The following is a 57,671-nucleotide window of genomic DNA, read 5'->3' on the forward strand; positions in this document are numbered from 1 at the left end:
TGTCTTCCGCGACAAACGGTGTGAATGGTGCAATTAATTTACTAATTGTTACAAGTACTTCATGAAGTGTCTCATACGCAGCAGCTTTTTCAGCGTTCATACCAGATTCCCAGAAACGATTACGTGAGCGTCTTACATACCAGTTACTCACTTCATCTACAAGTGCTGCAATTTCACGAGCTGCATTCGTAAATTGATAATCATCAAGTGCTGTTCTCACTTTTTTCGTTGTACTATGCAATCTTGATAATACCCATTCATCCAATTTCGTACGCTTTACATCATACGTTTCTTTCGGGTTATACTCATCTAAATTTGCATATAAAACGTAGAAGCTATACACATTGACTAATGTATCTACAAATTTAGATTTCGCTTCCAGTACGGTTCTTTCAGAAAAACGCTTCGCGTTCCACGGAGCACTATCAACAAGTAAAGCCCATCTTAGCGCATCTGCACCAAACTTATCTACTAAATCAACTGGATCTAGTGCATTCCCTTTACTTTTAGACATTTTCTGCCCTTCTTCATCTAAAACATGCCCTAGTGATAACACTCGTTTATACGGTACTTTTCCTGTATACAGTGCTGAGACTGCTAATAAACTATAAAACCAGCCGCGTGTTTGATCAATTCCTTCTGCAATAACATCAGCTGGAAACTGCTCTTCAAATAACTCTTTATTTTCAAATGGGTAATGATATTGTGCAAATGGCATGGAACCACTATCAAACCAAACATCAATTACTTCTGGTGTACGATTCATTGTGCCTCCGCATTTTTCGCAGCAGACTTGAACTTCATCTACATAAGGCTTATGCAATTCTAAATCTTCCGGTGTTTCTTTCGTACTATGCTTTCTTAATTCGGCAATGCTTTTCGGCGCAAACTGATGATCACAACTTTCACATTCCCATACGTTTAATGGCGTTCCCCAATATCTATTTCGGCTAATATTCCAGTCCACCATATTTTCTAAAAACTTACCAAAGCGTCCATGTTTCATATGATCCGGATACCAAGTAACTGAATCATTATTTTGTAAAAATGTATCTTTAATTGCAGTTGTTCGGATTAACCAACTTTCTCCTGCATAATAAAGAAGTGGTGAATCACAACGCCAGCAATGTGGATAGCTATGTTCATATTTTTCTTTATGATATAGTAAACCTTCTTTCGCTAAATAACGAACAATGTCAACGTCACAATCTTTTACAAATTTACCTTTCAAAAATGGTACCGCTTCTGTATACTCACCTTTTTCATCTACAACGTGCAAGAATGACAATCCTTCACTTTGAACAACTCTATAATCGTCCTCTCCATATGCTGGAGCAATATGAACAAGTCCTGTACCACTATCTGCCGTTACAAACTCTGCTGCGATAACGCGGTAACCATTTGTAACTTCTTTCATCGGAAATGGCGCTGTATAAGATGTGTTTAATAATTCTTCGCCTTTATGAACAGATAATACTTCATAGTTTTCTTTTAATACTTCTTGTACACGTTCTTTCGCAACAATGTATACATGACCTTCTTGTTTTGCTTTAACATATTCCATATTTGGATGTACAGCAAGCGCTACGTTTGCTGGAAGTGTCCAAGGCGTTGTTGTCCAGCCTAAGAAATACTCATTTTCACTATCTTTCACTTTAAACTTCACAGTTGCACTTAAATCTTTTACTGTTTTATACCCTTGTGCAACCTCATGTGAGCTCAATGAAGTTTGGCAGCTTGGGCAGTATGGTGAAACTCTATGTCCCTTATATAACAATCCTTTTTCATGGATCGTCCCCAAAATATGCCATACACTTTCAATATATGGATTCTCTAAAGTTACATATGGATCATCCATATCTACCCAATAACCAATACTTTCAGTGAATTCACGCCACTGCTTTTCATATGTGAAAACACTCTCTTTACACTTTTGAATAAATGGTTCAATGCCATATTCTTCGATCTCATGTTTACCAGAAATACCAAGTTGCTTCTCAACACCTAGTTCTACAGGTAAACCGTGTGTATCCCATCCTGCTTTTCTTACTACTTTATAACCAGCCATCGTTTTATATCTTGCTACTAAATCTTTAATTGCCCGACCAAGTGCATGACCGACGTGTGGTAAACCGTTCGCCGTTGGTGGTCCTTCATAAAACACAAACGATTGTGCGCCTTCTCGATTCTGAATTGATTGTTCAAAAATGCTTTGTTCGTTCCACTGCTTACGAATACGTGTTTCTCTCCCTACAGCTGACTCTTTTACATCTACTTTCTTCATCTACAATCACTCCTTTGAATGTTTTAAAAGCACACAAAAAACCCGCCCCTATGAAGTAGGGACGGGTTTACCCGCGTTACCACCCTAATTCTATTAGCTTTTCACTAATAGCGCTTAGCAACGTACTATCATACGTGTTCTTTGTAACGGTAGACATCCGTCCGGGCTTACTCACTTTCAGCCTCGGCTCCTCGGAGATGATTTTCAAATAACGTCTGTCCACCGGCTTTCAGCAATATACCGGCTCTCTGGAGAACAGTTCACTATTTTACTCTTTCTCGTCTTCAGATTTGTATACTTTATTAAAAGTTATTTTATGCCATTTGACAACTAATTGTCAACTAATTCAAAATATATTCTTATCCTTATCCCCTATTCTTATACAATTACTTTTCAAATTCTCGCAATGCTGCTAAATTTTCATCATCCTCAATACGTTCAGCAAAGAATCCCGATTCATCCTCACGAAGGACAATTTCAAGCTCTTCCTTCGCCTCTTCATTTCTATTTAACTGTGCTAAATAACAAGCACGATCATATCTTGCTAACAAATCACTTGCATCCATTGTTAATACTTCATTTGCTATTTTTTCTGCCTTTAGTGTTTGGCCGGCACCATGATATGAAGACGCTAAAGAAAGAAGAATTACTGTTTCATTTCGATGATGTATAGAAGCATTTTCTAATACTTGAATTGCCTCTTCAAACCTTTCTTGACTTTGGTACATTTCTCCTAAAGCAAGAAATGCTCTACTTACGAACGGTGTTTGCTCCGTTAATTGTAAGGTAATCTTTTCTGCTTTTCTTTCTTCCCCTGCTTTAAAGAATACTTGTGCTTGCAGAAGAAGAGTATCATAATCATCTGGTAGTTCTCGAACCATTTGCTTCGTTAATTCCAAAGCATCTCTTAACATATCTTCTTCCTCGCACTCAACGAAAAGATTTACAAGTTGCTTCGCTACTTCATAATCCCATTTATTTTCTAGTGACGTGTGCAGAATCTCTATCGCTTCTTTATTCATCTCTACATTCTCATAAAATAGCGCAAATCGCTGTGCTGCCATACTATTTTTCGGATTTAACTTTAAAGAGATTTCATATAAATCAATTATCATAGTAACCATTGAAATTTCTTTCGCACGATTTTTCATACGATAAAAAGCTCTCGTAATGATAGATCGTTTCGGCTGTTCATGCAGCTGGCGTTCAATCCATATTTCCGTAACCGCAGCTGCAGCATACATGAATGCTGTACTTCTTTCTGCTTTTTTCACCTTTAACGTATGAAGAAAATCTCGTATGTTAGACAATTTTTTATGTTGCTCTACTGCTTTTACATAAACATCAAATATACGTTCATTATCAAAATCTTTTTGTATTACTTTCATTGCAACTTCAATTGCTTTTACATTTCTTTTTTTCACTAATACTTTTGCATAATGATATAGAACTTCTATATGCTCACCATCTAATTGTAGTGCGTATTCAATCTGTGCTTGTTCTTTATCTATTTCATTCATCGCTCCGTACACATATGCAATCGCATCTAAACGCCATATTTCAGGTACTTCTTCCTCTAATTGTTCTAGTTCAGTCAGCAATTCTTCCTGAAGATTCATATCTACTGAAAGCTGTGCCAAATATTCCATATTAATATGCAACGGCTCTTCCTTCATCGCCTGAACCATATGACTTTGTTCTTTAGAACGGTTTTCTTCTTTTTCGTATATTTCCGCAAGCTGTAAATGTACACCTACGAAATTCCCATCAAGCTCTAAACATGTTTCATACGCTTGTTTTGCTTCCGTCAATTGCCCTAATGCCATAAGTGTTTCACCAATTCGGTAATACGGTAATGCCGTTTCCTTTTGTTCTATCGCCTTATTATATCTTTTCATCGCTTGGCCGTACTGTCCAATAGATTCATATAAAATACCTGCATAACAACCGTACTCACTTACTTCATTTCTTTCTTTGTGTAAAGTTCTTAAAAACGCTATACCTCGTTGTACAAATTCCGTTCCTTTAATTCGATTCACATATTCATCTAACGCACTTGCTACATTATAATCGCTTTTCTTTATACCATTTTCTAACTTAGATAGCGCTACTTTAAACCCTTCTTCATTTCCACCAAGTTCAAGTTCAGCATCCCATAAAACCATTCCTGCATTCATGAGGAAATCTTGGCTCTTTTCAATTTGCTTCTCAAGACCAAGAATGTATTCTTTTGCTTCCTTGTATTGTTCTCTTGCCATATACACTTGTGTAAGTCCGAAGTGAGAATAAACATCCTCATCGTTTTCTTCTAAAGCACGCTTATACAATACTTCTGCTTCTTCCAAGCTATCATTTTGAAAATGATAGTCACCTAATTTTACGTAAAGAGGTGCTTTATCATCACAATTCTCAATACCGTTTAATAAAATTTCTTTCGTACTTTCCTCATCCTTCAAATCAGATTCGTATATTTCCGAAAGTTTCGTATAAATGTAAGGTGCATTACTATCCAAATGAATCGCTACTTTAAGCCCTTTTATTGCTAAATATAATTTTCCTAGTTGATGTGCACATCTCGCTCGTTCATACCATACATGTGCTTCATATTTATACTCTTTTAACAAGTCATTAAAGATTTCATATGCTTCTTCATATCTTTCTAAATCTATTAATATTAAACCGTGATTCGTTAAAGTGAACCTTTCAGGACTGCGCTCTAACGCAACTTGTGAATATTGCAATGCTTTTTCAGATTGATCAATATACATATAGGATAAAGCAAGAAAACTCCAAGCAATAGGCTGATCTGCGTCTAATTGTAACGATGAACGAAAGCTTGAAATCGCTTCTATATAACTTTCCTGCTCAAAAGCATATCTTCCGTTTATTAAATGATATAAAGCACGATTATTTTTCTTCTCAACGCTTGTCAGCATTTGCTCCGCTTTCTCTACTTCCTGAAGACGAATAAAACACTGTGCACCATGCAATTTAACAAAGTCCGAGTTCGGAAACTTTTCCATTAACTTATCGATACAATATAAAATAAATTCTTTATCTACTTCGACATCTAAGTGCTTTATCGTATATAACCACGTATTTGGATTATCGCTCGTTTCTTTTAAAAATTGTACTAAGTTACTAATTCCCTCTTTATCCTGTTCATCTAAATGATCCGTAAGAGAAAAAATAGATTTAAAATAACGATTTTCTTCCTCACTTAGAAACGCTAGTTGCGCCTTCTTTTCTTTCGGAACAAACGTGATTGCTAAACAGCCTGTATAACGATATTTTTCTTGTAATTTACTATATTCCACAAGAACTGGTTCTATAAAGTTTGGATCTTGAACATAGAAAGCTTGCAATGTATCATCATATCCAGATAGAACTTGTACGTGTGAAGCATGCTCAATATCTATACTTAATAAAACAGGAATTCCTTCATCAATCAGTCTCTTATAATTCTCTTCATTCCCTTTAAAATAACGATAGTCATAACCTAATTCTTCTAAATAAGAAACAGTATCTGAAAACTTTGATCCTGTCATATCAAAAATAAACTCTGCTATTTCATCTTGTGTACGTGTCTCTCCCCATATACGCAACATCATCTCTAAACTTGTCGGAACACAATAATTATCCTTTTGTACAATAGGAACTATCGGCAAGTGAACCTTTTTTCCATCCGGATTTTTTTCTAAATTATGATATAAAGATTCTTTTAAACTCTTTTCTTCTTTTAATAGCTTTTGTAAATCTGCAAATTTATTCATTTTGTACAGCGCTTCTGCACGTAAATGTACAAAGTAAGTGTTATAAGCATGATATGGCAGCTGAGTATTTATGTTATCTATTACCGCTAACATCTCTTCATATTGCTCTAAATCTAATAAATACTTTACCTTCTCAAAATGAAAATATGGTACTTGTGGGAACTTTACAATCGCATCATCAATTAACTGTAGCGCGCGTTTTTGTTCCCCTTTATTCGCATACAATTGTGATAATAAATAGGTAGATAACTCTTCACAATCTTCATGCTGCATGCCAGCAATAAATTGTTCTTCCGCTTTCTCCCATTCGCCTGTATGCATATAAACGTAGCCCCATTTATCAAACACTACGCGCGTACTGTACTCCTCTGCTTTTTGCATATACATTAGCGCTTCTTCGTTTCTTTTCATTTCTAAAAGACATCGTACTAACGTAAAATATGTTTTCGCTAAAAAATCGGCATCTATTTCTTCTTTATTGCTCTCTTCTAAAGTTTCTTTTAACAGCTGCTCTGCTTCAAGAATTTTCCGCTCATCAATTAACTCATCACAATATAAAGAGAGCGTTCTCATATTTGGGAATTTTTTATAAGCGTAGCGAATGAGGAATGAACTGTATTGGTGCATAAGCCCTTCATCAGTAAGACGAATTAATATGTCAAACTCCTTATGCGAAGGAATATTAGCAAGCCACTTCTTCACATAGGATAAAGTATTCGTTTCTTTTATATATGCAATTTCATTATTTATTTTCTGTAATCCGTCTACAAATCTCTTATCTTTCAAACACGCTTCTAACTGCTTAAAATCTAGCATGCATTCACCTCGAATTTATATTTAAACTGCTACTTGCTTAGATTTTACACACCATATAGTATGTATTCAACTAAAATCTCTTATAATGGATGGTATTAATTAATATTATTCAAATTTATAACAAAATATAGTAAAAATGATTATTTTTCTCCGTATTTTGTTTAATTATATGGAATAACGTAACATGCGGTTTTTATCTTGTAGAAGCTGAAATCAGTACATAAAATTATATTGGCGATAATTCAAATATATCGGCGATTATATGTCGAATATCGACTTATCGACATTAAACGTCAATTCTTATATATCATATCTTTTAACATACTATATCACCAAATGTAATTTTCATATTCGGAGCATACACTAAAGAAGAATGCACATGAAATATTTTATAAAATCGTAGTTCAGCTTCATATTGAGTTAGCGCATTATCATATGTTAATCCTCTGTCTATTAAACGTTCTATAAATTGCTGCTTATCACCTGGATTCCCTGCAATCCCCTCTTCTTTTAATGAATGATACAAACTTTGTTTATCATTATGGTGCATATTAGAATCTAAAAAGTTCACTTTATCACTTACTCTACACTCAATATTTTTCACACCTAATTCACTTAAATACATCGGTATTTTCATACCAATATTTCCATCTTTTCCACTCCTCTGCGTGTCACTTTCAAATAAATTCTGCAAAATGCCTAGCTGGATAATTTCCGATTGGTTCTCTCCATCCAACGTGTATGAAGACATATTTGATATCCAATGTGGTTCAAAACAGATTATTTTCCCGCCACTTTTAACTGAATGAATCATTTTTTGTAGCATCGTTTTTGGTGAACTCATATGTAATAAGAAGGCATGACAAATTGCTATATCGTATGTATCGTTCAATTCAATTTCTATAGCATCTCCCTCCAGAAATTCTGACTCGTACGGAAGTAAACGAAACAACTCTCTCGCTTCAGCTAATAATGTTTCTCCACTATCAATGCCTGTATACTTTGATCCTTCTGGAAGTAAAGGCATTAATAATAAGCCTAAATAACCATACCCACAACCGTAATCAACAATATGTACGGGCTTAGTAATCTTCCAAACCATATTTACTAAAAAGCGGACATAATCGTCGTTGTAATATAAATCTCTTGTGTTTTTTAAATACGTTAGTTTACTGTTCCAATCGTACGTTTCCAAGTTCAACGCCTCCTTTTTATATATGACATTACAATTCTCCATTTAATACGGACATTCCTACACCTGAAACAACTCTATAAAAGTTTAGATTTAATAAAATAAAACTTCTACTTTCACATTTTCTATGAAAATAAATAGGCATACATATCTACTACGATACGTATACCTATTTGTTTTACATCTCCTCAGGAGCATCCACCCCAAGTAGACGTAATCCTTCTTTTAATACAACTGTCACAGCATACACTAATGCCAGTCTACTGTCTTTCTCTCCGTTCTCTTCTAATATACGAACATTACCGTAATATTTATTGAACGATTGTGCTACATCTAATACATATTTCGAAATAATCGATGGCTCATTTTTATTGAAAGCTGCTTCAATTACTTGTGGGAATTTGTTTAGTAATTTTACGACACTCCAGCTATGGTCGTCTTTTAAAGCAAACGTACATGTTTCAAATTCTACACTTTCTTTTCTTAAAATAGAGCAAGCACGTGCATGTGTGTACTGTACGTACGGGCCTGTTTCTCCTTCAAATTTCAGCATGTTTTCTAATGAGAATTCAATATTGTGCATACGCTCATTTTTTAAATCGTGGAAAATAACTGCCCCTACACCGACTTGCTTTGCTACTACTTCTTTTTGTTTTAAGTTTGGATTTTTCTCTTCAATATTTTGTTTTGCAAGTTCGATTGCTTCCTCAAGTACTTCTTCAAGTAAAATAACTCTTCCTTTACGTGTCGACATTTTCTTACCGTCTTTTAATATGAAGCCAAACGGTACGTGTTCCATACCATCAACCCAAGTGTAGCCAAGTTTTTTTAATACAGTGAAAAATTGATTGAAATGTAAGCTTTGTTCTGGGCCAACAACATATAGCGCTTTATCAAATCCATAAGTGTTTTGACGATATAAAGCAGCCGTTAAGTCACGCGTTGCATAAATCGTCGCACCATCTGACTTTCTAATTAAGCATGGCGGCATACCTTCTTCTTCTAAATTAACGACTAATGCGCCTTCTGATTCTTCCAGTAAGTCGTGCTCTTCTAAAATCCCAATAAAGTCTTCCATTTTATCATTATAGAAAGCTTCGCCTTGAAAATTAGTAAATTCCACACCGAGAAGTTCATAAATACGAGAAAATTCTTTAAGGGACTCATGACGGAACCAATTCCAAAGCTCTACCGCTTCTTCATCACCTTCTTCTAATTTCTTAAACCAAGCACGTCCTTCTTCTTCTAATTCATCATTCTCTTTTACTTCTACATGAAACTGAACATATAACTTAAATAGCTCACGTATTGGATCCTCTTTCACCACTGCTTCATTTCCCCATTTTTTATAAGCCGTAATTAACTTTCCAAACTGTGTTCCCCAATCCCCTATATAATTAATTCCTACAACTTCATAGCCACATTTTTCAGCGATATGTCTCAGTGAATTTCCAATCATTGTAGAACGTAAATGCCCCATTGAAAAAGGTTTCGCGATATTAGGAGAAGAATAATCGATAACTACTGTTTTTTCACATCCAAAGTGATTTTGACCGTACTCTTCTTTCTCAGCTAAAATTTTCTTTAATACTTCATCACTTACAGTTTCACGATTATAAAATACATTTACATAAGGACCAACGGCTTCTACTTTTGTAAAGAACGGATCATTTAACTTCTCCGCCACTTCCTTTGCGATAATAGCTGGTGCTTTTTTATATTGCTTCGCTAATGAAAAACATGGGAACGCTGCATCTCCAAATTCATCTTGTTTCGGTGTTTCGATTAAATCTAAAATTTGATTTTGCGTTAATTCATTTACAAAAATATTCGATAAACTTTTCGCAAACTGTGTTTTATATTCCATACTACAACCTCCTTATTTTTTAAACACAAAAAACTCGTCTCTAAAAAAGAGACGAGTTTGAACCCGTGGTACCACCCTTGTTGTTCGTTACGAACCACTTTCCCGTTTATAACGAGGACAGGGGGCCTCGGCTTTCTCTACTATTCGTTCAAGAAGCATCTCCGAAGTGCGCTTCATCTTTTCTTCCGTACTAGGCTCACACCATCCCTAGCTCGCTTTCCTTCTAAAAAAGATTACTCTCTTCATCACAGACAGTATATTTAATTAATTATTGCTTATTATACATCTTTTCAAACAATTAGCAAGGGCCAATTACACCAAAGTGAAACTTAGCACTTTTTCTTTTGTATACGTGAAAATTGTGTTTTTCAAATCTAGAACTACGGAAATGATCTTTTAATACGACACGCTTTCTCGCCACTCGCTTCGCCTCCGCAATTGTTTCGTCAGTAATATCATGATACAAAGCGAAATGTTTTAACCCTTTAATTCCGTCAGATTCTATGACAGTTTCTTCAAACATCGGATCAAGGTAAACGACATCGTAACTATTGTCTTTACATTGCGCTAAAAATGAAAAATGCTCCGTTTGCTTTACATTAATTCGTTGCATTGCCTCATCAATTTCAGAAACGGATGAAGACCATGTTTTCAAACCATTCCTCATGATATAAGCCATATATTCGTTGCCTTCAAGTCCTGTTACTGTTCCACTTTCACCAACAACATAACTAGCTACAATACTATCTGATGCCATGCCGAGCGTACAATCTAACACTGTCATTCCGCTCTCTAATTTAGCAGCTTGTACAAACGGATCGTGCTCTCCACGCATTAACCTTTTTACACGAAACATCGCTGAGTTCGGATGAAAGAAAAATGATTCTTCCGTACCTTTCGGATAAATAGCTAATCGGTTCTTTCCTACGACAAGTACATCTTGTTCATACTGCTCATGTAATTTATGCACTGGTATATCATTACGTGAAATGAAAGAACGATTTAATTCTTCCGCTACCCTTTTTGCATATGCTGTCATTTCTTTATTTGTTCTTCCTGCTGTTGTTACTATCATTCTTTCACCTCTATATAAAGAAAAGAGGGAGATTTACTCTCCCCCTTCTTTTAGCAATTCTTTTCGAAAGCTTGCTCTAAGTTCGTAATAATTTCGTCCATAGTTGCACCTTCAATTTCATGACGGTGAATGAAGTGAACAACTTCTTTTCCTTTTAATAATGCCATAGATGGTGAAGATGGAGGAATTTCTCCGAAGTATTCACGCATTTTTGCAGTAGCATCTTTATCTTGACCTGCAAATACAGTTACAAGATGATCAGGTTGTTTTTCAGCACGAACAACCGCTTGACCTGCTGATGGACGTGCTAAACCAGCTGCACAACCACAAACAGAGTTTACAACTACTAAAGTTGTACCTGATGTATTTTCCATAAATTCTGTTACAGCTTCTTCTGTAGTTAACTCTTCAAACCCAGAACGCACTAACTCTTGGCGCATTGGGATTACCATTTGGCGCATGTATTCTTCATAAGCATTTGACATCTTGTAATCTCTCCTTCAACTTTCATTCCAAATTCATCATATCACGCTCTATTAATAGGTGCAAAAGAAAGATAACGATGATTTCATTTTTTTGTAGGGATTTCACAAACCCCACCGCGGCAATGTCCCACTGGAACAAGTTTTCTATTGTTAGCAATATAATCGTATACTTTACTCCCAAAACCAAGTACGATAGATAGCTTTATAAAAGGAACGGCAAACCAATAAGATGGAACGGCCTTTGCTAGTACATCTATGCTCTGAATGCCGTCATACCACTTATTATTTTTAAAAATATACAGTCTTTGTTCCATGTTACTTTGTAGTTCTTGAGAAATCTCATACTTCTCAACTACATCTTCATCTCGAAATGAAACAAATTTCATCTTACCTTTTTTATCTAATTTTTTCGTACGTTCTGCAACCGTCGTACACATCGGACACCAACTATCATAGAAAACAATCATACATTATTCCCCTTTACGAGACTCCGTCATTTGTTTCCATACAGAACCTTTCGCTTCTTCTCCACCTTCAATACGCTCTAATGCTAGACGCGCTTGCATCGCTACTTCAAACTCTGGATCATCTTGCGCTGCTTTTAATGCTGGAATCGCACTTTCATCTCCAAGCTCAAATAAGAACATCGCTGCACGCCAGCGTACTAATTTACTTGAATCTTTCAGAGATTTAATCATAACGAACATCGCTGCTGGATCACCTACGTCTGATAAGCAATCGCCTGCTGTACGGCGAACACTTACTGAACGATCTAATAACGCTTTATATAATAATGGCAATACTCCATCACCTTTTACCATACCTAAATACGCTGTTGCTAAACGGCGGATCGAAACTTTTTCATCATCTAACGCCATCTTCAACACTGGAATATCTTCTTCAGTAGGATCCATTTGTTCTAATGCAGCAAAACGTTTTTTCCAGTCAGCATCTTTCATCATCTCTTCTGTTACTTTATATGGTTCACGCTTTTGAACCGTTACTTCAACAGCACCTGCTTGATTTAATAATTCTTTAACCGTTTCATTTACACGTTCTTCTGAATAAGCAGCAACAATCTCTTCTACCACTTCTTTCCCGATTTCTTCAAAATTACCGTAACGTGTACTTTGTTCTATCCATTTACGCTCTTTTACAACGTTTGGTGCAGACATCTGTACTTTCATAATTGATTCTTTAAAACGATCTGGTAAACCAACACGTTCTTCCGTCATTCCATCTGTTAGCTTCACTTGCATCGGAATAGTAAAGAACATTTGAATAAACACTTTCACTTCTCCAAAATGAGACAGTTGTTGTTCTTCACTTTCTTCCACTACTTCTTCGCCGAAAACAGCACGAACTTGTTGTAATAAAACTTTCCAGTCATACTTTGCATTTCGCTCGACTGCTAAAAAGTCAGCTACATGATACACACCTTTAATACCTTCAATTTTCAAAATTTCTTGCACTTGCATTGGTGCTTGTTCTTTATTTTCATTTGTATAATTATTACGCGCTCCTGATGGTAATACTTCATTCAAAATGACTTTCATTGTATTTGGACTTGGCGTCGGTTCAATTGCTTTAATCTTCACGTAAAAAACTCTCCTTTATTGCTTGTTCTTAGCTGTATTGTAACATGTTATCACTCTATACTCCTACTCGGATGCTTAATTTTGCTAATTCCTTTTCTACATTTCTTAGAAGTTTCATTCATTCTATTTTCACCTAATCGTTCCAAAACTAAAGTTAAAAGTCTAATTGACAATACCAGAAAAAGGGATTAACCTTAACTCACAAAATGACTATGGTCATTTTGTGAGCAAAGTCACTCTAAGACGGAGGGATATCAAATGAATAATGTCATAATTATTGGTGGCGGTATTGCTGGACTTTGCACAGCAATTTCCTTACAAAAAATAGGATTAGATGTAAAAGTATATGACAAAAATACTGAGCCTACTGTTGCTGGTGCAGGTATTATCATTGCCCCAAATGCGATGCAAGCACTTGAACCATACGGAATTTCTGAGAGAATTAAAAAAATTGGAAACGAAAGTGACGGATTTAACCTTGTATCCGAAAAAGGAACTATTTTTAATCAATTGACCATTCCAGCATGTTATCCAAAAATGTACTCCATTCATAGAAAAGATTTACATCAATTACTACTTTCTGAACTAAAAGAAGATACTGTCGAATGGGGAAAAGAATGCGTAAAAATAGAACAGAATGAAAAAAACGCCTTAAAAATATTATTTCAAGATGGTAGTGAAGCATTTGGCAATATACTCATTGCTGCTGATGGTATTCATTCTGTCGTTCGAAAACAAGTAACACAAAGCGATAATTACCGTTATGCAGGATATACGTGTTGGCGCGGTGTAACTCCTACTAATAATCTTTCTTTAACAAACGATTTTATTGAAACTTGGGGAACAAACGGTAGATTTGGTATCGTTCCTCTTCCCAACAACGAAGTATACTGGTATGCGCTCATAAACGCTAAAGCTAGAGATCCAAAATACAAAACTTACACAACAGGAGATTTATATAATCATTTCAAAACTTACCATAATCCAATTCCATCTATTTTAAAGAACGCATCGGACATTGATATGATTCATCGTGATATTATAGACATCACTCCAATGAAACAGTTTTTTGACAAACGTATCGTATTTATTGGGGATGCAGCCCATGCACTTACTCCTAATTTAGGTCAAGGAGCTTGTCAGGCAATTGAAGATGCGATTATTCTTGCTGAATGTATCAAAAATAATGCTCATTATCGTCAAGCATTTATAGAATACGAACAAAAAAGACGAGATAGAATTGAGAAAATCTCAAATACTGCATGGAAAGTTGGAAAAATAGCACAAATAGAAAGTACACCTTTAACTATAGTTAGAAACGAAGTAATGAAACGTATTCCGAAATGGATTTCTGAAAGGCAAGCACATGAACTATACAACTTTCATTTATAACAAAAATGAGAAACAGCATTCTCTACCCTTCTTTCAATTACATTAAACTTAATCATGAAGTAAGATTTCATTTGAGATTATCTATTAAACAGATATAATTGTTTGTGTTAGGAGTAGATTATATGCTTAGAGAAACGAGAAAAAAAGAGTTAAAAGAACTTATATTCCTAAAAGCAGTACAGCTCTTCCAAGAACGTGGGTATGAAAACGTTACGGTTCAAGATATTACTACTGCATGCGGGATTGCAAAAGGAACTTTCTTCAACTACTTTCCGAAAAAAGAAAACATATTATTATTTTTAGGTGATTCTCAAATTGACCTATGGAATGAAAGTTTAAAAACGTATAAAAGTATGGAACATCCTAAAGAAAGAATCAAACTTGTTTTAGGAGATTTACTGGATCGATTTACTGGACATGGTGATTTAATGAAGCATGCAGTCTTTGAGATTATAAAGTCAAACTCCTTAGTAGAAAATGAATTAAAAAGTATACAACAGCTACAAGAAGGTTTGTCTTCAATTATTACAGAAGCGAAAGAGGCAGGAATATTAAACAGTCAATGGGATGTAAATATTATCACTTCTACTATTATGAGTACTTATTTTTATACACTAATGTCCCATTCCCTATTACATGCTAATGAAACAAATGCGAAAAATATACTCTATCAACAGTTGGATGTTGTTTGGGGAGGTATCACTCAAAAATAATAGAGGGCTATTAACCCCCCTCTATTATTTTTGATACTCTTTACTTCTTATCATGATGCCCCCTCCCGCCTTCTCTCCAAAAAGGTAATACTCTCAATCACAACTTCAGTTCTATATATTCTCTTGCCTTGTTCATCATCGTAATTACTCGTCTGAATACGCCCTGTAATCCCAACAAGTGATCCCTTCTTACAATATTCAGTTACATTCTCAGCCGATTTTCGCCAAACGACACAATTAATAAAATCGACTTGTTGTTCACCTAAACTATTTCGAAATCCTCTATTCACCGCAATACATATTCTTGCATAAGCAACGCCTTGTTTTGTGTAGTATAATTCTGGCTCCTTTGTCAATCTACCGATTAATACAACTCGATTCATCATAAGTTATACCACCTCACATATTTTTCTTCATTGTAAGGAGAAGTATTTGAATAGTAAAAAGCACAAAATGATATATCCGTAAGTAAAAAGTATTATTTTAGACCTTACAAAACAAAAAAAGAAACCATACATAGTTCAAACATGTATGGTTTCAAAATTTATTACACTTCAGTACAAGATATGTAATATCCTCCGCGAGCCATCTTTATTTCAGCACGGTACATTACATTTTCTAAGTAAAAAGTAATCGGTTTAACTTTACTCTCAAATTTTAGTCTTTCATTGCATTCAGTTGCATATCCTTCAATCGCTGAAGTAATAACTTCAGATGATGGATACGTTAAAGCTTCATCTAGTTCTATGAAAAAACTTTTAGAAAATAGTTTTTTCATAATCTCCTTCTTCTCTTTCATCATATTCCATCTCCTTCAATTCAAGTTGATAACATCCATATTATACCATACGTTCAATATATCTTTGAAAATAAAAAAAACCTGCATTTTTCATGCAGGTTTTTTTTATTAGTCATTTTTCGTAAAGTAAGAAACGAAACGAAGAATTTCTAAGTATAACCAAACTAATGTAAGCATTAGTCCCATTGCAGTGTACCACTCCATATATTTCGGAGCTTGACTACGTACACCATTTTCGATTAAATCGAAATCTAGTAATAAGTTTAATGCAGCAACTACAATAACAACTGCACTAATAATAATACCGATTGTACCACCTTGGTGAATGTATGGAACAGTTACACCAAACATATTTAGTAGGAATACGACTAAATACATAACCATAATTCCGAGTGTTGCTGCCATAACGCCTGTACGGAATTTATCCGTTACTTTTACTACGCGTGTTGCATATAACACTAACATTGCAAATAGAATTGAGATTGTTAGTAATACAGCATTTAAAACGATAGAATCGCCAAATTTCATTGTATAAACTGCTGAAATACTTCCTAACACAACCCCTTCTACCGCCGCATAGATTGGTGCACCAAAAGGTGAAATACGCGGGAAGAACATAGACGCAAATGCGATGATTGCCGCAACGATTAAAGCACCAATTAATACTGGCATCTTCATCGTCCCCTGCATCATCTGTATGTATGAATAGACAGACGTTGCAAGTAGCAAGATAAGCATAATGAACGTTTTGCCTACTGTTCCGCCAATCGTCATCGCAGAAGCGCTTGCTCCCTCTTTACGGAATGCCTCTTTTTTCAACATTGGATTAGATGTTCTCATTTTTTCCCTCCTAAAATAGGTTCTACCAATAGTGTAAAGTTTTTCTCTTTACTTTTCAATATATGCAGCTTGTTTTTATTTTAATCCTTCAACGATGTCTGATAGTTCACTCCATCTTTCCATCTTTTTTTCTAGCTCTTCTTCTGTTTTCTGCTGTGCTTCAGATAATTCTTGTGCCTTTGTGAAGTCAGATCCAACTTTCGCAAGTTCTTCTCCAATTGACTCAATTTTTTCTTCAAGTTCGGCAATTGTATCTTCAATCGTTTCCCATTCACGCTGCTCATTGTATGAAAGTTTACGTTTACGTTGTTGTTTTGGAGCTTCTTCTACTACTTTTTTCTCTTTTTGAACTTCCGCTTTCTCCATAAGTTCTCTCGTTTTTTCCATTTCTAAATAATCTGTATAACTACCTAGGAACTCACGCACTTCGCCTCCGCCAGTAAAGATGAACAGTTCATCTACTACTTTATCTAAGAAGTAACGGTCATGCGATACAGTTAAAACGACACCTGGGAAATCTTCTAAATAATCTTCTAGTACTGTTAATGTTTGTGTATCTAGATCATTCGTAGGTTCATCAAGTAAAAGTACGTTTGGTTCTCCCATTAAAATACGTAATAAATATAAACGTCTTCTTTCACCACCAGATAGTTTACCAAGCGGTGTACCATGTGAATGAGTCGGGAATAAGAAACGTTCTAACATTTGAGATGCACCAATTACTTTTCCATCTGTTGTATGAATAACTTCTGCAATCTCTTTAATGTATTCAATCATACGCTGATTTAAATTCATCTCTTCATTTTCTTGCGTATAATAAGCAACTTTTACAGTTTGTCCTACTTCAACTTCACCACTATCAGGAGATAACTTACCTGCAAGCATATTCAATAGGGAAGATTTCCCGCTTCCATTCGCTCCAATAATTCCAATACGATCACCCGGTTTCACAATATGATTAAAATTATGTAATACCGTCTTATCGCCAAATTTTTTCGTTACATCTTTTAACTCAAGTACTTTCTTTCCTAGACGGCTTCCACTTAGTGCAATATCAACTGACTGTTTTGCAGCTGGTCCTTCTTGTTCCTTTAGCTCATCAAAACGCTGAATACGCGCCTTTTGTTTCGTAGAACGGGCTTTTGCACCACGACGAATCCAAGCAAGTTCACGACGATATAAATTTTGGCGTTTCGATTCTTGTGCCAATTCTTGTTCTTCACGAAGTGCTTTCGCTTCTAAAAATGTACTATAGTTTCCTTCGTAGCTATATAGTTTACCATTATCTAATTCAAAAATACGGTTCGTCACACGATCTAAGAAATAACGATCATGGGTTACAAGTAATACCGCACCTGTATATCTTGCTAAATATTCTTCTAACCATTCAACTGTCTCATGGTCAAGATGGTTCGTAGGCTCGTCTAAAATTAATAAATCAGGTGTTTCAATAAAACATTGTGCCATTGCGATACGTTTTTTCTGTCCACCAGATAAATTCCCAACAATTGCAGTGAAATCTGTAATTCCTAATTTCGTTAAAAGAGATTTCGCACTTGCATTTGCTTCCCACGCACTCATTGCATCCATACGTTGCTGCACTGCAAATAATTGTTCCTGTACTTTTTCATTACTTGGATCTTTTTCGATATGTAATAGTGCTTTTTCATAATCACGAAGAAGACGAATTAAAGGTGTATCACCATGGAACACTTGCTCTAATACTGTTAGTTTTTCATCAAACTCTGGTTGCTGTGATAAATAACTAATTGTATACCCACGTGAATGCGTCATATCACCTGTATCAGGGGTTTCTAATCCTGCAATTATTTTTAATAATGTCGATTTACCCGTTCCGTTTACACCGATAATTCCAACACGTTGTCCTTCTGTAATACTACATGATAATCCATTAAATAACGGCTTTTCTCCATATGATTTTGATAAGTTCTCCACAGTTAACATTTTCATATTTGTGCATTCCACTCTTTCATAAATTGTTCAATAAACTGTTCCATATAACGATGACGAATTTCAGCCTCTTGTTTTGCTGCATTCGTATTCATTAAATCTTTTAATTTCAAAAGTTTTTCATAAAAATGATTTAAAGATGGATCGTTATTTTTTCTATATTCATCTTTCGTCATCACTTCACGCGGAGGAATAGTTGGATCATACATTAATCTCCCTTTCGCTCCACCATACGCAAATGTGCGAGCTATTCCAATTGCTCCAAGGGCGTCTAAGCGATCCGCATCTTGAACAAGCTTCCCTTCAAGTGAATCCACTTTACCGCCATGACCACCTTTATAAGACATATTGGCGATGATATGAAGAACATGTTTACTTTCCTTTTCTTCCACATGTAACTCTTCTAACCAATCAGAAACTTTTTTCATTCCTTCTTCTTCACTTTCATTTAACTTCTCATCTGCCACATCGTGAAGTAATGCTGCCATTTCAATTATAAAACGATTTCCACCTTCTTGCTCGGATAAAGAAATCGCCAGTTTATGTACACGTTCAATATGATACCAATCATGCCCACTCGCATCTTTTTCTAAAATATGTTTTACAAAAGTAATTGTTTTTTGAATCTTTTCTTGTTTTGTCATTTTATCTTCACCCAGTTACTTATTGTAACACGCCCGCATTTTTTCATCACATATTTTCTTGTCCGCCCATACACTGAGTGGTAAGCATCTTCATGAAGGAGGAATAAATATGTTCTATAATAATCAACCGCCTTATCCAAGGCAACCATTTTACCCTCAACAACAAGAACAAAGATACACAGAACAATACGAAGAACAAGAGTTACAACAGCAAGAACAACAATATGACGAAAACCCATATGCAACAACGCAAAATCAAGAAACTGAATTTCCACAAAATCCATATGAAACACGTCCAAATTATGAATATCCTCAAAATCCATATGCGGTACCACAAAACCAAGAACAACCATATCAGCAAAATCCATATGCAGCACCACAAAACCAAGAACAACCATATCAACAAAATCCATATGCAGCACCACAAAACCCATACACAACTCGACCACAACAACCGCAATACCAACAACAAATGTATCAACCAAACTACGACGCACGTGTCTCACCACCTAAACCACCAACAATAGATCCAACGCAGCCACAAATTTTACCGCCTGGACCAACATTAGACATTACACAACCACAAATCTTACCACCTGGACCAATTACTGAACCAACACAACAACAAATTCAACAAGTTGTCGGTACACAGTTTTTACCTTTCAAGAAACCCGTACTAGATTTCGTAAAACCATGGGTAGATTACGGTTTAAATGAAGCAAAACATACATCACACGAACACGCATTAACAGAAGTTGCTGCGATTATGTTTTTAGTTGGTAAAGGCTTCAATCCGACGATTGCTCATTATATCGTAGAATCTTGGGAGAAGAATGAGCAGTTTTAGGGATGTTTATTTTTAAAAACATCAAAAATGCCAAATCCCTTATATTACAAAGGATTTGGCATTTTTAAGTATCTAGAACACGCGCTAAATTTAAGGAAAAATTAACAGACATGCGTCCGGTATAATGCCGTGTCCACACCCAAGGATCGGTTACATAAAATAACGTATCTAACCTGGGAAGTCTATTGGTCTTTTCCCCTTATAGTAACACTCTCTTCTACTAAGACCTTTTCTTTCTAGGGCCTACAATTAATTTAATCGCTGTTCTTTCTTCATTATTGATAGAAATCTCTTGAAACGCTGGAACAAAAGCTAAGTCAATACCACTTGGAGCGACGAACCCTCTCGCAATCGCAATTGCTTTAATCGCTTGATTTATAGCTCCAGCCCCAATCGCTTGAATTTCCACATTACCACTTGTTCTTAGTACACCCGCTATTGCACCCGCGACTGAATTTGGGCTTGATTTTGAAGATACCTTTAATATATTTTCCATGTAAGTTGCTCCCTCTATTATTTAATCTCTCTTTCGTTACAATTTTAAATATTTTAGCGTATCTTTAATTACTATTCACACCAAAAACAAACGATGCTTCATATGTACATTTATTCTATATTTTCTGACTTCTTCCTGCCCAGCTACACAAATAAAATAAAAAAAATAAACTAAATAATCTAATATACATACGATTAAATATCATAACTTCACCAAACGATAACATCCATTCAGCAAAAGATAATATTACTGTTTGTCAGACGAAATTAATATAGTAAAGTGAAACTTTAATGAGTGGGGGTTTTGTTCATCCCCCACCTAACTTCTTTGCTTTCGCTAAACTTTGAGATGAGGGTCTTACTGCCCGGAAAATAGCGGGATAAACGTTTCCTCGTTACTTCAATCCATTTAGAAATCCCATTCATTTTTCTATCAAATTATGAACCTTATCATCTTCAAAAAGTGTTACAGGTAATACCCCAATACTATATTTCATCATTTGAGCACTTTATATTTCAAATCTATCTCCTTTTATAGTACAAGCATACACGCCAATTGTGATTCATTTTCATAAACTATTATGTGTTTTACATTTATTAAGAATAGGAGGTAATATATTGGGTTCATACTATCATTCTTCAAACTCGTATAAAAAATGCTCATGCAAATCTTCTTCCAGTTCAAATAAAAAATGTTCATGTGACCATTCACATAAACGAATCTGTCCTGCATACGGAACTTTTTGGCAAACTGAATTTATAACTGTTCCTTTTGGCAACCCTTTTCCATTTAATCACGTTGGACCTTTAGCAGGAGGCGTTTCCTTACTAAACCCTACTACTATACAATTTAGACAAGCTGGTGATTATAGAGTTTCGTTCATTTCCAGTATTAATACTACTTTAAATCCTGTATTTCCACATATCCCAGTCATAACTATATTTTTAAATAACAATCCACTTGCTAATAGTCAAGGTGACTTCGCTATTCAAATGAATACTTCATCAAATAACGAATGTCTTCAACTCGTTGGCGAAACGATTGTTACAGTGCCAGCTAATTCAACTCTTCAACTTAGAAATAATAGTGGCTTTAATCGTCAAAGTATTGTAACTTGTGACAATGGTATAAATTCAGTTGAATTAACAGTTACAAAACTAAGTTAATATTATTTCTTCACATTCAGATGCTATTTCAGCATCTTTTTTTATTGAATAACAGTTTTCTTCGACTTTTATTATCTCTCATCACGCAAAAAAAGTGCAGAATTCTTTCTAACACAAGATTTCTGCACTTTTATATTATGCTTATTTATTCTTCCTTATTTCTCTACATAAACCGACTTAACAATCGTACGATTATATGGTTTCCCTTCTTTATTCATCCCTTTTATATCCATCGTAACGTTATATACTCCCGGTTGTTTTATATCTTTCAAAGCACCTGTAAATGTATTCGTATTAACATTTTGTAATTCATTAAATTCAGAGACTAAGTTACCATCTTTATTAACGACTCTTACGGTTATGGAAAGATCCCCTTTCATTTCAGGTGCCACTGGTGATTTTTTCAGTTTATACTCAGGTTTATTTACTTTAACTTTTGTAGGCATTTGAAGAACAAATGGCGCGTCATTCTTGTAATCGCTTACAACTAAATATGCATCTTTCGACTGCTTCGCCATCATTTTGATTTTCCATTCGCCTACTTCCAATTTATCAAACTTAAATGTTCTAATTGTCGCCCCATTAAAGAAAGATTCGCCTTCACCAGTAGTTATAGCGCTATCTTTGTTTGCATAGATTTTTCCTTTTGGAGATACCATTTGTACTTCTACATCAGAAGAAGCTGTTAGTACAGAAACTATTCCTTCAGCCTTTTTATCAACAGAAATACTTTGCTCTATCCACTGATTTTGTGGTAATTCCCCTCCTAAAATATTTTGATTTGAAGTTGTATTTAATTGTTCTAGATTTTCATTTGAACTAGTGCTGGATGCTACTAAATCTGGTAACCCCACATTTGTCGTACGTAAATATGGTTCAATTCGTGCAAAAACAGCTGATCCTTTTCTTATATTGTCATGATCAAATCTTGAATCTGTAAATAAATGTGTACCGTACGATAGCTTCGCACTCCATTCATTTACTAGTCCATCATTTGAACCGTACGATGATAAATATAACCCGCCCATAGATAATGCAGAAAATGTTGGCCCCCAGCTAGTCCCAGTAGCCGTATAGTAACGGTTTAATTTAGCTGCTGGGTTGTTATCTATTGTTGAACGAAACTTTGCCATTTCACCTATTTGTAACGAATACGTACCATCATCTTTTTGACCTAATATAGAAGCAAGCCACCCTGCCCACCAACTATATGATAAATCTGCTAAATTTGAGCCGTGATGCGGTGTAGCAAGTGTAATAACATTTCCAACAAATCGATTCGCACCATATTCAACTAATGCGGCTTGTGTATCAATACCACCTTTACTATGTGCTACAATATTAACTTTTTTACCGAAATGATTATATATTTCTTCAAGTTTTTGTGCTAACAATTTTCCGTTATCCCACTGACTAGCCGAACCTTTCCCAGCAGCATCATATAATTGTATAAACACTGTTTGATAGCCTGCTTTCAAAGCATAATCATACATATCATTTATATCATGATATACTGTCTTTCCATACCAACTATCAGCATTACCATTTCTTCCTTGTACAAAGAGAATTGGTGGTTTATTCTCATCATAATTAGCAGGTGTTTGGCCTAAAAACCATTCTCCAGGTGTGAATACTTCTGTATCAGGAAACCCCTTTCCAAGCTCTTTTACAACTTCTGCCTGTACATTTGTGCTAATCGTTGGAGCCATGATAAAAAATACAATTAGTAAGGCCACAAATCTTCTCATCAGTCGCATATTACTCCCCCTATTTTTTTGAAAGAAGGTGTTCTTTATAATATTTTATATTTTCCCTTCCTTAATAATAGCTAATCTTTTATTTTAAAAAGATGTTAGCCCTATTTTTAGAAGGTTACTAGTTGTATACCCTCTTCCTTAACTCTCGTTATTCTCTTTGTTTCTACCTCTTCCTTTTGATAGAATACGACAAAAAAGTTTCTCAATAATTGTTAACTTCGTTACATCCAGATATTTTTTAAATCATTATTGTTTATATAAAGCATACAAATCTTGAAAAAATTTTAGTGAAAAAACACTTTATTACTAGTTAGTTATTTAAAAATATAATAAAGATATGTATTTTCTTTTCATTAAATACAAACTAATTTTAAAGGAGCTTATATTATAAGACTTTCCTACGATTAAAAATTAAACTGAAATTTCCGAATAGAAAATCACATTTCCAGAAACATATATTATGATAATTTTCGCGCACTTGAATTAACTTTTTAGAAGTACTAACCTATCGGTGAGCAGAAGAAAATTCTGTAAAAAGAAAGGAGAATGCTTTATGATGACCAATTTACAAAAGGAGTTTTTTAAACGATTAAAAATTCCTGCAAAAGTAATAACATTTGATGATTTAGATGAAATCTTATTAAAAATGGGAATGATTCTCCCCTATGAAAATCTTGATATTATGGCTGGTACTATTAAAAATATTTCAAAAGATAACTTAATAGAAAAGTTACTTATTCAAAAACGAGGTGGACTGTGTTATGAATTAAACTCCTTATTGTATTATTTTTTAATTGATTGTGGGTTTCAAGTATACAAAGTAGCCGGTACTGTTTATAATCTGTACGATAATATATGGAAACCCGATGATGGTCATGTCATTATCATATTAAGTCATGAGGATAAAGATTATGTTGTGGATGCAGGTTTTGCATCTCATCTCCCTTTACATCCAGTCCCTTTTAACGGAGAAGTCATCTCCTCTCAAACAGGAGAATATCGAATTCGTAAGCGAAATACTCGAAAAGGTACGCATATTTTAGAAATGAGAAAAGGAGCTAACGGAGAATCTACAAGTTTCTTACAATCTGAACCTTCAAATGCATGGAAAATAGGCTATGCTTTCACTTTAGATCCAATAGATGAGAAAAAAGTGAATAACATTCAAAAAGTGATTGTAGAGCATAAAGAATCTCCTTTTAATAAAGGAGCTATCACTTGTAAATTAACTACTTATGGTCACATATCATTAACAAATAAAAATTATACAGAAACCTTTAAAGGCACCAAAAATAAACGACCAATAGAATCTAAAGATTATGCTCGCATTCTTCGTGACTCTTTTGGAATAACGCAAGAGAAATATGTAGGAAAAACACTAGAAAGAGGCTAGTTGACTACAAGTATTTCATAATAAAGCAGATTCTATATTTAGAATCTGCTTTATTTTATATTTTGTTATAAATTAATTTAATTTTGTTGTTACCCTTTAATTTTCAATTATATACTCATCATCATATTTATCGTATTGTAGCCCTTCCCCTATCTTTGACTCCGTAACTTGATCTCTTAAAAACGGTGCAGCATCCATTTTGCTAGTTGCAATTTCAATTCCATATTTTTTCGTTAAATGAGCTAACTCTATTAAAAACCACTCTCTTCGCAATGTAACTGGAATATCCAATGTTTTTCTTTTCATATATAATAGCACCTCTTTTATTTTCATAACTTAAAAACATCACTGGATGCACTTATTAAAACTACCTTTCACCGCTAACATCCAATGAAACATTATAGTATATGCATGTCCATTTCAAACGTGCTATCACAAATATGATATTTAAGTTTACATAATTACATTATGTAATAGTAGAAAAGAAAGGCATGTCCCTTCCTCTTCTACTATAGAGATTTAAATTAAGAACATCTTGGTACACCTAAAGCTAAAAATAAACCTGCTACTCCCGCAGTAATCGGTACTTTTAACGTAATAACATCGTCTACCTTCGTTACTAAAAAGTAAGCATTACCTTCTTGTAATATACAAGTTACCAACAATTGAAATTCCATTCAAATCTCCTCCTTTCAATCGATATACTATAATTTATGAAATCTCTTTCAAAAAGTAATAGGAAATATATCTATTTTTCCTTATATATAAAATAAATGTTTATAGGTCTAGTAAAAATATTAATTTTCTAAATTTATATAATACGTGTAATATCCAATAAGTTCCTATATAATCAATAAAGAAAATCTTGCAAATGGAGGTATGAAAATGGAGGTTTTGAGTAATATTGGTGCAGCTTTATTTTTTATTGCTTTTATTCTTTTAATCTTATGTATCATTTCATTCTTTAAGAAAAATGGAAAAGCAAAACAATATGGTCGTCCTACCGTTATTCTTTTTATGATTTCAATTATATTAATAGTGACCGGTACAACAACATCTGAACATCCAGTCATCGAATTTTTTGCTATTTTAAGTTTCATTCTATTTATATTCTTCCTTGTACTTGCAATATTATCTGTTATTAAGAAGACAGGTGTAGCGAAAAAACAATTTATTATTACAGCCGTATTATTTGTCATTTTTGTTGCGCTATTAGGTATTTCAGCTCCTTCTTCTGAAAAAACGACAGCAACTAGTACAAAAGTTGCCTCTAACAATGAAGAACAAAAAAATAGCGAACAGAAAAAAGAACTAGAAAAGAAAGAGGCGGATGAAAAAACTCAAAAGCAAGAAGATGAGAAGCGTCTAGCCGAGGAACAAGCTCGTAAACAAGAAGATGAAAAACGTCTAGCCGAGGAACAAGCTCGTAAGCAACAAGATGAAAAACGTCAGGCTGATGAACAAGCTCGTAAACAAGAAGATGAAAAACGTCTAGCTGATGAACAGGCTCGTAAGCAACAAGAAGAACAAAAACGACAAGCTGATGAACAAGCTCGTAAACAACAAGAAGAACAAAAACGTCAGGCTGATGAACAGGCTCGTAAACAACAAGAAGAGCAAAAAGTACAGCAAACTCAAACACAACCCGCTTCAGGAAATACTAGTAGTGCATACTACAAAAATTGTGCTGCAGTTAGAGCAGCTGGGAAAGCCCCTTTACATAAAGGGCAACCAGGTTATAGCTCTCATCTTGATCGTGATGGCGATGGAATTGCATGTGAAAAATAGTAATAAAAAAGAAGCTTCTACTAAGCTTCTTTTTTATTAACGCAAAATATTACCACTTATTACTTTCCCCCTTATTTTAATAACATTCTTCTTATTATTCTCAAAAACGACACAGAATAAGTGATTTCAATCACTACATAGATTTTAATTTATCGCTATTCTTAATTTAGTTATTACATTCAAACTTTATGGAGGCGTTCATATGAAACATGCATTTACTGAAACTTCTATTGTCGGTGAGATCGTTACACAATTCCCGAAAGCTAGTGATCTTTTTAAATCATATAGAATAGACTTTTGTTGTGGTGGCAATAAACCACTTATTGATGCAATTCATGAAAGAAATTTATCAGCAACAGAAGTACTTACAGAGTTAAATACGCTTTATAATAATACGAAACGATTAAACGAATCTGAAATTGATTGGAAAAATGCTTCTTATCGTGAATTGATTGATTATGTTATAAATAAGCATCATCGCTATTTAAATGAAGAATTACCACAGTTAAGTCCGTATGTGACAAAAGTATTACGCGTCCACGGAGCAAGTCAGCCTCACTTAGCTCAAATTCATAAGCTATTTCACGAATTAAAGATGGAATTAGAACAACATTTAATTAAAGAAGAAACAGAAGATTTTCCATTAATTTTAGAATTTGAACAAAATCCAATTGAAGAAAACTATGTGAAATTACGTAAAGTAGTAGATGAGTTGGAAAATGAACATAACCACGCAGGCAACATTATTAAAGAGCTTCGTAAAGTTACAAATGACTTTACTCCTCCAGAAGGAGCTTGCGGCACTTATCGACTTGTTTACCAACGCCTTGAAGCACTAGAGTCTGATTTATTTGAACATATTCATTTAGAAAATAACATTTTATTTCCACGTGCAATTACGAGAGTATAAATCAAGTGCAGGACATGAGTATACATACTTATGTCCTGTTTTTTCATTTGGTAAAGAATATACACATCCCTCTCGAATAAATCCGAATTTTAACAATTTGTGAATCATTATAAAAATGTGATAAATATCACATCTCCCCTTTTTTTGATTTTCTATAATAGAAATATAATCCTTTGTTCAACATTTCACAGAAAAAGGGGAAACGAAAATGAAAAAACGTTTAATTATGATCGGAAATGGTATGGCTGGCATACGCTGTATGGAAGAAATATTAAAACATAGTAGTGATTCATATGAGATTACTATTTTTGGAGATGAACCGCATCCAAACTACAATCGCATTATGCTCTCTCACGTTTTACAAGGCAAAACAAATATGCAAGATATCATTATGAATGAATATAGTTGGTACGAAGAGAATGAGATAACTTTATATACAAACGAAAGAGTTCAAAGTATTGACCGAGAAGAAAAAGTCATTGTCACAGAAAAAAATCGTACTCTTACATATGACAAACTTATTATCGCAACAGGTTCTAGTGCTTTTATTTTACCTGTTGAAGGTTCTACTCTTCCTGGTGTAACAGGATTTCGAACAATTGAAGATACACAATTTATGATAGACACCGCTAAAGAAAAGAAAAAGGCCGTTGTTATTGGTGGTGGGTTACTTGGTTTAGAAGCCGCAAGAGGTCTTATTGACTTAGGGATGGACGTACATGTTGTTCATTTAATGCCAAACTTAATGGAGCAGCAACTAGATACGAAAGCAGCTTCTCTATTACGCGAAGATTTAGAAGCGCAAGGCATGAAGTTTTTAACGGAAAAGAAAACTGTAAAGATTCTTGGTACAGACCATGTTGAGGGCATTCAATTTGAAGATGGTGAAGTTGTAGATTGTGATTTAATCGTAATGGCTGTCGGAATACGCCCAAATACGCAAATAGCAAAAGATGCTGGTTTAATTGTAAATCGCGGTATTGTAGTCAATGACTATATGCTAACAAATAATGAGTCCATTTATGCAGTTGGAGAATGTGCGGAACATGACGGTATCGCATATGGACTTGTTGCTCCTCTTTATGAACAAGGTGCGATATTAGCAAAACATATAACGAATTTACAAACTGATGGATATTCGGGTAGTATCGTCGGTACGCAATTAAAAGTTGCTGGTTGTGATTTATTCTCTGCTGGTCAAATTTATGAAGATGATCAAACGAAAGCAATATCCATCTTTGATGAATGTAAACGTTCCTATAAAAAAGTATTAATTCGTGATAATAAAGTCGTCGGTATCGTTTTATATGGTGACACGGCTGACGGTACACGCCTCTTTAGCATGTTAAAGAAAGAAGAAGATATACAAGAATATACAGCCGCTTCTCTTCTTCACAAAGCTGGTGAAGAAAGTGAACTTGACGTTGCTACTATGAGTGCTGATGACACGATTTGCGGATGTAATGGTGTTACGAAAGGTACAATCGTTCACGCCATTTTAGAACAAGAGTTAACGACTTTTGAAGAAGTTAAAGGCTGTACGAAAGCCGCAGGGTCTTGTGGCAAATGTCGTCCGCTTGTGGAACAAGTTTTATCTCATACACTTGGAGATGCTTTTGATGCCTCAGCGCAATCTGCCGGTATGTGTGGATGTACACCTTTATCCCGTGATGAAGTCGTAGCGGCCATTCACGAGAAAGGCTTAAAATCTCCAAAAGAAGTACGAAATGTTCTTGGTTTTGCACATGAAGACGGCTGTTCGAAATGCCGCCCTGCTTTAAACTACTATTTACGTATGGCGATTCCAGAAGAATATGAAGATGATAAATCGTCCCGTTTCGTTAATGAAAGAATGAATGGTAACATCCAGCACGATGGTACATTCTCTGTTATTCCACGTATGTACGGAGGCGTTACAACAGCAGATGATTTAATGAAAATTGCTGAAGTTGCGAAGAAGTATGATGTTCCACTTGTGAAAATTACCGGTGCAAGCCGAATTGGCTTATACGGTGTCAAGAAACAAGATTTACCTAACGTATGGGCTGACTTAAATATGACTTCTGGATATGCGTATTCAAAATCTCTTCGTAATGTAAAATCATGTGTTGGCTCTCGTTTTTGCCGTTTCGGTACGAAAGATTCATTAAGACTTGGTATGTTGCTTGAACAATCATTAGAAATGGTAGATACACCTCATAAAATGAAAATGGGTGTAACCGGTTGTCCGCGTAACTGTGCGGAAGTACTGACGAAAGATTTTGGCGTTGTTTGTGTCGAAAATGGATATCAACTTTATATTGGCGGAAATGGTGGTACAGAAGTACGTGAAGCTGATTTTGTAATGATTGTCCCTACTGAAGATGATGTCCTTCGCATCGCTACAGCTTACATGCAATATTATCGTGAAACTGGTATTTACGGAGAGCGAACTGCCTACTGGACAGAACGTTTAGGCTTCGATCGCATAAAAGAAATACTGCAAGATGCAAATATGGTCACTAAGTTAAATGAACGTTTCCAAAAAGCTCGTGGCACATATAAAGAAGCATGGGGACAAGCACTAGAAACGAAATCATTAAAAGCGATGTATGAAGTAGAAACTGTGAAATAAGGAGCTGTGACCTATATGATACAAACGAAAGAAAAAATAAAAGTTATGCGTGCAGAAGACCTTCCTATTCAAATCGGTAAAGAGGTGCAAATGAAAGGTATGTCTTTCGCCCTATTCCGCCTTTCAAATGGCGATATTCGAGCTGTAGAAAATCGTTGTCCTCATAAAAACGGGCCATTAGCGGAAGGTATTGTATCTGGAGAATTCGTCTTTTGTCCACTACATGATTGGAAAATTTCACTACTAACAGGTGAAGTTCAAAAACCTGATGACGGTTGTATTCAAACGTATGAAGTAGAAGTTATTGACGGGGATATTTATATATACATGTAATTTACAAAAGGAAGCCTTCTCTGGCTTCCTTTTAAATAAAAATAGACGAGGTGCGAATATGAACGGATATGTATATTTAGTTGGTGCAGGACCAGGTGATGAAGGGCTTATTACAAAAAAAGCGATAGAGTGCTTAAATCGTGCAGATATCGTCTTATATGACCGCTTATTAAACCCTTCCTTTCTTAATTATACAAAAGAAACATGTGAACTTATTTATTGCGGAAAAATGCCAAAGAATCATACTATGCGGCAAGAAATGATTAACGCACACCTCCTTCAATTTGCGAAAGAAGGAAAAATCGTAGTCCGCTTAAAAGGCGGAGATCCATCTATTTTTGGCCGTGTTGGTGAAGAAGCAGAAACTTTAGCAGCAGCAAATATTCCATATGAAATTATACCAGGTATTACATCTAGCATCGCCGCTAGTAGCTACGCAGGTATTCCCCTCACCCACCGTGACTACAGTAATAGTGTCACTTTATTAACCGGACATGCAAAAGGTCCTTTAACCGATCATGGAAAATATAATTCATCTCACAATAGCGACACGATTGCCTACTACATGGGTATAAAAAACTTACCTACAATTTGTGAAAACTTACTACAAGCAGGAAAAAAAGAAGATACGCCAGTAGCAGTCATTGAATGGGGTACAACTGGTAAACAGCGCGTTGTCACAGGAACACTGTCTACCATTGTTTCTATTGTCAAAAACGAAAATATTTCTAATCCTTCTATGACAATTGTTGGTGATGTCGTTTCCTTACGTAATCAAATCGCTTGGAAAGAACGCAAGGCATTGCACGGCAAGAAAGTTTTATTTGCATCTGCAACAAATAAAAAAAGCGCAATAAAGCAAATGTTACAAGAGTCCGGTGCAGAAATATATCAAATTCCAACTTTCAAAAAGAAAGAATATACATTAACCTCTGAACAAATCAATAAGATTTTCAGCGTTGATCGTCTTGTATTTTGTTCCGCTGACAGTGTAGACATCTTAATGCAATCATGCAGTAAATATCATAAAGATATTCGTTCCTTACAGGCAGAACTTCAGTATATGAACCTTTCTATTCAAGAAAAGCTCATGCAATATGGATTGTTAAGTAAACCTGCGCAATTTTCTTCGAATTCAACGATTTATTTAGGACGAAACATTAACCGAATTGCTGTTATTCAAGAAAAAATTGGTGCTGGTTCCTATATGATGACTCATGAGTACACAATTGATCATCGCTTCGATGAAATTCATTCACGTATGCTTTCTGAATTCTCATGGGATAGCATTGTATATGAAGGTCGTGCTTCTATTGATACGTTTCTAGCAGAAATAAAACGCCTTGGCTTTATCAATATTCTTACTCTCCCATTCTCGTATACCGACGTTCCAACTTTACACTATGCAAATAAAGTTGGGTTTCATAACGTAGATCATCAATTACAAGAAACTCTTGTGGAGAAAGACATGGTGAGACAATGAAAGGAATTGTATATGTTGGACATGGGAGCCGGCTACAAGAAGGTAATGAACAATTCATTCAATTTATTCAATCTGTTATGAAAGAGCGAAACGAAAGAATTCAAAAAATAGCTTTTCTAGAACTAACGACACCTACTATTTCGGATGCAGTTACAGAAACGATACTAGAGGGAGTAACTGAAATAATGATTGTACCTGTTTTATTATTTGCAGCAGCTCACTATAAATGTGATATTCCTTTTGAAATAGAGCAACTACAAAAGAAATATCCACAAATAACATTTTCAGTTGTACCTCCTTTTAGTACACATCCACATATGGTGGAACTTGTAGTGAAAAGAATACGTGAAGCTATGCCAATGCAAAATAGTAGTATTTTACTCGTAGGACGAGGCAGCAGTGATCCACAACCGATACATGAATTACAACAAATCGGAGCAGCCATCGAGCGAAAACTCGGTATGCCAGTATCCTGTTCTTTTTTAACGAAAGGAACTCCCTCTTTTACTGCTGAGCTCAAGGCTATAACATCGACGGCGTCCCACGTATATGTCATGCCGTACCTTCTCTTTACCGGATTATTACTTCAAAAAATTAAATTACATGCAAAAAAATATGATCACGTTACGACTTGTAACTGTCTTCAGTTTGATACATACATGAAGTTAACATTATTAGAACGAATGGAGGAATGCATATATGTATAACATGTACCCTCTTATGTTTAATCTACAAAATAAAGTGGTCGTTATCATTGGTGGAGGTAAAATTGCATATCGAAAAGCGTCTGGATTAAAGGATACAGGCGCTTTTGTCACTGTTATCAGCCCAGAAATTTGCGAGGAAATGAAGGAGCTTCCTTATATTACTTGGAAGAAAAAAACTTTTTCTAATGATGATATTAAAGATGCCCACCTTATTTATGCAGCTACAAATCAACATACTGTAAATATGATGGTCAAACAGGCCGCCCATGATTTTCAATGGGTTAACGTTGTAAGTGATGGTACAGAATCATCATTTCACACGCCTGGTGTCATTCGAAATGATGAATATGTTGTCACTATTTCAACTTCAGGTAGGGATCCATCGTTTACGAAGCGTATGAAAAAGGAATTAACATCTATACTTCCTAAACTTATAAAAAAGCTTTCTCGTACTCACAAATTGTAATCTATCACTCAGCTAAAATAGTAATTAACTTTGAACAAACGTATTTAGAGGCGTTTGTTCTTTTTGCTTTAGTTTCGTTTTTTAGGCTCAGACAAGCAATTGGACAAGAATCTGTGAAGAAAAATAACGGCAACAATTACGGACATAAAAAACAGTTGCTTGAGAGCAACTGCTTCAATACAGGTTTTATATTGGATATTCATTCAACCAAATTAGCGCTTGTTCATAATCATCAAAAAATCTCACAGATTCTTTCGTATTAGATTGCTGTAAATAATTCAGTATCTCTCCTTCTTCAAGAAGAAATGCAATTGCCTTACTATGATTCAAAATGATTTCATTGAAGAACTTCTCTTTCCATACTTTTTGAACAGAAAAATGATTTGGCGTGTATCCTTTTCTATCCACCAACAATTTGTATTTCCGTCCTTCGGAAATGAATTGCTGACAAACCTGCTCGAAACCATTAAACCATTCATACACATCCTCTGTTTTAATCTGGCCAATTAGATGGGTAACAATCAAATCTCCCGAAACCGTTGTGCTAATATTCTGTTCACTCAAATTAAAATCATCTCCCTTAATTACAATTGTGAGGAAAAACCGCATAAAATCAATAAAGATAAAATTCTTACTTGACACTTTCACCCATTGCTATCCTCCTAAGCTCATGTAACTTTACATGACAAGCGAGATTGTGTCTTTTTTCGCAAGTATATATGTAAATACTTTAAAGATTTGCATACGAAATAACCCCTAATGAGTTTCCTTTTTTTGAATTAAGCCGCTTGATTATCAGACATTGTACAATTGTAAACGACACCCAATATATCAAAAACCGTTTTCTTATCATATCGATGGGATTTCCGTCCATCATTTACCGCCTCAAATCTATTCGTTTTTGCACGTATATTCAAAACAAAATATATGACAAATAAATAACGACAGTTACTGTAATAATGCTGAAAAGTGTTGAAAATAAAACGATTTGCGCATGTAATTCAGGTTCTATTTGATACTCCATAGCAATGGTTGATGTATTTCTTGAAGTAGGAAAAGAACTTGCAATAAATAACGATTGTGCAACAATACCATCGATGTTTAGTAGGTATATCATGACAAGTGCTAATAATGGTCCCATCAGTAACCTTCCAATTAAAGCCCATGTTATGACTCGATGGAAAAAATTAAGTTTAATGTTGGATAATTGTGCCCCTAGCAATATGAGTGCTATTGCAACAAAACCATTTGCAAGCTGATTAAGAGGAATAAAGATAGAATTAGGAATTTGAATTGTAAAAGATTGAAAGAAAAGCCCTAATATGAGCGCATGAAATACAGGCAGTCTTAGAAATGATTGAATAATACTTCCGATTGTTTTTGTTGCTGATAGTAAGTTATATATCCCATACGAATAAGTTAAAAGATTCTGGAAAATAACAATAAAAATTTGAATGGAAACCCCCACTGGATTGTGACTGAAAATCAATTGACTTACTGGTAACCCATAATTACCGGAATTCATTAACGAAATGCTATTTTTTAGAGCTGCACTTTCTCCTTTTTCTAACTTTAATATTTTTGAAATGAAATGACTTACTATGATCAGACTCAGACTATAAAGCATTAAATAGTATATTATCTGGAGCAACAAACCTGTTTCTATACGAATATCATATATATTCACAAATACAGCCGCTGGCATCAAGCAATAAGTAATAAGTGTAGATAGCTGCTTTAAGTTAAATTGGAACTTTCTTTGTAAGATTGCACCAATTAGCATCAATATTAATATCGGTAATATTACGTCTAATATAATAAATACAAACATTTAAAACCTCATTCTAAATATATTTTAGTTGGATTAAATGCTTTACTAAATATGGACACATTTAATTCATCGGAAAACACCCTTAGTTCTCAATAATTAGAAAACTGAAATCAATAATATGAAAATGCTCATCAAAAATTCTTATTTCATTTCCCTCCCCTCTCTTTTCTTTAACATATCAAATATAACTCATAAAGAAAATTATGGATTATTTATACAAATTCATAACTTTATCTTATCGAACTAAACTGTATTCTTTAGTTTAAGAGTACTTTTTTCACAATATCCGTTAGCCTTACCAAAAAATTTGGCCCTAAAAAAATCTGATACTGCAGTTACTATGCGAAGAATACTTACATCAATTCCATACTTGTCGCTTAAACCACCTCACACACCTGATACTTGTTTATCTTGAGTGGACTTATATTTTTTTTCATCTAAACATCCCGATTCAATTAAATATTTGCATTCTAAAAATGAGTTCGATCTTTAGAATAGATTTAAGATTTCCTTCACTAATCTACCCTTTAATTGAATAACTTTTGACTTCTATATTTTAAAATAAAATTCCATAAACCTTCTGTTTTTCATTTTAAAAGCACATTCTTTTAGAAAACGAGCGTTTGTTGAGATAGCAATAAAAACATGTTGAAGCCTATTACAAAAAGAACCATCCCAAAATACTTTGGGACAGTTCTTTTTCCTTATTAATGATTCTTTAACATCACTAACAGTTTCTCTTGGCTATACATCCATACTGTAATGATTAAACAAGCAAGTGCGACTTCTGATAACGCCATAAATCCAATTGCATAATGACCTGTTAATTGGAATAGTAATGTTAAAATTAGCGGTGGGAAGAATCCTCCTAGTCCACCTAAAGCTGATACGAGTCCATTTACAATACCCGCTTGTTCAGAGAAGTACATTGGAACGAGTTTGAAGATTGTACCATTTCCGATTCCTGCACAAAATGCGACTAGTAGGCAACCAAATGTATACACGTTCATACTTGGCATAAATGATAAAATAATACCTGAAAGTGTTAAACCGATAAATACGAAGATTAATATTTTAAATGGATTAAACTTATCACCGAGCCAACCACCAATTGGGCGCATAATTGTTGCGAGTACGATGAATCCAGCTGTCCGCATACCTGCATCTACTTTCTCTAATCCGAAGTGAGATACTAAAAAGTTTGGTAAGTATACGGTAAATGCGACAAATGATCCGAATGTTAAAAAGTAAAAGATACATAAAAACCAAAGTTTTTCATTTTTATATACACCTTTTATTTGTTCCATTAATGGTGTATTCACCTTTTTCTCTTTACGATCGCCTAATAAAAAGTTCATAAGTGCAAATGCTGCAAGTAAAACTAAATAACACTGTACTGTCGCTCTCCAGCCAACTGAAGTTGCGATAACAGGCGCTAAAAATGAAGTAATTGCTGTTCCGGCATTACCTACACCGTAAATACCATTTACAAAACCGTGACTCTCTTTCGGAAAGTATTTTGGTAAAGAAGTTACCCCTACAGAGAATACAGCACCACCGATTCCGACAAATAATCCACCAATAATTAAATCCATCATAGAATTGGCAACACTAATATAAAAGACAGGAAATAATAATAAAATAAAACTAATAAAGAATAATTTTCTTGCTCCGAAACGATTTGTCCAATAACCAATTGGAATGCGAAGAACAGAACCTAAAATAACCGGTACTGCTGTTACTATAGAAATTTGTCCCGCAGTTAATGGAATATCCGCTTTAATATAAGGCATTAATGATGATAAAATGACCCATACCATAAAACCGATAACTAGATTAGAAGTTTGTAAACTTAATTGAAAATTAGGACTTTTCATCCTGTTCCCTCCTATGTATGCATAGTTATATTCATTCTCTCCAGCCTAATCACGTCCTAACATGATTAGGCTGAAAAGAATCAACCACCACTTACTGGCGGAATCATGGCTACGACATCGCCAACTTGAATGATGTCATCCTCATTTGCATACTCTTCATTTATAGCGACCATTATCTCACTTGAAATTGCTACGTTGTATTTCTTATTGAGGACTTCCTTGAGTTCCGCAACCGTAATATTTTCACAATCTATGTGTAATGCTGGCTTACTTACTTCTTCTTGCAAATGTGCAAATAATAGTACTTCAATCATATTCTCATCTCCTTTCCAGGCTCGCCATTACTATATGCTGTTTTCTCTAACTGATCGCCTATCCACGACTCTCCATCTTCCCAAAACTCTTTCTTCCAAATCGGCACCATTTGCTTTATACGCTCCATAATATATTCGTTCGCCTCATATGCAGCTTTCCGGTGTGGTGTAGAAACAGCGACGACAACAGCAAGATCCGAAATTTGTAACGTACCAATGCGATGTGTAATTGCCACATATGTCCCAGGCCACTTCTCCTCGACCTCGGTACCAATCTTCTCAAGTTGTTTTTCCGCCATTGTTTTATAAGCAACATACTCTAAATATAACGTGCGACGTCCTTTCGTAAATTCTCTGACAGTACCAATAAAAGTAGTAACCGCACCACACTCGCGCCGAATTACTTTGCTAGTAACACTTTCAATTGAAATAGGTGTATCAATTACTTCATAATACGTTTGTGTCATCTTGCACCTCTTATCTTTGTATAAATTAGCAACCTATTTTCCTATTATTTGTATGATTGAAGTGGTTCTTTCCATGGCCACTCACTTCCGACGTTTAATTCTAATAACAGTACCGAAACAGTTATTCCTGCTTCAAATCCTCTCGTTCCCCCTGGCAAAACGATAAATGCATTCGCTTCTGCAAGTGAAGAAATTGCGCTAGATTTATCTAAACCAACTGGTGTAACCTGCAATTGGCCATCTACAATTTCCACTCTCCCTCTTACAAAACGAGTAAACGGATTTGCTTTTGGAAAGTCTTTCTGTAAAATTGCTTCTACACGATATAAGTGGGGATTTTTCTTATGCAAGTATGTTTCAATGACTGGTCGAACATATAATTCACAACCGACATAACAAGCAGATGGATTACCAGATAGACCAAATAATAGTTTTCCTTCTAGCTCAGCTACAGTTGTCACACTTCCTGGTCGCATCGCTATTTTGTTGAAAAGTACATTTGCTTGTAATTCCTCATAAATAGCCGGTAAATAATCATAGTCTCCTACTGAAACGCCACCAGTTGTAATTAATATATCAACTTCTTTTATCGCTTTTTTTACAATGTTATAACACGTCTCAAAATCGTCAGCGAATTGCCCATAATACTGTACAATTCCGCCTGCTCGTTCAATTTGAGCAGCTACCATATAAGAGTTACTATTTCGAATCTTTCCTGGCTTTAATTGTTCATGTACTTCGAGCAGTTCACTTCCTGTCGTTACAATTCCAATGACTGGCTGTTTTACAACATATACCGTACTATAACCAAACGTAGCAAGAAGCGCTGCTACTCCTGGATTAATAACAGTCCCTTTTTTCACAAGGATGCTATTTTGTTTTACATCTTCTCCTTTAAAAGAAATGTTATCACCAGCAGCGAAAGAGCGTTTTAATGCCATATAAGTCTTTTCGTTTTCTGCAAATGCTTCCGTTAGCTCTAACATAACAACCGCATTACACCCTGCTGGAATTGCGGCTCCTGTCATAATACGGACAGCTTGAAATGCTTTCACTTCTTCTGTAAAAACAAAACCTGCTCCAATTTCACCAATTACTTCAAACATAATCGGGTTACTGCTACTGGCTTCTTTCGTATCTTCTGCTCGAATCGCAAACCCGTCGTACGGAGAGCGATCAAAATGCGGGACATCATGATCTGCAATAACATCTTCTCCAAGCGTTCTACCGTAGCTTTCTATAAGAGAAACCTTTTCTATTTCACCTTGGTAAGCATATTCCATTACTCGTGCAACTGCTTCTGCCACTGAGATTGGTGTACGTTTTTCTAACATTCTTTTTTCACCTCGTTTTTGGAACGTGAAACTTACTTTCTAGTCAGCCTATATATTTTGCGTATAATCGTTTTGCTATTTTCACATCATTTGTTCCATGAATAAATGCCCTACCGTCTGTAAATAAAACGAAACGATATTCATCAATTAGAAATGATAGTAAGTAAGGCGTTTTTTGGACATGTACACTTTTTTGTAATCGTTTTTGAACTTCCTCTAAATGAAGAACACGTTTTATCCCTGGACGGATTTGAACCGTATTCCGTCCACATAGCACTTCCGTTTTCATCTGTGCTTCAAATGTTAAACTTGGATACGTGCGTGTATTTCCACAAGATGGACATGTATTTTTCTTCTGTCTATTTACTTTTAATGAGAGATGCTGATTGTTCCAAATATCAAATGATAACATTGTCCCTCTTAGCGCCTCGAAATCATCCACCAATATTTTCATAGCCTCTGTTACTTGATGTGTAACGACCATTTGTACAGCTGGTTGAATAATTCCTGCTGTATCGCATGTTGCACCGCCCATAGGATGATCCATTAAGCAGCGAAAACATGGTGTTTTCCCTGGAAGAATTGTATACGTTACACCGTAACTTCCAATACATCCACCGTATATCCAAGGTATATTTTCTTTTTGTGAAATATCATTTATAAGTAGGCGCGTATCAAAATTGTCAGTCGCATCTATTATGAGATCCACTTCTTTTGTTAACTCTTTTATTTCTTGCAGTGTGACATCCGTTACAACTGGTACAATTTCCACTTCAGAATTAATCTTTCTTAAATGCTCTGCCGCTGCAATTGCTTTCGGTTTGCACTGCTGTGCATCTTCTTCTGTATATAACTGTTGCCGTTGTAAATTACTACATTCGACGTAGTCACGGTCAGCAATTGTCAATTTCCCAATTCCCATTCTAACAAGAGCTTCTGCATTTGCAGCTCCTAGTGCACCCGCACCGATTAGGAGCACATGCTTTTCTCTTATTTTTCTTTGTCCCATTTCACCAATTCTAGAAAACAATACTTGTCTTGCATAACGCTCTTGCATAAGAACTCCGCCTTTCACTATCCACCAATGTAAGACATTTCAACTTTTGGACGTTTACTTGTACTTTCAACTGTTCTTTCATCTGAATATCGATCTGTTCTATATCGCCATGTATGTTGTAAAATTTTTAATAATGAGGCGTCAGAAATATTTTCTCGAAGAAGCGTTCGCAAATCCGTTCCTTTTGTTCCAAATAAACATGTAAAAAACTTACCGTCTGCCGAAATACGGGCTCTCGTACAAGAAGAACAAAATGACTCAGAAACAGAAGTAATAAATCCAACTTCTGCATCGCTCCCTACATATCGATACATTTTCGCAACCTCTCCAAAGTAACGAGGTTTAACAGGCTCAATCGGATATACACGATTAATCTTCTCTATTAATTGTTCCTTCGTAATAACTTGTTCAAAGTTCCAGCCGTTTGTACTGCCCACATCCATAAACTCTATAAAACGGAGCTGAATTTCTTTTTCTTTAAAGTAACGAGCCATATGAAGAATTTGACTATCATTCATTCCTTTTTTTACGACCATATTTACCTTTACTTCTAACCCTGCGTTCTTCGCTTCTTCAATTCCTTTTAATACAGGTTTTGTGCTTACATTTCGTCCATTTATTTTTTTGAAGACGTCATCCTCTATTGCATCTAAACTAATATTTACACGTTTTAATCCCGCGTCTTTTAACGCCTTAGCTTGTTTCGTTAAATGAATACCGTTTGTTGTGAGCCCAATATCTTTTAAGCCTTCTAACTTTGCAAGTCTTGCGATTAACTGCGGTAAGTCTTTACGCAATAACGGTTCGCCGCCAGTAAGCCTAATTTTATTGACTCCCATACTTATAAATAATCGTGCTAATCTTTCTATTTCATCGAACGTTAATAAAAACTCTTCCTTTAAAAAAGCGTAATCAGGTCCGAACACTTCAGCAGGCATACAATATGTGCACCTAAGATTACAACGATCAATAACTGAAATACGTAAATCTTGAAGTGGCCGCTTTAAAGAATCTTTCATGTTCTCATGCATCTATATCCCTTCTTTTCTGCTGCAATCCTTAGTAAGCTTTCGTTTTTTATTTGCCTTCATTATAAAAAAGAAGTTACATATTCAATGTGACTTTTCTCACATTACTTTCCCCATTCAAAAATTCTTCACAAATCCGTTCGAATTTTGTTCACATCTTTACTCTCATCCGCTTTGTCTATTGCATTTTTCAAACTAAAAACTGAAAATCTCTTCCCTTTACGGTCATTGAAATTTCAATTTATTTTTAAAATAGCTCTTGCATTTTCATCATACTTACACTCAAAATAGGAAATGTATTGCTTATAAGAAGAAAGGTGATCACTGTGGCAAACAGTATGACATTATCTCAAGATTTAAAAGAATTACTTGCATCTGTTGAATATAAAATGCAAATTAAAAAAGGTAGTTTTATTTTTCAAGAAGGTATGGAAGCAACTGAACTCTATATCATCCACTCCGGAAAAGTACAAATTAGTAAACTAAGTGCTGATGGGCAAGAATTGACACTCCGTATTTGTTCGGCATACGACATTATTGGAGAATTAACATTGTTCACGGACAATGCGAAGTATTTATTAAATTCAAAATGCCTTGAAGATGTTGAAGTAGGAGTTATAAAGCGTGAAGCCTTAGAAAAAGCATTACTCGAAAAGCCCGCTCTTGTATTTGAATTTATGAAATGGATTAGTGAACATTTAAGAAGAATGCAAACAAAGTTCCGAGATTTAGTATTACACGGCAAAAAAGGTGCCCTGTATTCTACTCTTATACGAATGACAAATAGTTACGGTGTATTAAAAGAAAATGGGATTCTCATCGATTTACCATTAACAAATCAAGAACTTGCTAATTTCTGTGCAACTTCACGTGAAAGTGTAAATCGAATGTTAAATGAATTAAAAAAGCAAGGTACAATTTCGATTCATAAAGGAAAGATTACAATCCACGATTTACAATTTTTAAAATGTGAAATTGCTTGTGAAGATTGCTCTGCTTCTGTTTGTAGCATTGATTAGCATCTAAATAAGATGCTAATCTTTTTTCAATTTAAACTACTTATTAACAGTTATTCCCTATATAAACAAAAACGAGGCCTTCCATATTAGACCTCGTTTCGTTTTAACCATTAGCTCCTATCCGTTTACAGCAGTATTATTTTTTCAACTCATTAGGAATACGTCTTCTGTAAATTACATAACTACGGCTTACATATTTAATTGGGGCACTAAATACATGTACAAGTCTTGTAAATGGCCATACTGCGAATAGACCCATCCCTGCAAGAATGTGAATTTTAAACCAAACTGGTACTTCCATCATATATTCAACTTTCGGTTGGAAAATAAAGAGACTTCGGAACCAAGGACCAATCGTTGTACGATAATCAAATCCTTTTGAATCGATATTTAAAAATGTTGAAGAAAGTCCTGCTAGCATTACGATAAGTAATAAAATAAGCGCAATATAATCTCCCTTTGTACTCGTTGCAATGATACGTTTTACTGTTACGCGGCGGTACGTTAATATAATTAAACCGATGATAGAAGCAACCCCTGCTGGAAGCCCGAAACTAATTGCTACTACATGATACATATGCTCAGAAATACCTATTGAACGGTATACAGCTTCTGGAATTAAAATCCCCATAACATGACCGCCAATTACGAACATAATCCCAAAGTGGAATAATAGACTTCCGATTCGGAGCATTTTTTTCTCTAATAGTTCACTAGATTTTGATGTCCATCCAAATTGATCATAGTTGTATCTGAAAATATGTCCACCGATAAAGATTGCAAAAATGATATAGGGAAACAACACCCATAGAAATTGATCCATCATTTTGACAACTCTCCTTTCTAATTTGTCTGTACACCCCATGTATCGATAGCGAGGAGAACAGCTCCAAGAATTGGTTCATACATACTGTCTGCTTCTTTTAACTGAACATGCAATGCTTGTATATTCTCCTTATATTTACCCATAATCGGTTCACTATCTTGTTCATCTGCATTTGCAAAAAACTCAAGTAATAGTGGTAAATAATCTGGTAGTTCTTTATCCGTTACTTCAAAACCAGATTTTTTATAATGCTGTTTTAACTCTAGTAATTCAATGCCTCTTTCTCTTTGTTCACCGGTGTTCATATACGTTAAATACATATTAGTCTTTTTACCAAAATCAAATGTATATACGTAACTATCAATAAGTTGATCATTCGTTTTATCTAGCGCTTGTTTTATAAATGCTGTAAGTGAAGTTTTAACTTCTTCCTGTTCAATCGCTTCAATCTCTTCTTGTAATTCTGTTACAGCTTCTCTCCACCCTAGTTCAGGGTAGGAGAGAAGAAAAGAAGAACAAGAAAAAGCAGTTTGTAAACTTTCTTTCATAATTTTCTGCCCCCTTTATTTAAGAAATTGTCATACAAGAGCCTGGTCCACCTGTGAAGGAAAGGCCACAGCTTCCTTGTTCGCTATATAAATCTGCAACTTGTTCGCGGTGAGACGTCGGGATGACAAAACGATCTTTATATTTCGCGATAGCAAGAAGACGATACATATCTTCTACATCCTGTTTCGTTAAGCCAAGTTCTTTTAATACAGCTTCATTTGGTTCTTTATTAATCTGCAATGCTCTCATATGCGTTCGCATAACGGCCATTTTCTTCAATGTAAGACGAATATGCGATTCATCCCCTGCAGTGAGTAGATTCGCTAAATATTGAATTGGAATACGCATATTATCGATAGCAGGGAAAATCTCTTCTGCTTGCCAGTTACTGCCTTTCCCTTCCACCATATTCATAATTGGGCTAAGCGGCGGAATATACCAAACCATCGGCATTGTACGGTACTCTGGATGAAGAGGCAGAGCAATTTTCCAATCGATAATCATTTTATAGATTGGTGACTGTTGTGCTGCTTTAATCCATTCTTCAGGAATGCCTTGTTTTTTCGCTTCAGCTGCCACTTCTGGATCATTTGGATCTAGGAAAACAGTAAGCTGAGATTCATATAAATCTTTTTCGTCTTCAACAGAAGCCGCTTCTTTTACTTTGTCAGCGTCATATAGCATTACCCCAATATACCTGATACGTCCCACACATGTTTCTGAACAAATTGTTGGCATACCAGCCTCAATACGTGGGAAACACATTGTACATTTTTCAGCTTTATTCGTTTGCCAGTTAAAATACACTTTTTTATATGGACAAGATGATACGCAGAACCTCCAAGCACGACATGCATTTTGATCTACAAGAACAATGCCGTCTTCTTCACGTTTATACATCGCACCAGATGGACAAGATGATACGCAAGACGGATTCATACAATGTTCACATATGCGTGGTAAATACATCATAAAGACGTTTTCAAAATCTGTTTTAATTTCTTCTTCCATTTTCTTTACGTTCGGATCTTGTAATCCTGTTATATGTCCACCAGCTAAATCATCTTCCCAGTTCGGACCCCATTCAATTTTGTCTATAAATTCGCCTGTAATTGCTGATTTCGGACGAGCAACTGGTTGATGCTTACGCTGCGGGCTATTTGTTAATGTTTCATAATCATAATTCCAAGGTTCAAAGTAATCATCAATTGTTGGTTGATCTGGATTGTGGAAAATGTTCATAAGACGTTTCATTTTCGAACCTGATTTCAGCTGAATTTCACCATTTTTCAATTCCCAGCCGCCTTTATATTTCTCTTGATCTTCCCATTGTTTCGGATAACCAATTCCAGGTTTCGTTTCTACGTTATTAAAGTACATATATTCCGCACCTGGACGATTTGTCCAGGTGTTTTTGCATGTTACGCTACAAGTATGGCAGCCGATGCATTTATCTAGGTTCATTACCATTCCGACTTGTGCTTTAATCTTCAAGCCAATCTACCTCCTTCAGTTTACGGATGACAACATTTAAGTCACGCTGATTCCCAGTCGGACCATAGTAGTTAAATCCATAGCTTAATTGGCCATATCCACCAATCATATGTGTTGGTTTAACATGAATACGGGTTGGACTATTATGCGTTCCCCCGCGGGTGCTTGTTAATTTCGTACCAGGCACGTTAATGTGGCGATCTTGTGCATGGTGCATAAATGCCATTCCTCTCGGTATACGGTGCGTTACGACAGCACGTGCTACAACAACACCGTTACGGTTAAAGCACTCGATCCAATCATTATCTGCGACGCCAGCTTCATTCGCATCATCTTTATTCATCCAAACAGTTGGACCACCTCTAAATAGCGTTAACATCGGTAATGAATCGAAGTACATACTATGAATCGACCACTTATTATGCGGTGTTAAATAGTTTAGTGTAATCTCTTTCCCTTCTACTTCAGGGCGTGACTTACGGAACGGTTTATGTTGCAGAATTGGTTTAAATGTTGCCATCGTTTCACCAAATTCTTTCATCATGTCATGGTCTAAGTAGAAAGATTGTCGACCAGTTATCGTTCTCCAAGGAATAAGACGTTCCACATTTGTTGTAAACGGTGAGTAACGTCGTCCACCTTTTTCTGAACCTGTAAAGGCCGGAGAAGTAATTACTGTTTTCGGTTGTGCTGTAATTTGTTCGAATGTAAAGCATTCTTCTTCACGTTCTTCTGCTAAATCACGTAATTTTAGATCTGTTTGTTTTTCAAGTGCTTCCCATGCTTTTACTGCCATATGACCGTTTGTTGTAGAAGAAAGCGTTAATACCGCTTCAGCAGCATTGATTGCTTCTTTTATGTCTGGGCAACCTTTCGCAATAGTATCCGTTCGAACAACTCCTAATTTGCTCTTTAATTGCTCATACTCTTTTTCTGCTGACCAAGAGATCCCTTTCGTACCAATCGGTTGTTTTCCGGCATTTGGTCCAAGTGCTGTCATTTTGTCATAAATCGTTTTATAATCCCTTTCAACAACATGAATTTGCGGCATCGTTTTACCCGGGATTGGTTCACACTCACCTTTGCTCCAATCTTTAATCTTGCCAAGTGGTTGCGCTAATTCTTGCGGTGTATCGTGAAGAAGTGGTGTTGCAACAACTTCTTTCATTGGTTCAAGATCAATCTTCTTCGCTAAATCTGAAACAGCTTTAGAAAGTGAAGTGAAAATATCCCAGTCAGAGCGTGCTTCCCAAGGTGAACCGATTGCTGGATTAAATGGATGTACAAATGGATGCATATCTGTACTACTTAAATCATGTTTTTCGTACCAAGTTGAAGCAGGTAAGACGATATCAGAATACAGTGCTGTTCCAGCCATACGGAAATCTAAATTAATGAGTAAATCAAGCTTCCCTTCTGGTGCTTCTTCATGCCACTTAATTTCTTCTGGTCGTAATGAATCACTATCGTCATTCATTAATCCGTTTGTTGTACCTAATAAATGTTTTAAGAAATATTCATGCCCTTTACCAGAACTTGAAATTAAATTCGCACGCCATACGAATAAGTTGCGCGGGAAGTTGTTTTTATTATCTGGATCTTCAATCGCAAATTTCAGTTCTTTTTCTTTTAATTTTTGTGCAACATATTTTCCGATTTCTTCTTGCGTTGTTGCGCCAGCAGCAACAGCTTCTTTATATAATTCAATTCCATTTTTCTCGAATGTCGGATAAGAAGGTAACCAGCCGAGTCGTGCTGCTAATACGTTGTAATCACCGTGATGTTGATAACGTGAGTTACCTTCAATTGGTGATGCTAAATGTCCAACAGGTGTATCTTCATAGCGCCATTGATCTGTTACGAAATAGAAGAAAGATGTACCATTTTGTAATTTTGGTGGCCCTTGCCAATCTTTTGCCATCGCGATTGTTTGCCATCCTTCTGCAGGTCGTAACTTTTCTTGACCAACATAATGCGCCCATCCCCCGCCGTTTACTCCTTGTGCTCCAACTAGAAGAACAAGATTTAAAACTGCGCGATAAATCGTATCAGAATTAAACCAATGGTTAATACCAGCTCCAACAATAATCATCGAGCGACCATTTGTATCAACGGCATTTTGTGCGAACTCACGAGCGATTTGAATAATTAGTTCTCGTTTCACTCCTGTCATTTTCTCTTGCCATGCAGGTGTAAACGGTACATCATCATTGAAGTCTTTCGGCTCTTGTCCGCCAAGCCCTCGGTTCACGCCGTAATTTGCTAACGTTAAGTCGTATACAGTTGTAACGAACACTTCGCCTTCTTCTGTCATAACCTTTTTCACTGGAATTGTACGTTCTAATACTTTGTTTCCATCATCAGAGAAGTACGGAATTTGTACCGTTCCAATCGATTCTTCCATTCCAAGTAAAGAAAGACGTGGATCAATCTTTTCACCTGTTTCTTCATCTTCTAAACGCAAGTTCCATTTCTTTTCGTTATCCCAACGTGAGCCCATTGTGCCTTGAGGTGTTGCAAAATCATTCGTGTTCTCGTTCCAAAGAACAGGTTTCCATTCTCCTAACTTCGTTTCGCGTCCAATATCAGCAGCGTTTAAGAAACGATCAGCAACGAATTGATCTCCTTTTTGTTTCAATGTGACAAAGAAAGGAAAATCAGTATATTGCTTCGCATACTTTGTGAAATATTCCACTTGATTATCTACGTAAAACTCTTGTAAGATCACATGCCCCATTGCCATCGCAAGTGCACCATCTGTACCTTGTTTCACACTAATCCAATCATCCGCAAACTTTGTAGATTCAGCGAAGTCAGGACTGACAGAAACGACTTTCGTTCCTTTATATCGAACCTCTGCTAAAAAGTGAGCATCTGGTGTTCTCGTCATCGGTACATTTGAACCCCATGTCATAATGTAACCAGAGTTATACCAGTCACTACTTTCTGGTACATCTGTTTGATCGCCCCAAATTTGCGGAGAAGCTGGTGGTAAATCTGCGTACCAATCATAGAAACTAAGCATCGGCCCACCCATAAGTTGCATAAAACGACTACCAGCAGCATGACTTAACATCGACATAGCTGGAATTGGTGAAAAGCCAACATTTCGGTCTGGACCGTATTTAATTACTGTATAAAGTAGAGAAGCTGAAACGAGTTGTAACACTTCATCCCAATTCGCACGAATGAATCCCCCTTTACCACGCGCCTGCTTATACGTACGTGCTTTTTCAGGGTTTTCCACAATACTTTTCCAAGCATCTAGTGGTGACTCGTTATTTTGTAGTTCCTCTTGCCACATACTCCAAAGAACACCACGTACATACGGATATTTCACACGAAGTGGACTATAAATGTACCAAGAAAAACTTGCTCCACGCGGGCATCCTCGTGGTTCAAAATCTGGCATATCAGGACCTGTAGTCGGATAGTTAAGCTCCTGCCCTTCCCAAGTTACAATTCCATCTTTCACATATATATTCCAGCTACATGAACCAGTACAGTTCACACCATGTGTAGAACGGATTACTTTATCATGCTGCCAACGCTTTCTGTACACATTCTCCCATTCGCGATCTTCATATGTTTCTTGTGTATGATTATCGTTATAACGATCTATTGGTGAAAAATATTTTAAACGTCTCATTAGTGCTGAAGGTTTCTTCTTCATACTGTTCACTCCTTTAATACGTCTCTCTTACATACCCTTACTATAAGAGAGGTTGTAAAATACAGATGTGACATTTCGCACAGTTCAAGAGATTGTCAAAAATTCAGTAGAAAATAAGGTTGTGAGAAAATCTTTTGTTCCGTTGTGAAGATTATGGTTAATCGTAATTATGAGGAGAATGGTATTTTGAGGTATCGACTATTTTTTCTTTATAAATATATGAAAAAGAGTTTTGATATTATTTCAAAACTGCCATAAGGAAAAGAGTATAAATTGTATGTAAGAAATTTTTTCCCAATGTTATTATTTTATATTGAGTCTGATTTTACATAAAACTACAAATCATTATTTACTGTATTGCCCTTAGTTACGGAAACAATTATACTAGATGTAATCGAAATAAATAATCTGAATATTCTCAGAATTTAAGGTAGACCTTTTGCTATCTACATATAGAATTAGAAATATGTCCACTAAATTGATTAGAAAACGATAATAACATTAGGAGGATTACGATGCCCCAGCTTGATTCATTACATCCCACTGTAGAAAAAATAATCAATAATATTGAAAAAATAATGGTCGGAAAACGAAAAGAAACAATCTTAGCTTTGACAGCTCTCTTAGCTGAAGGTCATGTGCTATTAGAAGATGTTCCTGGTGTCGGGAAAACAATGCTAGTACGTGCTCTTTCTAAATCCATTGATGCTAATTATAAGCGAATTCAATTTACACCTGATTTATTGCCTTCAGATGTAACAGGAGTTTCTATTTATAATCCGAAAGAGCTCCAATTTGAGTTCAAGCCTGGACCAATTATGGGGAATTTAGTACTTGCTGATGAAATTAATCGTACATCGCCAAAGACACAATCTGCTTTACTTGAATGTATGGAAGAAGGCAATATTACAATAGATGGCATTACAAGACCTTTACCAAAGCCATTCTTTGTCATGGCTACACAAAATCCGGTCGAATATGAAGGAACATATTCTCTACCAGAAGCTCAGCTCGATCGTTTCTTATTGAAACTAAAAATGGGATATCCTACACCAGAAGAAGAATTTGAAATTTTAAACCGAATGGAAAAAATAAATCCACTCTCTCAATTACAGGCCATTACTACAATAGAAGAATTACTTTATTTACAACAAAGCGTACGGGTAGTAAGTATGGACAAAGCAATTAAGCATTATATTGTAAAGCTTGTTAATCAGACTCGTACATACAGTTCTATACAGCTAGGTGCAAGTCCACGTGGCTCAATTGCTTTAATGAAAGCTTCACAAGCTTATGCATTTATCCATGGCAGAAATTATGTTATTCCAGACGATGTTAAATTTTTAGCCCCTTACGTTTTAGCGCATAGACTCATTTTAAAAATGGAAGCAAAATTTGAAGGAATAACTGGCGAACAAGTTATCGCAAAAATCGTTGCACGAACTACCGTTCCGACTCAAAGGACGATGAACCCTTGATGAAACGAATACTGCTAGCACTATATCACGTTACGAAGTTATTGCTACTCCCTTTATGCCTAGTCTTAACATTTGTGTACGCTATGTTTCAAGGAGGGTTTGTAAGTTGGTTTTTATTTTACAGCACAATTCCCATTGCTCTTTATTCACTACTACTACCCTTCTACGCTTTACGGGACGCTGAAGTAAAGCGAATAACAAACAAAAATGGGTATGTAGTAGGAGAACAATTTGTAAGCACGATTACAATAAAAAGAAAATTTCCTTTTCCCTTACTTTATTTAGTTATAGAAGATGAACTGCCACCACAATTTATAAGTTGTAAACAAACAAAGATGAATAAGGTAGTACTCTTCCCAGGATTGAAACGACATATTTCGTTTCAATATGTTATTGATACAATCTCTAGAGGCGAGCACACTTTTTCAAGCGTTCGTGTCAAAACTGGCGATTTATTCGGCATGATGGAGAAAGAAGTAACTTTTTCAGTTCCAGATACATTTTTAGTCTATCCCCACTATGTAGATATAACGTATCGACAATTGGAAAATCATTTCGAACAAGGAGCGCTTTCAGCAAATATAAATTCAGCAAAAGACTCTACAATCTCTGTCGGTGTCAGAGACTATAAACCTGGTGATCGCTTCTCATGGATTGATTGGAAAGCAACTGCACGAACAAACAATATTATGACAAAAGAGTTTGAACAACAGCGCAGCCATAATATCATGATATTCATAGACAGAACCGAGTCTCCTCTATTCGAATCAGTCGTCACATTTACTGCCTCTATCGTAAGGGCTGTCTTGAAACAAAATTCACCAGCATCATTCGTGTCTATTGGAAAAGAACAAACTATTTTCCCTTTAGACAATGGAGATACGCAATTACAACAAATCCTTTGTCATTTAGCAAAAGTACAAGCAGACAGTGTATTCCCGCTCTCTCAGAGTGTAGACATGGAACTAAGAAAAATTTATGAGCCCGTCACGGTTATACTCGTGACAAGTAATCTTTCTCCCGATATTCAAAAGGCGGCTGATTGTGCTGCTATAAGAAATAGAAAATGTATGATTTTTGTCGTGAAAGAAAAAGCGAATCAACTTTCACACCGAGAACTCAGTATACTAGAAACTCTAAAAAAACGACAAATATTTGTAAACACGGTTTATGAAAACCGGTATACAAACGTGTTTTTTGAGGTGAGCAAATGATAACATTACAAGCAAAATACAAGTGGGATACGAATAGATTCTTCATGCATACATGTGTATTTCTTCTTTTACTAGAATGGCTAAGACCTCTTATAGGTATTACAAATGTAGGTAGATTAGATATTTTCGTAACATTTATAGGAATTTGCTTCGCTCTCTCTTTTTTTCAAACGAGGTGGCAGATTCCAATAAAAATTGTCACAGTCTTATTTATCATTCATTCCCTATATTATAAAAATGCTTTTATAAATCCATCTTGGCTAACAACATTCTTTTCTGATATGTTTCGAAATTCCTCCCTGTTTTTCCAAGGGAATTTACTAGATATTTCTCCAGTTTTTCCGACAGTTTTATTTTTTCTCTCATTTTGGTTTTTGAGTTCTTTCACTTCATTTTGGATTATTCATAAAAAACGTGGGTTTCTATTTCTTGTATTGACTATTATTTATATCGCAACTTTTCATAACTTACATTTATACAATGCAAACTACGCTATTATTCGTACTGTTGTCATCGGCTCTTTTATGGTTAGTCTTCTTCAAGTAGAACGAATAAAAGAGCGCGAACACTTACAAAATTATGCTAGGGAAATCTCAAAATTACTTAGACCACTTACAATATTTATTGCATTATTAGCAACCATCGCATACTTTGCTCCAAAATTTGGCCCTCAATGGCCAAACTCAATGGATTTTTTAAAATTCAACACATCTGAAGCAAGTAAAGAACAAAAAGTTTCTACAATTGGGTATGGTTTAGATGACTCGCGATTAGGTGGTCCTTTTAAGGCGGATCCTACAATTGTTTTCACAGCACAAGCGCAAAACAAACAATATTGGAGAGTAGAAACAAAAGATTTTTATACAGGAAAAGGCTGGGGAATTTCTGAAAATCCGAAAAAGGTTTCTTTTAAAAATAAAAACGACGTCGTAAGCTGGTATGAACAAAATACAAAAACGGAAACTACTGAGGCAACAATTACCATGCAAAAAAGTTACCCTCACCTTACCTATCCAGCAGGATTAGTATCAGTTGAGGCTTCTTCTGATGTATCATACAGTGTTGACCCGTTTTCAGAAAAAATTTATACGATGAATGGAGACTCTTCTACTACTTTAAATTCGTATAAAGTAACATATGAGATCCCTGAGTTTTCCATAGAAAACTTGAAAGCTGTAAAAGCAAATGCAGGTCAAGAAACAAATCCTTATTTTATGACAAAGTACACACAACTTCCCGAGTCATTACCACAGCGCGTAAAAGACTTGGCTGTTAATCTTACAAATGATAAAGACAACCGGTATGATAAAGTATTAGCTATTGAAAATTACTTCACAGACAACTCTTTTACATACGAATCAACGAATGTCTCATTCCCTGCCAAAAGCCAAGATTATGTAGATCAATTCCTTTTCGATACAAAAAGCGGCTACTGTAATAATTTTTCGACGTCTATGATTGTACTACTTCGTTCTGCCGGGATTCCTGCTCGCTGGGTAAAAGGCTATACAGAAGGAACTCTTGACAATACACTTGCCTCTGCAAAAGGTGAGGATGTTTATACAATCACGAACGATAACGCACACTCTTGGGTCGAAGTATATTTCCCAGGATACGGATGGATTCCATTCGAACCAACAAAAGGATTTACCAATCCCTATAATTTTATAAATAATACGCCTGCTCCTATTTCACAAAATAGCGAAGCAAATAATTCTAATAACGAGCAAACGCATCAACGAAATAATGAAGCAAAACTTAAAAGTTTAATAGAAAATACAGAAGAAGCTTCTACTAAAAAGTTCACAAATTCTAAAACTAATTTTTCTTGGTGGTACGTATTCCTCTCTACGATACTAATTAGTATTATGGGATACATTCTCTTCACCACTAGAATGAAATGGATAACATTTCTTATTATTCATTTCTATAAATACCGAAAAGATGATGCTGTTTATCAAAAAGCTTACGGTGCACTTTTAAAACAATTTGCGAGAATTGGCATACCACGGGGTGAAAGTCAAACATTCCGAGAATACGCTCTCCATATCGATACACTTTACAACTCGGCCGATATGCAACAACTTACTGCCAGTTATGAGAACGCTATGTATCAACAAGGGCAGGCTGCAGCAGAATGGAAGAAATCCGTACATTTATGGGAAGTGCTTATGAAAAAAGCAGCTTCTCCACCTAAATCCGATGGCTTTGATACAGTTATTTAATCTTGAAAATTTGAATTTAAAGAAAACGTCTCAAAGAACTACATTGTTCTTTGAGACGTTTTTTAATAAAGTGAAACTCCTACTTATTCCCCAAGCACCTTCTCAATCTCAACCTCTAAATCTACCGGCTTCGTCTGCGGAGCAAAACGCCCTACTACTTTCCCGTCTTTTCCGATTAAAAACTTCGTAAAATTCCATTTCACTGCTTTCATACCAAGTAAACCTGGTGCTTGTTCTGTCATGTATGTATATAGAGGGTGAGCCTTATCACCTTTCACATCAACCTTTGCAAACATCGGGAAGTTTACACCGTAGTTTAATTCACAAAAACTAGTAATGTCCGCTTCTGTACCTGGTTCTTGTCCCCCGAATTGGTTACAAGGAAATCCGAGTATTTCGAGTCCTTGGTCTTTATATTTATCATATACCTCTTGTAATCCTTTATATTGTGGTGTGAAACCACATTTGCTAGCTACATTGACAATAAGAAGTGCTTTTCCTTCGTAATCTTTTAACGATTTTTCTTCACCTGTAATTTTTTTAGCTGAAAAATCATAAACTGTCATTGTCTTTGCCCCTCTCTTCACTATCATTCTATGTTTATACTATACTACATTCGTGAATATACAGCTCTTATTACGTACTTATAAGTTGTAATGATAACGCTTTATTTCTGTTCGAAAATTCGACACAAACTACTAGACTTTTATGATGGAAAGTTTTACAATTGAAATGTGAACAAAATGTGACAGTTTATATTCCATTATAAAAGAAAAGGATGGTGTTCATTATGAAAACTGCACAACATGAAACGATTTCAAATCGCGAGTTTTATTTCGTACTATATATGATGTTATTGTATGTTACTGGCTGGGTAATCGATGTAAATGGTTTATTCTTAAGCTCCTACTTTAATTTAGCAGGAGAGATTATGCTTCCATTAGTTGGCGGGATTGTTGGACTGTTCATTATGTCTATTAATAAACAACAAACGAAATAATAGTATTACAAAAAGGCAGAAGACGAGCTTCGTTTTCTGCCTTTTTTCTATTTTAGCGTATAATAAAAACATGCAGTATATAAGGAGTGTTAACTATGAAAAAAGTAGAGCAATTATCTTCTCACCTATATCTTATTGATGATTTCGATTTACAGCATAATGAACGAACAGGTACGTACGTTTTATTAGGTGACGATATTACTTTAATTGAAACTTGTGCAGCCCCTTCTCTTCCGTATATTTTAGAAGGCTTACAACAATTACATATTGATTTAAACGATGTTAAAAACATTATCGTTACACATGTGCATTTAGATCACGCTGGCGCAGCTGGTTTAATGATGGAAAAGTGCCCAAATGCTACGTTATATGTGCATTCTCGTGGTGCTCGTCATATGATTGATCCAACAAAACTTATTTTAGGTGCAAAAGCTGTCTACAAAGAAGATTTCGATAAACTCTTTGATCCAATTCTTCCAATTGAAGAAGAACGTGTTCATATTGTACAACATGGTGATACGTTAAAAATTGCAAAAGACCGCACCCTTACATTTTATGATACACCAGGACATGCGAAGCACCATATTAGCATTCATGATTCATTAACAAACGGGATTTTTACTGGCGATACAATTGGAATTTATTATAGAGAACTCGCAGACGTTGATGTAGAGTTATATCTACCATCAACGTCCCCTTCACAATTCCAACCAGATGCGATGATTACTTCTAAAAATCACATTCAAAGTATGAATGTAGATACTATTTATTTCGGTCATTACGGCGCATCCTCTCATGTTACAGAAGTATATAGTCAACTGGAATATTGGCTACCTATTTTCGTTCATACTGGTAAGGAAGTCTTTGAAAAGTATAATGATTTCGATGAAGCAACTAAAGCTTTACAAACTTTGTTAATGGATAAAATCTCTTCTCATCTTACAAAGTTAAACGTTCCATCAGATCATTCCGTTTATAATATTTTACATCTAGATATAGAAATTAGCGCAATGGGCATTATTGATTATTTCACGAAGCAAGAAAAATCAAACTCCACTATTAACTAACAGTAAAAGAAGAGATATACAACAGTAGTTATTGTATATCTCTTCTTTTTTTGAATATATTTTGAGTAAAGGATGGTGGAATATAATGCAAAAATTGATGCTATACCTCTGCTTCACATTATTTATCGTCTTATTATTATTTGTCGGAGTGAAAATTCAATTTTATTTAGATACAGACGCTCAAGTGAACTTTAACGTTTATCCAAGATTATTCTACTTTACACTCTTCCCTCTTATAGTTGGTATTTTATTACGATTCCTTCAATCTGTTAATCGCGAAACGAGTAAACAAAACTGGAGCTTTCAACCGGATAAGTTTATCGCTATTACAGTGCCTACACTATTAATTTCCTTTTCCCCTGCACTACTCTTTTCACCACTTGGCGAATACCTACCTTATTTAGCTAATGTTATTCTTATAAATACAACTTTTGTTACGATAATTAGTTTAATAGCTGGTTATTCACTTTTAGATTGTTTTATACAAAAGGACAATGCAACGATGAAAAAATATAATTGAATGCTTTATTTTCTTTTAATAAAGAAAGCTCAAAGCTAAAGCTTTGAGCTTTTTACTTATCTCACCTTTTCATCTACATATTCCATAAACTGCTCCGCTTTAATAAATCTTTCTTTGTACGCCTCAGGTACTTCTTCTACTTTTATTGCACCAGTTGATTTTGTCTTCACTCGTACTATTTCATGTGTCATTAAAGCTTCCATATAGCGATCAAACTCTTCTTGCGTTAATACTTCTTTACTAGATTTATGACCATTTAATTTATCAAAGTATGGTTGAAGGCGCATACTTACCTTTTTCATTTCTTCTCTTTTTGCTGGTGATAATCCATCATAATCTATATTACCGTTCGAATCTCCGTACGCAAGCTTTGCATTTGTTAATTTTTTTAGTTCTTTTGTAAACTCCTCATATTCCTTCGTGCCCATTTCATCTTTCGCTTCTGATAACTTTGCATTAAAACGCATATACGCTTCTAACGTCATCGCTCCGGCGTGTTTTTTTAAATTCTCAAAAGATCCGTATATACCATCCGCCATAATAGATTGATATGCAAAACCGGTCGTAGGGATTAAAAATGCTGCTGCAAGCACTCCGGCGATAAAACGTTTCTTCACCTTACTTCCCCCGCGATTCATTTTGATTTGAACAATTACTTTTTCTTTTAACTCCGGCGGGGCAACAATCCCTTTTACTTCTTCTTGCATAGATTCTCTAATTCTACAATCTAAACTCATTTTACATTCCCTACCTCTCCTAAAAAGATTTCTTCTACTTGCTCTTTTTGACGTAGTTTCTTTAATGCCGCATGAATTCTAGATTTCACAGTACCAATTGGAATATGTAATATTTGTGCTACTTCTTCTTGTGAATAATCGTGTAAATATCTTAAGATAATAACTTGTTTCAATTTATACGGTAATTTATGAATGAGTTCGATTAGTTTTTGGTTTGATATTTTACTTACAACATCGTTAGAAAAATCAATTTGTACTGGTTTTCTTTGCTCTTCTGCTTTTTTCATAATTCGTAGTCGCATCCACCTCTTTCTTCTATAAGAGTGAATTTGTTTAATCGCAAGCCCAATTAGCCAAGGGCGAAATGGCTTCTCACTGTCATATTTACGAAGCGATTCATATAGCTGTATGTATACTTCTTGAACGACATCATCTACATCTGTTTTATCTTCTATTAAAAAATGTGCTGTTTTATATACTTCTTGAATCGTTACATCATACAATTCGCTATATGCTTCTTTATTTCCTGATAAAGTTAATCGAATTAAATGT

The 57,671-nt window shown here is 35.3% G+C and carries 51 protein-coding genes, 1 pseudogene and 2 other annotated features (2 of these 54 cut by a window edge); of the genes and pseudogenes, 19 read left to right on the plus strand and 33 right to left on the minus strand.

The window, feature by feature from the left end; all coding sequences use genetic code 11:
- From ileS to ACODS7_RS02325, 8 genes are all read right to left on the minus strand, one after another.
- Positions 1–2,284: the 5' portion of an isoleucine--tRNA ligase gene (ileS, locus tag ACODS7_RS02290; protein WP_029442194.1), read on the minus strand. Its footprint begins 818 nt before the window's first position; the window shows 2,284 of its 3,102 coding nt (coding positions 1–2,284); it begins with the start codon at positions 2,282–2,284; its stop codon lies off the left edge, out of view.
- A gap of 54 nt (positions 2,285–2,338) precedes the next feature.
- Positions 2,339–2,578 (minus strand) — a binding site (T-box leader).
- Positions 2,579–2,670: 92 nt separating this feature from the next.
- Positions 2,671–6,873 (minus strand): bacteriocin-processing peptidase family protein, encoded by a 4,203-nt coding sequence (locus tag ACODS7_RS02295; RefSeq protein WP_098629190.1) that lies wholly within the window; start codon positions 6,871–6,873, stop codon positions 2,671–2,673.
- Between the two features lie 316 nt (positions 6,874–7,189).
- The gene (locus ACODS7_RS02300) at positions 7,190–8,068 is read right to left on the minus strand and encodes a class I SAM-dependent methyltransferase (RefSeq protein ID WP_048564447.1); all 879 of its coding nucleotides are present in this window, start codon (positions 8,066–8,068) and stop codon (positions 7,190–7,192) included.
- A 175-nt stretch (positions 8,069–8,243) separates the two neighbouring features.
- Positions 8,244–9,932, minus strand: coding sequence for an arginine--tRNA ligase (argS, locus tag ACODS7_RS02305; RefSeq protein ID WP_243168126.1), 1,689 nt, complete (start codon positions 9,930–9,932; stop codon positions 8,244–8,246).
- A gap of 44 nt (positions 9,933–9,976) precedes the next feature.
- Positions 9,977–10,190: a binding site (T-box leader), on the minus strand.
- Positions 10,191–10,230: 40 nt separating this feature from the next.
- Positions 10,231–11,007, minus strand: coding sequence for a class I SAM-dependent methyltransferase (locus ACODS7_RS02310; protein WP_098629192.1), 777 nt, complete (start codon positions 11,005–11,007; stop codon positions 10,231–10,233).
- 50 nt (positions 11,008–11,057) lie between these two features.
- The gene (locus ACODS7_RS02315) at positions 11,058–11,492 is read right to left on the minus strand and encodes a BrxA/BrxB family bacilliredoxin (RefSeq protein WP_000063706.1); all 435 of its coding nucleotides are present in this window, start codon (positions 11,490–11,492) and stop codon (positions 11,058–11,060) included.
- Positions 11,493–11,575: 83 nt separating this feature from the next.
- On the minus strand, positions 11,576–11,959 hold the full coding sequence (locus tag ACODS7_RS02320; protein WP_098629193.1) for a thiol-disulfide oxidoreductase DCC family protein: 384 nt from the start codon (positions 11,957–11,959) through the stop codon (positions 11,576–11,578).
- 3 nt (positions 11,960–11,962) lie between these two features.
- Complete coding sequence (locus tag ACODS7_RS02325) at positions 11,963–13,090, minus strand: conserved virulence factor C family protein (protein WP_016081817.1); 1,128 nt, start codon at positions 13,088–13,090, stop codon at positions 11,963–11,965.
- Between the two features lie 258 nt (positions 13,091–13,348).
- Here ACODS7_RS02325 and ACODS7_RS02330 point away from each other — a divergent pair, with 258 nt between their 5' ends.
- The gene (locus tag ACODS7_RS02330) at positions 13,349–14,482 is read left to right on the plus strand and encodes an FAD-dependent oxidoreductase (RefSeq protein ID WP_088114873.1); all 1,134 of its coding nucleotides are present in this window, start codon (positions 13,349–13,351) and stop codon (positions 14,480–14,482) included.
- 122 nt (positions 14,483–14,604) lie between these two features.
- Positions 14,605–15,195 (plus strand): TetR/AcrR family transcriptional regulator, encoded by a 591-nt coding sequence (locus tag ACODS7_RS02335; RefSeq protein WP_088114872.1) that lies wholly within the window; start codon positions 14,605–14,607, stop codon positions 15,193–15,195.
- A gap of 50 nt (positions 15,196–15,245) precedes the next feature.
- On the opposite strand, the gene ACODS7_RS02340 is transcribed toward ACODS7_RS02335, so the two are convergent.
- The 5 genes from ACODS7_RS02340 to ACODS7_RS02360 all read right to left on the minus strand — a co-directional run bounded on the left by ACODS7_RS02340 (position 15,246) and on the right by ACODS7_RS02360 (position 19,449).
- The gene (locus tag ACODS7_RS02340; protein WP_000982013.1) at positions 15,246–15,581 is read right to left on the minus strand and encodes a single-stranded DNA-binding protein; all 336 of its coding nucleotides are present in this window, start codon (positions 15,579–15,581) and stop codon (positions 15,246–15,248) included.
- Positions 15,582–15,742: 161 nt separating this feature from the next.
- Entirely contained in the window at positions 15,743–15,997 is a 255-nt protein-coding gene (locus tag ACODS7_RS02345) for a DUF4318 domain-containing protein (protein ID WP_097960459.1), read from the minus strand.
- Between the two features lie 105 nt (positions 15,998–16,102).
- Entirely contained in the window at positions 16,103–16,834 is a 732-nt protein-coding gene (locus ACODS7_RS02350; protein WP_001260655.1) for a Bax inhibitor-1/YccA family protein, read from the minus strand.
- A gap of 75 nt (positions 16,835–16,909) precedes the next feature.
- Positions 16,910–18,805 carry an ABC-F family ATP-binding cassette domain-containing protein gene (locus ACODS7_RS02355; protein ID WP_016081822.1) on the minus strand — a complete coding sequence of 632 codons (1,896 nt, stop codon included), beginning with the start codon at positions 18,803–18,805 and terminating at the stop codon, positions 16,910–16,912.
- Positions 18,802–19,449, minus strand: coding sequence for an HD domain-containing protein (locus tag ACODS7_RS02360; RefSeq protein WP_016081823.1), 648 nt, complete (start codon positions 19,447–19,449; stop codon positions 18,802–18,804). Before ACODS7_RS02360 ends, ACODS7_RS02355 begins: the two co-directional genes overlap by 4 nt.
- 109 nt (positions 19,450–19,558) lie before the next feature.
- Here ACODS7_RS02360 and ACODS7_RS02365 point away from each other — a divergent pair, with 109 nt between their 5' ends.
- Positions 19,559–20,296, plus strand: a complete 738-nt coding sequence (locus ACODS7_RS02365; RefSeq protein ID WP_488826305.1) for a hypothetical protein — start codon at positions 19,559–19,561, stop codon at positions 20,294–20,296.
- A gap of 220 nt (positions 20,297–20,516) precedes the next feature.
- Here ACODS7_RS02365 and ACODS7_RS02370 read toward each other — a convergent pair whose 3' ends face one another.
- On the minus strand, positions 20,517–20,792 hold the full coding sequence (locus tag ACODS7_RS02370) for a stage V sporulation protein S (protein WP_000427801.1): 276 nt from the start codon (positions 20,790–20,792) through the stop codon (positions 20,517–20,519).
- A 617-nt stretch (positions 20,793–21,409) separates the two neighbouring features.
- Here ACODS7_RS02370 and ACODS7_RS02375 point away from each other — a divergent pair.
- On the plus strand, positions 21,410–21,958 hold the full coding sequence (locus ACODS7_RS02375) for a hypothetical protein (protein WP_029442184.1): 549 nt from the start codon (positions 21,410–21,412) through the stop codon (positions 21,956–21,958).
- A gap of 155 nt (positions 21,959–22,113) precedes the next feature.
- Here ACODS7_RS02375 and ACODS7_RS02380 read toward each other — a convergent pair whose 3' ends face one another.
- Positions 22,114–23,715, minus strand: a complete 1,602-nt coding sequence (locus ACODS7_RS02380) for an esterase/lipase family protein (protein WP_043936568.1) — start codon at positions 23,713–23,715, stop codon at positions 22,114–22,116.
- Between the two features lie 553 nt (positions 23,716–24,268).
- Here ACODS7_RS02380 and ACODS7_RS02385 point away from each other — a divergent pair.
- Positions 24,269–25,108, plus strand: a complete 840-nt coding sequence (locus ACODS7_RS02385; protein ID WP_016081868.1) for an arylamine N-acetyltransferase family protein — start codon at positions 24,269–24,271, stop codon at positions 25,106–25,108.
- 96 nt (positions 25,109–25,204) lie between these two features.
- Here ACODS7_RS02385 and ACODS7_RS02390 read toward each other — a convergent pair whose 3' ends face one another.
- A complete protein-coding gene (locus ACODS7_RS02390) occupies positions 25,205–25,414 on the minus strand; it encodes a hypothetical protein (protein WP_000824206.1) in 210 nt (69 codons plus the stop codon).
- A gap of 218 nt (positions 25,415–25,632) precedes the next feature.
- Complete coding sequence (gene exsG / locus ACODS7_RS02395) at positions 25,633–25,785, minus strand: exosporium protein ExsG (protein ID WP_000395679.1); 153 nt, start codon at positions 25,783–25,785, stop codon at positions 25,633–25,635.
- Between the two features lie 208 nt (positions 25,786–25,993).
- On the opposite strand from exsG, the gene ACODS7_RS02400 reads away from it, so the two are divergent.
- The 7 genes from ACODS7_RS02400 (at position 25,994) to ACODS7_RS02430 (ending at position 33,409) form a co-directional block, all read left to right on the plus strand.
- Entirely contained in the window at positions 25,994–26,896 is a 903-nt protein-coding gene (locus tag ACODS7_RS02400; RefSeq protein WP_016081869.1) for an excalibur calcium-binding domain-containing protein, read from the plus strand.
- Between the two features lie 202 nt (positions 26,897–27,098).
- Positions 27,099–27,806 carry an iron-sulfur cluster repair di-iron protein gene (ric, locus tag ACODS7_RS02405; RefSeq protein WP_016081870.1) on the plus strand — a complete coding sequence of 236 codons (708 nt, stop codon included), beginning with the start codon at positions 27,099–27,101 and terminating at the stop codon, positions 27,804–27,806.
- A 208-nt stretch (positions 27,807–28,014) separates the two neighbouring features.
- A complete protein-coding gene (gene nirB, locus ACODS7_RS02410; RefSeq protein ID WP_088114866.1) occupies positions 28,015–30,420 on the plus strand; it encodes an NADPH-nitrite reductase large subunit in 2,406 nt (801 codons plus the stop codon).
- Between the two features lie 15 nt (positions 30,421–30,435).
- On the plus strand, positions 30,436–30,753 hold the full coding sequence (nirD, locus tag ACODS7_RS02415) for a nitrite reductase small subunit NirD (protein ID WP_000616683.1): 318 nt from the start codon (positions 30,436–30,438) through the stop codon (positions 30,751–30,753).
- 58 nt (positions 30,754–30,811) lie between these two features.
- Entirely contained in the window at positions 30,812–32,236 is a 1,425-nt protein-coding gene (locus ACODS7_RS02420; protein WP_029442180.1) for a uroporphyrin-III C-methyltransferase, read from the plus strand.
- The gene (locus ACODS7_RS02425; RefSeq protein WP_029442179.1) at positions 32,233–32,943 is read left to right on the plus strand and encodes a sirohydrochlorin chelatase; all 711 of its coding nucleotides are present in this window, start codon (positions 32,233–32,235) and stop codon (positions 32,941–32,943) included. Before ACODS7_RS02420 ends, ACODS7_RS02425 begins: the two co-directional genes overlap by 4 nt.
- Complete coding sequence (locus ACODS7_RS02430) at positions 32,936–33,409, plus strand: precorrin-2 dehydrogenase (RefSeq protein WP_029442178.1); 474 nt, start codon at positions 32,936–32,938, stop codon at positions 33,407–33,409. The genes ACODS7_RS02425 and ACODS7_RS02430 overlap by 8 nt, the downstream gene beginning before the upstream one ends.
- 186 nt (positions 33,410–33,595) lie before the next feature.
- On the opposite strand, the gene ACODS7_RS02435 is transcribed toward ACODS7_RS02430, so the two are convergent.
- The 9 genes and pseudogenes from ACODS7_RS02435 to moaA all read right to left on the minus strand — a co-directional run bounded on the left by ACODS7_RS02435 (position 33,596) and on the right by moaA (position 41,320).
- On the minus strand, positions 33,596–34,018 hold the full coding sequence (locus ACODS7_RS02435; protein WP_235182074.1) for an STAS/SEC14 domain-containing protein: 423 nt from the start codon (positions 34,016–34,018) through the stop codon (positions 33,596–33,598).
- 304 nt (positions 34,019–34,322) lie between these two features.
- Positions 34,323–35,240, minus strand: coding sequence for an AEC family transporter (locus ACODS7_RS02440; RefSeq protein WP_098139136.1), 918 nt, complete (start codon positions 35,238–35,240; stop codon positions 34,323–34,325).
- Positions 35,241–35,543: 303 nt separating this feature from the next.
- A pseudogene (locus ACODS7_RS02445) lies at positions 35,544–35,696 on the minus strand (PspC domain-containing protein); the annotation flags it as partial.
- Positions 35,697–35,947: 251 nt separating this feature from the next.
- Complete coding sequence (gene narK / locus ACODS7_RS02450; RefSeq protein ID WP_000841859.1) at positions 35,948–37,117, minus strand: nitrate transporter NarK; 1,170 nt, start codon at positions 37,115–37,117, stop codon at positions 35,948–35,950.
- Between the two features lie 80 nt (positions 37,118–37,197).
- Positions 37,198–37,431, minus strand: coding sequence for a molybdopterin converting factor subunit 1 (gene moaD, locus ACODS7_RS02455; protein WP_016081877.1), 234 nt, complete (start codon positions 37,429–37,431; stop codon positions 37,198–37,200).
- On the minus strand, positions 37,428–37,898 hold the full coding sequence (locus ACODS7_RS02460) for a molybdenum cofactor biosynthesis protein MoaE (RefSeq protein WP_029442175.1): 471 nt from the start codon (positions 37,896–37,898) through the stop codon (positions 37,428–37,430). The genes moaD and ACODS7_RS02460 overlap by 4 nt, the downstream gene beginning before the upstream one ends.
- A gap of 44 nt (positions 37,899–37,942) precedes the next feature.
- Positions 37,943–39,232, minus strand: coding sequence for a molybdopterin molybdotransferase MoeA (locus ACODS7_RS02465; RefSeq protein ID WP_043938456.1), 1,290 nt, complete (start codon positions 39,230–39,232; stop codon positions 37,943–37,945).
- A gap of 43 nt (positions 39,233–39,275) precedes the next feature.
- Positions 39,276–40,289: a molybdopterin-synthase adenylyltransferase MoeB gene (locus ACODS7_RS02470; protein ID WP_098629197.1), complete on the minus strand. Its 1,014-nt coding sequence runs from the start codon at positions 40,287–40,289 to the stop codon at positions 39,276–39,278.
- A gap of 17 nt (positions 40,290–40,306) precedes the next feature.
- The gene (gene moaA / locus ACODS7_RS02475; protein ID WP_243168128.1) at positions 40,307–41,320 is read right to left on the minus strand and encodes a GTP 3',8-cyclase MoaA; all 1,014 of its coding nucleotides are present in this window, start codon (positions 41,318–41,320) and stop codon (positions 40,307–40,309) included.
- A gap of 323 nt (positions 41,321–41,643) precedes the next feature.
- Between moaA and ACODS7_RS02480 the strand changes: the two genes are divergently transcribed.
- Complete coding sequence (locus tag ACODS7_RS02480) at positions 41,644–42,336, plus strand: Crp/Fnr family transcriptional regulator (protein WP_088114860.1); 693 nt, start codon at positions 41,644–41,646, stop codon at positions 42,334–42,336.
- A gap of 136 nt (positions 42,337–42,472) precedes the next feature.
- Here ACODS7_RS02480 and narI read toward each other — a convergent pair whose 3' ends face one another.
- The 4 genes from narI to ACODS7_RS02500 are packed head-to-tail and all read right to left on the minus strand — an operon-like array spanning position 42,473 to position 48,878.
- The gene (narI, locus tag ACODS7_RS02485) at positions 42,473–43,162 is read right to left on the minus strand and encodes a respiratory nitrate reductase subunit gamma (RefSeq protein WP_000969213.1); all 690 of its coding nucleotides are present in this window, start codon (positions 43,160–43,162) and stop codon (positions 42,473–42,475) included.
- Between the two features lie 17 nt (positions 43,163–43,179).
- Positions 43,180–43,710, minus strand: a complete 531-nt coding sequence (gene narJ / locus ACODS7_RS02490; RefSeq protein ID WP_029442171.1) for a nitrate reductase molybdenum cofactor assembly chaperone — start codon at positions 43,708–43,710, stop codon at positions 43,180–43,182.
- A gap of 19 nt (positions 43,711–43,729) precedes the next feature.
- Positions 43,730–45,205 carry a nitrate reductase subunit beta gene (gene narH / locus ACODS7_RS02495; protein WP_098139129.1) on the minus strand — a complete coding sequence of 492 codons (1,476 nt, stop codon included), beginning with the start codon at positions 45,203–45,205 and terminating at the stop codon, positions 43,730–43,732.
- A complete protein-coding gene (locus ACODS7_RS02500) occupies positions 45,195–48,878 on the minus strand; it encodes a nitrate reductase subunit alpha (protein ID WP_029442169.1) in 3,684 nt (1,227 codons plus the stop codon). Before ACODS7_RS02500 ends, narH begins: the two co-directional genes overlap by 11 nt.
- 515 nt (positions 48,879–49,393) lie before the next feature.
- Here ACODS7_RS02500 and ACODS7_RS02505 point away from each other — a divergent pair.
- Genes ACODS7_RS02505 through ACODS7_RS02515 form a run of 3 tightly spaced genes read left to right on the plus strand, consistent with a single transcriptional unit; the run spans position 49,394 to position 53,795 of the window.
- Entirely contained in the window at positions 49,394–50,356 is a 963-nt protein-coding gene (locus ACODS7_RS02505) for an AAA family ATPase (RefSeq protein WP_016081886.1), read from the plus strand.
- On the plus strand, positions 50,356–51,570 hold the full coding sequence (locus tag ACODS7_RS02510) for a DUF58 domain-containing protein (protein ID WP_098629199.1): 1,215 nt from the start codon (positions 50,356–50,358) through the stop codon (positions 51,568–51,570). Before ACODS7_RS02505 ends, ACODS7_RS02510 begins: the two co-directional genes overlap by 1 nt.
- Positions 51,567–53,795 (plus strand): transglutaminase TgpA family protein, encoded by a 2,229-nt coding sequence (locus ACODS7_RS02515; protein ID WP_098629200.1) that lies wholly within the window; start codon positions 51,567–51,569, stop codon positions 53,793–53,795. The genes ACODS7_RS02510 and ACODS7_RS02515 overlap by 4 nt, the downstream gene beginning before the upstream one ends.
- Before the next feature lie 83 nt (positions 53,796–53,878).
- On the opposite strand, the gene bsaA is transcribed toward ACODS7_RS02515, so the two are convergent.
- The gene (gene bsaA / locus ACODS7_RS02520) at positions 53,879–54,361 is read right to left on the minus strand and encodes a glutathione peroxidase (RefSeq protein WP_029442166.1); all 483 of its coding nucleotides are present in this window, start codon (positions 54,359–54,361) and stop codon (positions 53,879–53,881) included.
- Between the two features lie 224 nt (positions 54,362–54,585).
- On the opposite strand from bsaA, the gene ACODS7_RS02525 reads away from it, so the two are divergent.
- The 3 genes from ACODS7_RS02525 to ACODS7_RS02535 all read left to right on the plus strand — a co-directional run bounded on the left by ACODS7_RS02525 (position 54,586) and on the right by ACODS7_RS02535 (position 56,382).
- On the plus strand, positions 54,586–54,795 hold the full coding sequence (locus ACODS7_RS02525) for a DUF3925 domain-containing protein (protein ID WP_000844984.1): 210 nt from the start codon (positions 54,586–54,588) through the stop codon (positions 54,793–54,795).
- A gap of 95 nt (positions 54,796–54,890) precedes the next feature.
- Positions 54,891–55,862 carry an MBL fold metallo-hydrolase gene (locus tag ACODS7_RS02530; protein WP_243168129.1) on the plus strand — a complete coding sequence of 324 codons (972 nt, stop codon included), beginning with the start codon at positions 54,891–54,893 and terminating at the stop codon, positions 55,860–55,862.
- 85 nt (positions 55,863–55,947) lie between these two features.
- Positions 55,948–56,382: a hypothetical protein gene (locus ACODS7_RS02535; protein ID WP_098629202.1), complete on the plus strand. Its 435-nt coding sequence runs from the start codon at positions 55,948–55,950 to the stop codon at positions 56,380–56,382.
- Positions 56,383–56,438: 56 nt separating this feature from the next.
- Here ACODS7_RS02535 and ACODS7_RS02540 read toward each other — a convergent pair whose 3' ends face one another.
- Positions 56,439–57,119 (minus strand): DUF3600 domain-containing protein, encoded by a 681-nt coding sequence (locus ACODS7_RS02540; protein WP_098629203.1) that lies wholly within the window; start codon positions 57,117–57,119, stop codon positions 56,439–56,441.
- Positions 57,116–57,671 carry the 3' portion of a sigma-70 family RNA polymerase sigma factor gene (locus ACODS7_RS02545; protein ID WP_050843373.1) on the minus strand. It continues 23 nt past the right edge of the window, so 556 of the gene's 579 nt are visible here — the last part of the coding sequence; the start codon falls outside the window, past its right edge; the stop codon is at positions 57,116–57,118. Before ACODS7_RS02545 ends, ACODS7_RS02540 begins: the two co-directional genes overlap by 4 nt.

The sequence above is a fragment of the Bacillus sp. FG16 genome (genome assembly GCF_057809515.1).

What these genes read in the sequence shown, in the direction of transcription:
- ACODS7_RS02440 (WP_098139136.1), bottom strand. Translation starts at nt 35,240, where the DNA reads ATGTTTGTATTTATTATATTAGACGTAATATTACCGATATTAATATTG.
- ACODS7_RS02535 (WP_098629202.1), top strand. Translation starts at nt 55,948, where the DNA reads ATGCAAAAATTGATGCTATACCTCTGCTTCACATTATTTATCGTCTTA.
- ACODS7_RS02505 (WP_016081886.1), top strand. Translation starts at nt 49,394, where the DNA reads ATGCCCCAGCTTGATTCATTACATCCCACTGTAGAAAAAATAATCAAT.
- ACODS7_RS02400 (WP_016081869.1), top strand. Translation starts at nt 25,994, where the DNA reads ATGGAGGTTTTGAGTAATATTGGTGCAGCTTTATTTTTTATTGCTTTT.
- bsaA (WP_029442166.1), bottom strand. Translation starts at nt 54,361, where the DNA reads ATGACAGTTTATGATTTTTCAGCTAAAAAAATTACAGGTGAAGAAAAA.
- ACODS7_RS02310 (WP_098629192.1), bottom strand. Translation starts at nt 11,007, where the DNA reads ATGATAGTAACAACAGCAGGAAGAACAAATAAAGAAATGACAGCATAT.
- ACODS7_RS02525 (WP_000844984.1), top strand. Translation starts at nt 54,586, where the DNA reads ATGAAAACTGCACAACATGAAACGATTTCAAATCGCGAGTTTTATTTC.
- exsG (WP_000395679.1), bottom strand. Translation starts at nt 25,785, where the DNA reads ATGGAATTTCAATTGTTGGTAACTTGTATATTACAAGAAGGTAATGCT.
- ACODS7_RS02365 (WP_488826305.1), top strand. Translation starts at nt 19,559, where the DNA reads ATGTTCTATAATAATCAACCGCCTTATCCAAGGCAACCATTTTACCCT.
- ACODS7_RS02295 (WP_098629190.1), bottom strand. Translation starts at nt 6,873, where the DNA reads ATGCTAGATTTTAAGCAGTTAGAAGCGTGTTTGAAAGATAAGAGATTT.
- ACODS7_RS02380 (WP_043936568.1), bottom strand. Translation starts at nt 23,715, where the DNA reads ATGCGACTGATGAGAAGATTTGTGGCCTTACTAATTGTATTTTTTATC.
- moaD (WP_016081877.1), bottom strand. Translation starts at nt 37,431, where the DNA reads ATGATTGAAGTACTATTATTTGCACATTTGCAAGAAGAAGTAAGTAAG.
- narJ (WP_029442171.1), bottom strand. Translation starts at nt 43,710, where the DNA reads ATGAAAGAAAGTTTACAAACTGCTTTTTCTTGTTCTTCTTTTCTTCTC.
- argS (WP_243168126.1), bottom strand. Translation starts at nt 9,932, where the DNA reads ATGGAATATAAAACACAGTTTGCGAAAAGTTTATCGAATATTTTTGTA.
- ACODS7_RS02320 (WP_098629193.1), bottom strand. Translation starts at nt 11,959, where the DNA reads ATGATTGTTTTCTATGATAGTTGGTGTCCGATGTGTACGACGGTTGCA.
- ACODS7_RS02385 (WP_016081868.1), top strand. Translation starts at nt 24,269, where the DNA reads ATGATGACCAATTTACAAAAGGAGTTTTTTAAACGATTAAAAATTCCT.
- ACODS7_RS02315 (WP_000063706.1), bottom strand. Translation starts at nt 11,492, where the DNA reads ATGTCAAATGCTTATGAAGAATACATGCGCCAAATGGTAATCCCAATG.
- ACODS7_RS02470 (WP_098629197.1), bottom strand. Translation starts at nt 40,289, where the DNA reads ATGCAAGAGCGTTATGCAAGACAAGTATTGTTTTCTAGAATTGGTGAA.
- ACODS7_RS02430 (WP_029442178.1), top strand. Translation starts at nt 32,936, where the DNA reads ATGTATAACATGTACCCTCTTATGTTTAATCTACAAAATAAAGTGGTC.
- nirD (WP_000616683.1), top strand. Translation starts at nt 30,436, where the DNA reads ATGATACAAACGAAAGAAAAAATAAAAGTTATGCGTGCAGAAGACCTT.
- ACODS7_RS02530 (WP_243168129.1), top strand. Translation starts at nt 54,891, where the DNA reads ATGAAAAAAGTAGAGCAATTATCTTCTCACCTATATCTTATTGATGAT.
- ACODS7_RS02340 (WP_000982013.1), bottom strand. Translation starts at nt 15,581, where the DNA reads ATGATGAATCGAGTTGTATTAATCGGTAGATTGACAAAGGAGCCAGAA.
- ACODS7_RS02465 (WP_043938456.1), bottom strand. Translation starts at nt 39,232, where the DNA reads ATGTTAGAAAAACGTACACCAATCTCAGTGGCAGAAGCAGTTGCACGA.
- ACODS7_RS02390 (WP_000824206.1), bottom strand. Translation starts at nt 25,414, where the DNA reads ATGAAAAGAAAAACATTGGATATTCCAGTTACATTGCGAAGAGAGTGG.
- ACODS7_RS02435 (WP_235182074.1), bottom strand. Translation starts at nt 34,018, where the DNA reads ATGCGGTTTTTCCTCACAATTGTAATTAAGGGAGATGATTTTAATTTG.
- ACODS7_RS02460 (WP_029442175.1), bottom strand. Translation starts at nt 37,898, where the DNA reads ATGACACAAACGTATTATGAAGTAATTGATACACCTATTTCAATTGAA.
- narK (WP_000841859.1), bottom strand. Translation starts at nt 37,117, where the DNA reads ATGAAAAGTCCTAATTTTCAATTAAGTTTACAAACTTCTAATCTAGTT.
- ACODS7_RS02370 (WP_000427801.1), bottom strand. Translation starts at nt 20,792, where the DNA reads ATGGAAAATATATTAAAGGTATCTTCAAAATCAAGCCCAAATTCAGTC.
- ACODS7_RS02330 (WP_088114873.1), top strand. Translation starts at nt 13,349, where the DNA reads ATGAATAATGTCATAATTATTGGTGGCGGTATTGCTGGACTTTGCACA.
- ACODS7_RS02425 (WP_029442179.1), top strand. Translation starts at nt 32,233, where the DNA reads ATGAAAGGAATTGTATATGTTGGACATGGGAGCCGGCTACAAGAAGGT.
- narI (WP_000969213.1), bottom strand. Translation starts at nt 43,162, where the DNA reads ATGATGGATCAATTTCTATGGGTGTTGTTTCCCTATATCATTTTTGCA.
- ACODS7_RS02540 (WP_098629203.1), bottom strand. Translation starts at nt 57,119, where the DNA reads ATGAGTTTAGATTGTAGAATTAGAGAATCTATGCAAGAAGAAGTAAAA.
- ACODS7_RS02350 (WP_001260655.1), bottom strand. Translation starts at nt 16,834, where the DNA reads ATGAGAACATCTAATCCAATGTTGAAAAAAGAGGCATTCCGTAAAGAG.
- moaA (WP_243168128.1), bottom strand. Translation starts at nt 41,320, where the DNA reads ATGCATGAGAACATGAAAGATTCTTTAAAGCGGCCACTTCAAGATTTA.
- ACODS7_RS02500 (WP_029442169.1), bottom strand. Translation starts at nt 48,878, where the DNA reads ATGAAGAAGAAACCTTCAGCACTAATGAGACGTTTAAAATATTTTTCA.
- ACODS7_RS02510 (WP_098629199.1), top strand. Translation starts at nt 50,356, where the DNA reads ATGAAACGAATACTGCTAGCACTATATCACGTTACGAAGTTATTGCTA.
- ACODS7_RS02515 (WP_098629200.1), top strand. Translation starts at nt 51,567, where the DNA reads ATGATAACATTACAAGCAAAATACAAGTGGGATACGAATAGATTCTTC.
- ACODS7_RS02335 (WP_088114872.1), top strand. Translation starts at nt 14,605, where the DNA reads ATGCTTAGAGAAACGAGAAAAAAAGAGTTAAAAGAACTTATATTCCTA.
- ric (WP_016081870.1), top strand. Translation starts at nt 27,099, where the DNA reads ATGAAACATGCATTTACTGAAACTTCTATTGTCGGTGAGATCGTTACA.
- ACODS7_RS02360 (WP_016081823.1), bottom strand. Translation starts at nt 19,449, where the DNA reads ATGACAAAACAAGAAAAGATTCAAAAAACAATTACTTTTGTAAAACAT.
- ACODS7_RS02420 (WP_029442180.1), top strand. Translation starts at nt 30,812, where the DNA reads ATGAACGGATATGTATATTTAGTTGGTGCAGGACCAGGTGATGAAGGG.
- nirB (WP_088114866.1), top strand. Translation starts at nt 28,015, where the DNA reads ATGAAAAAACGTTTAATTATGATCGGAAATGGTATGGCTGGCATACGC.
- ACODS7_RS02355 (WP_016081822.1), bottom strand. Translation starts at nt 18,805, where the DNA reads ATGAAAATGTTAACTGTGGAGAACTTATCAAAATCATATGGAGAAAAG.
- ACODS7_RS02345 (WP_097960459.1), bottom strand. Translation starts at nt 15,997, where the DNA reads ATGATGAAAGAGAAGAAGGAGATTATGAAAAAACTATTTTCTAAAAGT.